This is a genomic window from Pedobacter nanyangensis, assembly GCF_003313505.1.
Lineage (GTDB): Bacteria > Bacteroidota > Bacteroidia > Sphingobacteriales > Sphingobacteriaceae > Pedobacter > Pedobacter nanyangensis.
The window spans coordinates 1-57,671 of sequence record NZ_QMHO01000012.1 but is presented as its reverse complement, the minus strand read 5'-3'; the positions used below and the strand labels follow the sequence as shown (position 1 = coordinate 57,671).

General features: G+C 42.2%; 43 protein-coding genes and 1 tRNA gene (1 of these 44 running past the window's edge). 25 read left to right on the top strand and 19 right to left on the bottom strand.

Features of this window, described 5'->3' with window-relative positions:
• The 6 genes from DUT71_RS16680 to DUT71_RS16655 all read right to left on the bottom strand — a co-directional run.
• Positions 1-320, bottom strand: partial view of a BamA/TamA family outer membrane protein gene (locus tag DUT71_RS16680; protein ID WP_162796086.1) — the 5' end (the start) only. The gene continues 2,275 nt to the left of window position 1, outside the view; the window shows 320 of its 2,595 coding nt (coding positions 1-320); the start codon lies at positions 318-320; its stop codon lies off the left edge, out of view.
• A gap of 151 nt (positions 321-471) precedes the next feature.
• Positions 472-831, bottom strand: coding sequence for a preprotein translocase subunit SecG (secG, locus tag DUT71_RS16675; RefSeq protein ID WP_113663684.1), 360 nt, complete (start codon positions 829-831; stop codon positions 472-474).
• 14 nt (positions 832-845) lie between these two features.
• Entirely contained in the window at positions 846-2,393 is a 1,548-nt protein-coding gene (locus tag DUT71_RS16670) for a hypothetical protein (protein ID WP_113663683.1), read from the bottom strand.
• 34 nt (positions 2,394-2,427) lie between these two features.
• Positions 2,428-2,934 (bottom strand): LptE family protein, encoded by a 507-nt coding sequence (locus DUT71_RS16665; RefSeq protein WP_113663682.1) that lies wholly within the window; start codon positions 2,932-2,934, stop codon positions 2,428-2,430.
• A 3-nt stretch (positions 2,935-2,937) separates the two neighbouring features.
• Positions 2,938-4,173 carry a sigma-54 interaction domain-containing protein gene (locus DUT71_RS16660; protein WP_113663681.1) on the bottom strand — a complete coding sequence of 412 codons (1,236 nt, stop codon included), beginning with the start codon at positions 4,171-4,173 and terminating at the stop codon, positions 2,938-2,940.
• Positions 4,174-4,311: 138 nt separating this feature from the next.
• Complete coding sequence (locus DUT71_RS16655) at positions 4,312-5,847, bottom strand: MiaB/RimO family radical SAM methylthiotransferase (protein WP_113663680.1); 1,536 nt, start codon at positions 5,845-5,847, stop codon at positions 4,312-4,314.
• A gap of 140 nt (positions 5,848-5,987) precedes the next feature.
• Between DUT71_RS16655 and DUT71_RS16650 the strand changes: the two genes are divergently transcribed.
• The 6 genes from DUT71_RS16650 (at position 5,988) to DUT71_RS16625 (ending at position 16,495) form a co-directional block, all read left to right on the top strand.
• Positions 5,988-7,694 (top strand): AsmA family protein, encoded by a 1,707-nt coding sequence (locus tag DUT71_RS16650; protein ID WP_113663679.1) that lies wholly within the window; start codon positions 5,988-5,990, stop codon positions 7,692-7,694.
• Between the two features lie 154 nt (positions 7,695-7,848).
• The gene (locus DUT71_RS16645; RefSeq protein WP_113663678.1) at positions 7,849-9,648 is read left to right on the top strand and encodes an AsmA family protein; all 1,800 of its coding nucleotides are present in this window, start codon (positions 7,849-7,851) and stop codon (positions 9,646-9,648) included.
• 60 nt (positions 9,649-9,708) lie between these two features.
• The gene (locus DUT71_RS16640; protein WP_113663677.1) at positions 9,709-10,266 is read left to right on the top strand and encodes an RNA polymerase sigma factor; all 558 of its coding nucleotides are present in this window, start codon (positions 9,709-9,711) and stop codon (positions 10,264-10,266) included.
• Between the two features lie 97 nt (positions 10,267-10,363).
• The gene (locus DUT71_RS16635) at positions 10,364-11,416 is read left to right on the top strand and encodes a FecR family protein (RefSeq protein WP_113663676.1); all 1,053 of its coding nucleotides are present in this window, start codon (positions 10,364-10,366) and stop codon (positions 11,414-11,416) included.
• 174 nt (positions 11,417-11,590) lie between these two features.
• Positions 11,591-14,878 (top strand): SusC/RagA family TonB-linked outer membrane protein, encoded by a 3,288-nt coding sequence (locus tag DUT71_RS16630; RefSeq protein ID WP_240186966.1) that lies wholly within the window; start codon positions 11,591-11,593, stop codon positions 14,876-14,878.
• A gap of 18 nt (positions 14,879-14,896) precedes the next feature.
• The gene (locus DUT71_RS16625; protein WP_113663675.1) at positions 14,897-16,495 is read left to right on the top strand and encodes a SusD/RagB family nutrient-binding outer membrane lipoprotein; all 1,599 of its coding nucleotides are present in this window, start codon (positions 14,897-14,899) and stop codon (positions 16,493-16,495) included.
• A gap of 66 nt (positions 16,496-16,561) precedes the next feature.
• Here DUT71_RS16625 and DUT71_RS16620 read toward each other — a convergent pair whose 3' ends face one another.
• The 4 genes from DUT71_RS16620 to DUT71_RS16605 all read right to left on the bottom strand — a co-directional run bounded on the left by DUT71_RS16620 (position 16,562) and on the right by DUT71_RS16605 (position 21,324).
• Positions 16,562-17,629: a branched-chain amino acid aminotransferase gene (locus DUT71_RS16620; protein WP_113663674.1), complete on the bottom strand. Its 1,068-nt coding sequence runs from the start codon at positions 17,627-17,629 to the stop codon at positions 16,562-16,564.
• Between the two features lie 185 nt (positions 17,630-17,814).
• Complete coding sequence (locus tag DUT71_RS16615; RefSeq protein WP_113663673.1) at positions 17,815-18,780, bottom strand: tryptophan 2,3-dioxygenase family protein; 966 nt, start codon at positions 18,778-18,780, stop codon at positions 17,815-17,817.
• Between the two features lie 275 nt (positions 18,781-19,055).
• The gene (locus DUT71_RS16610) at positions 19,056-20,354 is read right to left on the bottom strand and encodes an HAD-IB family phosphatase (protein ID WP_113663672.1); all 1,299 of its coding nucleotides are present in this window, start codon (positions 20,352-20,354) and stop codon (positions 19,056-19,058) included.
• Positions 20,355-20,361: 7 nt separating this feature from the next.
• Entirely contained in the window at positions 20,362-21,324 is a 963-nt protein-coding gene (locus DUT71_RS16605) for an NAD-dependent epimerase/dehydratase family protein (protein ID WP_113663671.1), read from the bottom strand.
• Between the two features lie 130 nt (positions 21,325-21,454).
• On the opposite strand from DUT71_RS16605, the gene DUT71_RS16600 reads away from it, so the two are divergent.
• Positions 21,455-22,636, top strand: a complete 1,182-nt coding sequence (locus DUT71_RS16600; RefSeq protein ID WP_113663670.1) for a formimidoylglutamase — start codon at positions 21,455-21,457, stop codon at positions 22,634-22,636.
• A gap of 105 nt (positions 22,637-22,741) precedes the next feature.
• Complete coding sequence (locus DUT71_RS16595) at positions 22,742-23,893, top strand: redoxin domain-containing protein (RefSeq protein WP_113663669.1); 1,152 nt, start codon at positions 22,742-22,744, stop codon at positions 23,891-23,893.
• A gap of 347 nt (positions 23,894-24,240) precedes the next feature.
• On the opposite strand, the gene DUT71_RS16590 is transcribed toward DUT71_RS16595, so the two are convergent.
• Together DUT71_RS16590 and purD are read right to left on the bottom strand one after the other, a co-directional pair.
• Complete coding sequence (locus DUT71_RS16590) at positions 24,241-25,005, bottom strand: hypothetical protein (RefSeq protein WP_113663668.1); 765 nt, start codon at positions 25,003-25,005, stop codon at positions 24,241-24,243.
• Between the two features lie 192 nt (positions 25,006-25,197).
• Positions 25,198-26,469, bottom strand: a complete 1,272-nt coding sequence (purD, locus tag DUT71_RS16585; protein ID WP_113663667.1) for a phosphoribosylamine--glycine ligase — start codon at positions 26,467-26,469, stop codon at positions 25,198-25,200.
• Between the two features lie 314 nt (positions 26,470-26,783).
• Between purD and DUT71_RS16580 the strand changes: the two genes are divergently transcribed.
• From DUT71_RS16580 to DUT71_RS16560, 5 genes are all read left to right on the top strand, one after another.
• Positions 26,784-27,086, top strand: a complete 303-nt coding sequence (locus DUT71_RS16580; RefSeq protein ID WP_162796085.1) for a hypothetical protein — start codon at positions 26,784-26,786, stop codon at positions 27,084-27,086.
• Between the two features lie 258 nt (positions 27,087-27,344).
• Entirely contained in the window at positions 27,345-30,647 is a 3,303-nt protein-coding gene (gene secA, locus DUT71_RS16575; RefSeq protein ID WP_113663665.1) for a preprotein translocase subunit SecA, read from the top strand.
• 518 nt (positions 30,648-31,165) lie between these two features.
• Positions 31,166-31,600 carry an SPOR domain-containing protein gene (locus tag DUT71_RS16570; RefSeq protein WP_113663664.1) on the top strand — a complete coding sequence of 145 codons (435 nt, stop codon included), beginning with the start codon at positions 31,166-31,168 and terminating at the stop codon, positions 31,598-31,600.
• Between the two features lie 78 nt (positions 31,601-31,678).
• Positions 31,679-32,860: a M20 metallopeptidase family protein gene (locus DUT71_RS16565; RefSeq protein ID WP_113663663.1), complete on the top strand. Its 1,182-nt coding sequence runs from the start codon at positions 31,679-31,681 to the stop codon at positions 32,858-32,860.
• Between the two features lie 76 nt (positions 32,861-32,936).
• Entirely contained in the window at positions 32,937-33,887 is a 951-nt protein-coding gene (locus DUT71_RS16560) for a hypothetical protein (RefSeq protein ID WP_113663662.1), read from the top strand.
• Positions 33,888-33,890: 3 nt separating this feature from the next.
• Here DUT71_RS16560 and DUT71_RS16555 read toward each other — a convergent pair whose 3' ends face one another.
• Positions 33,891-34,418 (bottom strand): hypothetical protein, encoded by a 528-nt coding sequence (locus tag DUT71_RS16555; protein ID WP_162796084.1) that lies wholly within the window; start codon positions 34,416-34,418, stop codon positions 33,891-33,893.
• 181 nt (positions 34,419-34,599) lie between these two features.
• Here DUT71_RS16555 and DUT71_RS16550 point away from each other — a divergent pair, with 181 nt between their 5' ends.
• From DUT71_RS16550 to DUT71_RS16535, 4 genes are all read left to right on the top strand, one after another.
• The gene (locus DUT71_RS16550; protein ID WP_113663660.1) at positions 34,600-35,256 is read left to right on the top strand and encodes an SGNH/GDSL hydrolase family protein; all 657 of its coding nucleotides are present in this window, start codon (positions 34,600-34,602) and stop codon (positions 35,254-35,256) included.
• An 84-nt stretch (positions 35,257-35,340) separates the two neighbouring features.
• Positions 35,341-37,305: a DNA primase gene (gene dnaG, locus DUT71_RS16545; RefSeq protein WP_113663659.1), complete on the top strand. Its 1,965-nt coding sequence runs from the start codon at positions 35,341-35,343 to the stop codon at positions 37,303-37,305.
• Between the two features lie 77 nt (positions 37,306-37,382).
• The gene (locus DUT71_RS16540; protein WP_113663658.1) at positions 37,383-37,748 is read left to right on the top strand and encodes a YraN family protein; all 366 of its coding nucleotides are present in this window, start codon (positions 37,383-37,385) and stop codon (positions 37,746-37,748) included.
• Between the two features lie 13 nt (positions 37,749-37,761).
• Positions 37,762-38,799, top strand: a complete 1,038-nt coding sequence (locus DUT71_RS16535) for a glutaminyl-peptide cyclotransferase (RefSeq protein ID WP_240186965.1) — start codon at positions 37,762-37,764, stop codon at positions 38,797-38,799.
• Positions 38,800-38,828: 29 nt separating this feature from the next.
• Here the strand turns inward: DUT71_RS16535 and DUT71_RS16530 are convergent, their stop codons facing one another.
• Positions 38,829-39,353 carry a DUF4251 domain-containing protein gene (locus tag DUT71_RS16530; protein WP_113663656.1) on the bottom strand — a complete coding sequence of 175 codons (525 nt, stop codon included), beginning with the start codon at positions 39,351-39,353 and terminating at the stop codon, positions 38,829-38,831.
• An 82-nt stretch (positions 39,354-39,435) separates the two neighbouring features.
• Entirely contained in the window at positions 39,436-41,082 is a 1,647-nt protein-coding gene (pgi, locus tag DUT71_RS16525; protein ID WP_113663655.1) for a glucose-6-phosphate isomerase, read from the bottom strand.
• Between the two features lie 187 nt (positions 41,083-41,269).
• Here pgi and DUT71_RS16520 point away from each other — a divergent pair, with 187 nt between their 5' ends.
• From DUT71_RS16520 to DUT71_RS16485, 8 genes are all read left to right on the top strand, one after another.
• The gene (locus DUT71_RS16520) at positions 41,270-41,761 is read left to right on the top strand and encodes a hypothetical protein (RefSeq protein WP_113663654.1); all 492 of its coding nucleotides are present in this window, start codon (positions 41,270-41,272) and stop codon (positions 41,759-41,761) included.
• 128 nt (positions 41,762-41,889) lie between these two features.
• On the top strand, positions 41,890-43,194 hold the full coding sequence (locus tag DUT71_RS16515) for an amidohydrolase (protein ID WP_113663653.1): 1,305 nt from the start codon (positions 41,890-41,892) through the stop codon (positions 43,192-43,194).
• Positions 43,195-43,342: 148 nt separating this feature from the next.
• Positions 43,343-44,417, top strand: a protein-coding gene (prfB, locus tag DUT71_RS16510) for a peptide chain release factor 2 (protein WP_113663652.1) whose coding sequence is annotated in 2 segments (ribosomal slippage) — positions 43,343-43,402 and positions 43,404-44,417 — 1,074 coding nt in all. Because the reading frame shifts where the segments join, the coding sequence is not laid out codon by codon here.
• A gap of 69 nt (positions 44,418-44,486) precedes the next feature.
• Positions 44,487-45,410 carry an alpha/beta hydrolase gene (locus tag DUT71_RS16505; RefSeq protein WP_113663651.1) on the top strand — a complete coding sequence of 308 codons (924 nt, stop codon included), beginning with the start codon at positions 44,487-44,489 and terminating at the stop codon, positions 45,408-45,410.
• Between the two features lie 83 nt (positions 45,411-45,493).
• Positions 45,494-47,989 (top strand): YfhO family protein, encoded by a 2,496-nt coding sequence (locus tag DUT71_RS16500; RefSeq protein ID WP_113663650.1) that lies wholly within the window; start codon positions 45,494-45,496, stop codon positions 47,987-47,989.
• A 23-nt stretch (positions 47,990-48,012) separates the two neighbouring features.
• Positions 48,013-48,086: transfer RNA gene (locus DUT71_RS16495), tRNA-Pro, on the top strand.
• A 380-nt stretch (positions 48,087-48,466) separates the two neighbouring features.
• Positions 48,467-48,865 (top strand): VOC family protein, encoded by a 399-nt coding sequence (locus tag DUT71_RS16490; RefSeq protein ID WP_113663649.1) that lies wholly within the window; start codon positions 48,467-48,469, stop codon positions 48,863-48,865.
• 123 nt (positions 48,866-48,988) lie between these two features.
• Positions 48,989-51,706: an Ig-like domain-containing protein gene (locus DUT71_RS16485; protein WP_113663648.1), complete on the top strand. Its 2,718-nt coding sequence runs from the start codon at positions 48,989-48,991 to the stop codon at positions 51,704-51,706.
• Between the two features lie 131 nt (positions 51,707-51,837).
• Here the strand turns inward: DUT71_RS16485 and DUT71_RS16480 are convergent, their stop codons facing one another.
• The 4 genes from DUT71_RS16480 to DUT71_RS16465 all read right to left on the bottom strand — a co-directional run bounded on the left by DUT71_RS16480 (position 51,838) and on the right by DUT71_RS16465 (position 56,869).
• Complete coding sequence (locus DUT71_RS16480; protein ID WP_113663647.1) at positions 51,838-52,197, bottom strand: hypothetical protein; 360 nt, start codon at positions 52,195-52,197, stop codon at positions 51,838-51,840.
• A gap of 22 nt (positions 52,198-52,219) precedes the next feature.
• Complete coding sequence (locus tag DUT71_RS16475; protein WP_113663646.1) at positions 52,220-54,670, bottom strand: outer membrane beta-barrel family protein; 2,451 nt, start codon at positions 54,668-54,670, stop codon at positions 52,220-52,222.
• Between the two features lie 189 nt (positions 54,671-54,859).
• Positions 54,860-56,476 (bottom strand): PspC domain-containing protein, encoded by a 1,617-nt coding sequence (locus tag DUT71_RS16470; protein ID WP_113663645.1) that lies wholly within the window; start codon positions 56,474-56,476, stop codon positions 54,860-54,862.
• 45 nt (positions 56,477-56,521) lie between these two features.
• The gene (locus DUT71_RS16465) at positions 56,522-56,869 is read right to left on the bottom strand and encodes a PadR family transcriptional regulator (RefSeq protein ID WP_113663644.1); all 348 of its coding nucleotides are present in this window, start codon (positions 56,867-56,869) and stop codon (positions 56,522-56,524) included.
• Between the last annotated feature and the right edge of the window lie 802 nt (positions 56,870-57,671).

Genomic DNA, 57,671 nt, shown 5'->3' with positions numbered 1-57,671 from the left:
CTTTCTGGATATTTTTGTAAGGTGCGCAGTACATACTGGCGCCCGGCATTATCTTCTAACCGTAGGGAACGGGTTTGCATGCCGCCGCCCAGCTTCACAATTTTAAGCCCGCCTTTTTCCTGCTGGATATTGAATACTCTTATTTTAACTGGAGCTGCCCAGGTTTTGCGATAGTTTTCGCCAAATAAAAAGCGATGGAACTTGCCTACATTATTATAGTTTGGGGCAACGGCAACTTGTATGCTATCGGCCTTATGTTGTGCGTTTGCTAAGTTGGAAAAAAGCAAACAACCAAAAACCATGAGGAGTGATCTTTTCAAGAAAATTAAATGACTTGCTCAAATATAGAAAATAAATACTGCTTGACAATTGCTGGTAAAGATGGCGCTAAATTGAAAACCGCATGGAAATAAAAAAAACTCCTTGGCGGTTAACCAAGGAGCTTACATTTATATTTCGTTTTATAGAAATCTATTTTTTGGTGGTGTCAGTAGCTTTAGGTGCTGCTGCTGGATCCGCTTGTTTGGTAGGCAATCCGCTGCCAATTGGAGATGGCGTAGCTGCTTTATTGATATGCTCATCAATTTTTGAACCAGTACCTGAGGTTGTTCCTGATTTGCTCATTGCAGTAATTGCTAAAGAGAACACTACAATTAGGGCCAATAAAACCCAAGTTCCTTTTTCTAACACATCGCCAGTGCGTTGTACACCAAACATGTTGCTACTTGCGCCACCAGTAGCCAAACCACCACCTTTAGGGTTTTGTATCAATACAAATAGACCTAGTGCTACGCATACAATGACCAATAAAACAATAAATAAGATTAACATATCGTATAATAATTTTAAATTTTCTTTTCCAAAGACTGTATAAGGTCGGCAAAGTAACGGCTTTTTTCTGGAAATTTCAAACTTAATTTTTGATAAGTATCTATTGCCTTGTGATAAAGCATTTGCTCGATATAGATTTGGGCCAAAGTTTCAGATACCATGTCGTAATTGTCCTCGGCACTTCGTTTAGCTTTGTTTTCGTTGTTGATTTGATGTGGCTTTAATGCCTTTATTTGCGGATCGTTTTTAATGAACGAATCAATGATGTGGCTTTCCTTTGTGGGTTTTTCAGTGGTTGGAACTTCTGCTTCCTTTCCGGGTTCAAAAGGTGCCTGTATATGGAAAATATTTTCCACGTATTGTTGTTGCAGATCCTGTGTTGCTGTACTTGATTTTGCTGGCGAAGCAAAAGGCCTAAAAACCTGTTCATAGTTTTTGCGGGTTTTGGCCAGCCACCATAAAAAGGTAAAAGGAAGCTTGTCGTCATCGTATTTGCTCACCACATTTTCAGGGGTATGCACCTCGTCATTTGGGCTTTCCTTTTGAATTTGCACGGGCGTTTGTTCCGTTTCGGTGTGCACCTCTTTTTCTTGTTCCACAACAAATTCGGTTTCAAAGCTGGGCTCAAAGGCAAAGAAGTTGGCATTGGCCAAACTCTCGTCAATTGGTTCACCGGTTTCATTGCCGAGGGGCTCATCTTGCTGCTCGAAGGCCATTTCTAGGTCGGTAGGTTCCTGTTGCTGTGCTACTTCGGGTATGGTTTCTTCCGTTTCGGGTTTCGATAGATGTTCTTCGGTAAGTGCAACTTCGCCAATTTCCTCGAAAGTTTCCTGCTCATCGGTTTCCTTAAGCTGTTGGGAGGGAATATGGTTTGTGATTGCTGGAGTTGGTTCACAAACTTTGATGACTTCGTTTTGCAAGGGCTCCAGGTTTTCAATCTCTGGCACAACAAAATCCTGCGGGGTAGTTGCCGCGGATCCGTTTTCCTCAGCCACAATTTTTTCTCCTTCGGGATCATGATCTACCGCAATCACTTCATGGTGCAGTGGTTCCAGGTTTTCAATTTCTGGGGCTATAATCTCTTGGGGAGCAGTTTTTTCGGTTAATGGTTCCTCGTTGCGTACAGGTTCGGGTACCGCTGTTTCGTGAGAAGATTGCTCCTGATTTTCCATTTCGGGAACCTCGGCAGTTGTTGTTGATTGGTTAGCTACGGTAGGCGCTGCGGGGGCTACTTCAACCGTTTTAGCAGTGATGCTGATCTGTAGGTTGTTTTTCCAGGCCGGATTGGTAACCACCTCTATTTCTTCAACCATTTGCAAGTGCTGTGGTTCATGCAGTATGCGGTGCAAAATGCCACCATTGGTGTAAAGTGCCGCTTTGGTCAGTATGTTTTGCTGATTATCATGGGCGCCGTTTGCTTTGGCAAGCAATAGGTGCAGGGGCTGGAAATAGGGATAATCGTCGATGAGATTTTGCAAAAAGGGGATGTGCTCTTGTGTGGCCAAAGTTGGCTTAGCAAGTAGTTTTTCAAGTTGTTGCGTTTTCTCTATATTCAACTCCATTGCGCTAAGTTAACAATTGAAAATACATTTTTATTTACCATTGCGCAAAAGCACGGTTAAAAATGTTTTCGGTAAGTTGTGTGGTTACCTTTTTAATGAGGGCTTGTTCTTGGGACTGAAAGTTTTGGCTTGCTGGAAATTCTGTAAAAGCGCTAAATGTTTCCTCGAAGCTGGTTTTTACTTTTCCAGTATCGAGATTGTTGGTGTATTTTACAAATACGGAAATGGTTAGCCGGTTGGCGCCAGCAGTAGGTTGCCTGTTATCGGTAAAGGCTACAGGTTTAATTTCATAACTGGTAATTCGGCCTTCCATAACGGCATCGGCATCATTTTGGGTAATGCTCAGCCTGCTTTGCGTACGAATGCGCTCCTTTAAGTCTTCGGTGAAAGATTGTGCCAAAGTAGGGATTACCAAGGGGGCGTTGTTTTCAAAAAAACGCACGTTAAGCGTTTTCATTGCCGGAGGGATAGAAGCGCCGTTAAATTTATAACTGCAACCTGCTACCATCACAATGGCTAAAAAAAACAATAATTTTTTCATTTGTTATAGATTTAGCTCTTTTATTTTTCTGTAGAGTGTACGTTCAGATATGCCAAGCTCCTGTGCTGCAAATTTGCGTTTACCTTTATGCTTTTTCAATGCCTTTTTGATCAAATCCGATTCTTTGTCAACCAGAGATAGAGATTCTTCCACTTCTTCGGCATCATGCGCAAAATTAAAGTCGTTAGGGATATTCTGCGAAGGATGCTTAATGGTTAACGTTGGTTCGGTTGAATGATTGTTCAGGTCTACATCTTGGTAAAGCTGGTTAATATACTGTGGGTTATCGGCAATAACGTGTGCCAGGTTGTTGCCTCCGTTCTGGATAATCTCTGCCACTAATTTTTTCAGTTCTACCATATCCTTCTTCATGTCGAACAATACTTTGTAAAGAATGTCCCGCTCTGAAAAGTCTTCTTTACTGCTGCTGCTTACCGCCATCGGCAAATTACTGTTTTGCTCGTTAGGGATATAGTTCAGCAAAGCGGTAGCAGTTACATTGCGGTCTTTTTCAAGCACACAAATCTGTTCTGCAATATTTTTCAATTGCCTAACATTACCAGGCCAACTGTAATTGCTGAGTATTTGTACGGCTTCGTTATCCAGTTGTATGCCGGGCGTGCGGTATTTGTTGCTAAAGTCCGAAACAAATTTTCTGAATAGCAGGTAAATGTCATCCTTACGCTCTCTCAAAGGCGGAATACGCAGGGGAACGGTGTTTAAGCGGTAATATAAATCTTCACGGAATTTGCCTTTGCGTACGCTTTCGTAAACATCTACATTGGTGGCGGCAATAATCCTTACATCGGTTTTTTGCACTTTAGATGAGCCTACGCGTAAATACTCGCCACTTTCCAATACACGGAGTAAACGGGCCTGGGTACCTAAAGGCAGTTCGGCCACTTCATCTAAAAATATGGTACCGCCATTTGCCACTTCAAAATAACCTTTTCGGGCTTCGTGGGCCCCGGTAAAAGAGCCTTTCTCATGGCCAAATAGTTCCGAGTCAATGGTGCCTTCGGGAATGGCGCCGCAGTTTACCGCAATAAAAGTACCATGCTTGCGGGTGCTCAACTGATGAATGATGTGCGAAAAAACCTCTTTACCGCTTCCGCTTTCGCCAGTAATTAAAACCGACATGTCTGTAGGGGCAACTTGGCTGGCCGTATCTATCGCTCGGTTCAATAAAGGCGAGTTGCCAATAATGCCGAAACGTTGTTTAATGCTTTGTGTATCCATTATTCTAGATTTACGAATTTAGATTTTAGAATTACGATTGCCGTAACGTCCGGTGAATCTAAAATCGTCAATTAACTGATGTGTTTAGGTCTATCTTTTCGCATTATGGTCTTTATTGGCATCGGTTCAATCTAAAAATCAAACCACTTTGCCTATTAATGTTGCAATGGTGCAGCGCTCTACTAAAACATTTGCGTACTCGCCAGGTTTTACGGTGTCTGTTACTGGGAAAACCACCATTACGTTCTCGTCGTTTCGGCCTCTATATTCTTTGTCGGATTTTTTGGAGAAGCCCTCAACAAGCACCTTTACGGTTTTGCCCACAAAATTTTTGATGTAGGCATGTGACCCTTCCTGCTGTTTTTGGATCACTTCGTTTAGGCGGCGCAATTTTACTTCCTCCGGAATATCGTCTTTGTACCTGCGTGCGGCCAAAGTTCCCGGACGCTCAGAGTAGGCAAATTGGTAGGCAAAGCTGTAAACCACATGGTCCATCATGCTCAAAGTATCCTGATGTTCTTCCTCGGTTTCCGTACAAAAACCAGTGATGATATCTGTTGATATGGCACAGCCTGGAATAATCCGTTTAATGGCATCTACACGGTCCATATACCACTCACGGTCATAGGTACGGTTCATGAGTTTTAAAATCCGGCTGTTGCCGCTTTGTACCGGCAAGTGGATATAGTTGCAAATGTTGTCATATTTGGCAATGGTATGTAGTACCTCATCGGTAATGTCCTTAGGGTGCGAGGTAGAGAAACGAACCCTTAGCTCGGGACTTATTTCGGCCACCATGGCCATTAATTGTGCAAAGTTTACGCTGCCTTCAATAGCATCGTGGCTATGGTCGCCACGTTTTTCGGGCAGGTCGGTTTTATTCACCAGCGCTTCCAACAGGGCGTCGCCGGTTAGGGTGTTCATGTCGTCTTGCAGGTCATCTGCTTTGCTTTTTACTTCCTGGCCATCTTTCCAGTGATAAGAATCTACGTTTTGGCCCAATAAGGTTACTTCGCGGTAGCCTTGCTCAAAAAGCTGGACGGCTTCATTCACAATTGTTTTAGGATCTCTGCTACGCTCGCGGCCACGGGTAAAAGGTACTACGCAGAAAGAGCACATGTTATCGCAACCACGGGTAATGGAAATAAAAGCACTGATGCCGTTGCCTGTTAAACGAACAGGGCTGATATCAGCGTAAGTTTCTTCGCGGGATAAAATCACGTTTACCGCTTTACGGCCATCTTCTACCTCGTTAATCAGTTTGGGTAGGTCACGGTAGGCGTCAGGACCAACCACTACGTCTACCAATTTTTCCTCTTCTAAAAATTTGGATTTCAGGCGCTCAGCCATACAGCCTAAAACGCCCACTACCAGTTTGGGGTTTCTACGTTTTTCTACCCCAAACTGCGACAGCCTGTTGCGCACACGCTGTTCGGCATTTTCGCGGATGGAGCAGGTATTGATGAAAATAACATCTGCCGTTTGATAGTCGGAAGTAGTTTCAAAACCGGTTTCGGAAAGAATGGAGGCTACAATTTCACTGTCTGCGAAATTCATTTGGCAACCGTAGCTTTCTATGTAAAGCTTTTTTCCATCACCTTTTTTATCTAATACCAACGCTTCTCCTTGGCGAGATTCATCATGCGTTTTATCCTGAAGCTTGAAATCGATCATTCAACAATTGTTTTTATGGGCTTCAAAAGTACAAAAATTTAATCACAAATGACAGAATGGCAGTAATTTTACAATCCACTTATGATCAGCAAACAATAGTCCGTTGGTTTTTGTCTTAAAAGGATACAAACAAAAAGGTGATGAGCACAACTACATTCTATCGTAAACGTAAATTCTGGTATTGGGCCGGTGGTATTGTTGGGGCAATTGTTGTTTTGCTAGGCATTGCAGCATTAGTTTTAAGTGCCAAATGGAAGCCAACTTTAACTGCCAAAATCAAAGATGGGGTAAAGGAAGCCTCCCAGGGACTATATCGAATTGATTTTAAAGACATCCGGCTTAATTTAATTACCGGAACGGCTGTTTTGGATAGCATCAGCCTGGTGCCAGATACTTCGGTTTTCAATCAGTTAAGGGCCAATAGGGCCGCACCTGCACATCTTTTCAGGATAAAGCTGGCACATTTGAAAATATCAAGGTTGGGCGTGTTAACGGCTTACTTTAAAAAGAAAGTGGCACTAAAAGCCATTATCTTGGACCAACCGTCTATTGATATGATTTATCATAAAGTACCTAAACGTAAGGTTCCTGCAAAAGAGGAACAGACTTTATATCAGTTGATTTCTAAGTCGTTAAAATCCATTTCGGTAGGACAGATAAAGGTGCAGGATGCCAATTTCGACTATTATCATGGCAAGCAAAAATTAAATGAAGTAAAGCATCTTTCGATTAGCGTAAAAGACATCCTGATTGACTCGTTATCCCAATTTGATACTACCAGGGTTTTCCATAGCAGGAATATCGGGTTTGAACTGTTGGGATATCAATCGGTAACGAAAGATAAAATGTACACCTTAAAGCTGGACACTTTGCGGGGATCAATTACTGGGAGAGATCTAGAAGTAAGAGGTTTTAAAATGGTTCCTATGTATCCAAAGCTTACTTTCAGTAGAAAATACAGCACGCAAAAGGATAGATACGATTTGGATTTTCGAAAGATTAGTTTGGCAGGGATAGATTATGTAGGCCTAAATAATAATGGTGAACTGTACGTAAAAGAAGTGAATTTAGGCCCGGCCAGCGTAGATGTTTTCATGAACCGTGAATTGCCACCGCCCAATATCGATAAAGCTAGGAATTTCCCGCATGTAGCATTGCGCAGATTGCCCGTTCCAACCATTGTTGAACGTTTGAAAATTGCCAAAATAGATGTGGCCTATGGTGAGTATAATCCAAAAACCAAAGAAATTGGGACGGTAAAATTAAATGGCCTAAACGGTACCATTAGCAACTTAAGTAATGATAGTGCTAGGCTATCTTTGCGAAACCATGCGTATGCAGACCTGACCGCCTACGTGATGGGGACCGCTGAAATGAACGTTAAAATAGATTTTAACCTCACAGCTAAAAATGCAGCATTTCAATACAAAGGTACCGTAAAGGCTTTTGACTTAAAGGCCTTGAATGCCATTTCGAAGCCCTTGGGACAAATAGCCATAGAAAGTGGAAAAGTGACCGGTGCCTATTTTGACGTTTCGGCAAATAACAGTGGTTCAAGGGGTGTGGTCAGTTTTTTCTATACCGATTTAAAAATCAAAATGCTTGGTGAAGATGAAAATGGAAAGGAAAAAAAGAAAGGCCTATTGTCGTTTTTAGCCAATACCATGCTAATTAAGGATGATAATATTCCGGGTGAAAAAGCCAGGAAGGTGACCGTTACACATGAGCGAGTGCCCCAGGCTTCTTTCTTTAACTTAATGTGGAAAACCGTATTTAAGGGTATGAGGGAAGCCGTGGGCATCGGCATTGTTCCCATGAAGAAAATGCCAGAACCAAAGAAAAAGTAAAATTTAGTGCCAATTTGGGCTCCACCACAATATCTGGTGTGCCTGGTTGGCCATGCAACGATATATCCTCTGTGGAGAGAACAGGCAAGGAGAGTTTAAACGATCTGTGTAAAAATAAATTCCGTATCTTGGGTTGTTAACCCCATTTAGGCCCATGACGCTAAAGAAGATCATCAGAAGCAGAAAATTTAAGTACATTACCTTTATTTTACTGTTTTTAGTGGCCTCAGCGCTTGGCCTTTCCTGGTATGTTGCCGGAAAAATAAAACCGCTTGTACAGCAGCAGCTTGCCGCTATTGTAAAAAAGGCCACCAACGGGCTTTACGATATCCAGTTTGATCAGGTACGTGTAAATGCCTTTATGGGAAATGCCTCTTTAACCAAAGTGAGGCTAGTGCCCGATACCCTTGCTTATCAAAAGCTGATTGCAGCGCAAAAGGCGCCCAATAATCTGTATTTTATTCATCTTGAAAAATTGAGCATCAAGAATTTCCACCCCTTTAAAATTTATTTCAACAAGCGGCTGGATATTGACCTGCTGCTCTTTGACCAACCTCATATTACGATGGTGAACAGGTCTTTCCCTTTTAACGAAAATAGCCCGCCAACACCTGAAAAATCACCATACGACTATATCAAATCCATTTTTAGGGCGTTGCATATCAAAACCATCGATTTCAAAAATGCAAGTTTTAAGTATGTAAATAAAAACGATTCAATAGCAGAATCAGATACGGTCTCTAACCTTACCATCACGCTAAAAGATTGGTTGATCGATTCGACTTCGGCAGCGGATAAAAATAGGTTTTACCTGTTAAAGGATGCCTATGTGTATCTTAACAATTATACCTACGCCACGCCAGATAGCATGTACTATATCAAGGCTAGCCAGTTTGAATTTAGCGCCGCCGCAAAAAGGCTGAATATCAAAGAATTTGCGTTGACGCCTCGTTATGCTGAACAGGATTTTGCTAAAGTTAGCGGCTATGCCAGAGACCGATACTCTTTGCAGCTCAACAATATCGACCTATATGGGATCAATTTGGCCTCCTACATTAAAAAGGGCGAAATTTTGGCTGATGAAATGCAGGTTGCCAATGGTTTTTTATCGGTGTTTAACGATAATTCGTATCCCAAACTGATCCGGGATAAAACGGGAAGGTTCCCCCATCAGCTGTTGCAGAAAATCAAAATCCCGATCATGTTAAAGAAAATCCTGCTCCATAAATTAGACATCAGCTATGCGGAGTTTGACGCAAAAAGCAAGCAAAAAGGACGGATCAGTTTTAACAATACCTCTGGGATGATCAGCAATGTAACCAATCAAATGAAGTACAAAAAGGTAGATCCCATGATTGAAGCAAACCTTGTAAGCTATTTAATGGAGCAGGGAAAACTGAGTGTTAACTTCAAATTTAACACCATGGCACCTCAGGCCGATTTTTCCTACAAAGGCCAGCTACAGGAGATGGACGGTAGGCAGTTGAACTACATCACTAAGCCATTGGCCATGGTGCAAATAAAAAGCTGCATGATCCGTAAATTGGCTTTTGATATTAAGGCCAATGAAGATATAGCCACCGGAAGGCTGAAATTTGTGTACAACGATTTGTCCCTGGGCTTGATGAAACAGCACGAGGGCGGGCAGCGGTTAAAACGTTTGGGGCTTTTATCTTTATTGGCCAATGCAATCATCATTTATTCAGATAACCCCGCTGACGATGGGAGATTTGCCCTGGCAACCATCAACTACAAGCGCAAACCTACAGGTTCATTCTTCAATTTTATTTGGAAAACCCTGTTTCAGGGAGTGAAATACAGTGTGGGATTTACTCCGGAAAAAATTGCGGAAATCAAAAGCTATGTCTCCAAATTTGAAAATATGAAAGACGAACGGGAGAAACGGAGGGCCAGGAGGGAGCTGCGCAAATCTGAACGTTTAAAAAACCGATAAACTAAGCGCTGAATTTTTTATTCAGACATAAATATTTATTATTGCGACCTAACTAACCAAATGGATCATCAGCTAGCTCATCAATTGTTATGGGAAAGAATTTGCATGGGCGACCGTGACGCATTCTTCGATTTATACAAGGCGCTCTATTACCGTCTGGTTAATTTTGGCCTAAGAGTTTGCGGAAACACAGATCTGTCGAGCCAGGCAACCGATGATGTGTTTACTTCCATTTGGGAAAAAAGAGAGAACCTCGCCAGGGTAGAAAATGTAGAAGCCTACCTTAGGACCTTCCTTAAAAGAAAACTCTTGCGCTTGTTGGAAAAGGAGCGTAAAATCCACGAAGCACTTTTTAAAGCCGGCGACGAAGGTGAATGGATGGAAATGAGCTACGAAGAGTTTATTGTAAAAGTGCAAAGCGATGAAATTGTGCGCTACCAACTTAAGCAGGCCCTGGCCAAACTCACCTTTAGGCAAAAGCAGCTTATCCATTTGAAATTTTTTGAGGGACTTAGCTATGAGCAGATTGCCGAGCAAACCAATCAGACCATCAAAACCGCCTACAATACCATTTACGATGCCTTAAAGGTATTGCGCAAGGAGTTGAATAGCTTCTAAAATAACCAGTGTTTTTTGGGGTGTTAAAAAAAAAGTTAAAAAATCTTTAGGAAAAATCTCCGATTTGTGGCACTGTCTTTAAAAGGTGCAAATACAAATGATAGATAGGAGCAAATTCGAAGCCGAGGACTTTTTAATTGATGCGACATTTCAGCACTATTGTGCAGGTACTGACCAGTTGTCTATTGATTATTGGACCAAGTACATTTCGCAACATCCTGAACAACAGCCAACCATTGCTGAGGCTGAAAAACTTTATCGGCTTTTAAGCGGCAACAAAGCAAAGCTGAATGAGCGGATACTGGCATTCCAGCAATCGTTTGAACAAGTGAAAGTGGTGCCATTAAAATCAAGACGGATTTGGTGGTCGGTTGCAGCGGCAGTGTTGCTGGTGATAGGCTTGGGGTCTATTTTCTTTACCGAACAAAAACCTGTGCCAGCCGTTTATACCCAAATATACCAAACTAAAGCGGGAGAGCGTAAAAAAGTGACGCTTCCGGATGGCTCAACCGTTTGGTTAAATTCGAAAAGCACACTTAAGCTAGATAAACGCTTTAATGAAAGCAATCGTTTAGTTTCCTTACAAGGTGAAGGCTTTTTTGATGTAACCCACAGTAAAAAGCCTTTTAAAGTTGAAACTTCAGAATTTGAAATCAACGTATTGGGAACAGCATTCAATGTAAAATCCTATCCAGATGAAATTACTTCCGAAGCTACCTTGATTCGTGGTTTAATTACCATGCAACCTATCAATGGCGGCGGTATCATTACCCTAAAACCAAGCCAAAAAATCACGCTGTATAAAAAGGCTGTAGCTGCTACAATGCTATCTCCACAAAAAAGACAAATGAAAATATCGCATCCAGAAATCACCATAGATCACTATCAACTAGCAAGAGATAGCACTGTGGTAGAAACCGCCTGGACGCAAAACAAAATAGAAATCCTTGACCAAGATTTTGGAGAAATTAAATCCACGTTAGAAAAATGGTACAATGTAAAGATTACGTTTACCAGCCCTGAACTAGAAAAATATCGTTTCACGGCTACTTTTAGTAACGAAACCATCAAGGACGTATTAGACGCTTTACAACAAGTAGAAAAATTTAGTTATGAAATAAAAGGAGATCAAATTAAGATATCAAAATAAAACGAAAGGACGATGTTGGAGCATCGCCCTTTGCAAATTTTTGATGTATTTATGGCAGTGTTCGCGAAAACACTGGCTGCCACAAACCGCAACCAAAACACAAACATAATGATTAATTATTACTTACGGCAAGAGCGTTTTAGGTACAGACGCCTCTTTAAATTTATCATCCTAATGAAACTGTCTTTTTTAGTGGTGTTCATTACCTGTTTAAACGTTTCTGCATCGGTTTTCTCGCAGGAGAAAATTTCGCTTGATGTGAAGAAAGCCAAGCTTTCAAAGGTGCTGAAGCTCATTGAGGAGCAGAGCAAGTACCGTTTCGTTTACAGCTCAAACTATGTTCCGGTAAACAAAGATGTAAGCATCAAGGTAACCAATACTCCGGTAACCGATGTGCTGAGCGAGATCTTGGAGCACACCAAACTAAACTATTCGGTTTCCGACCTAGGGCTAATTGTCATTAGCCGGGTAAAAGATTCGCCCATAAAGGGGAGCGTTAAAGATGGAAAGGGACTTCCTTTGCCTGGAGCCAGCATTAGGGTTAAAGGTACAAGTAGAGGTACTTCCGCAGATGTTAACGGAGAATTTTCAATTATTGTCCCGGAGAATAGCGTTTTGGTCGTGTCGTACGAGGGATTTTCATCTCAAGAAATTGCTGTAGGAGGTAAAAAAACTTTAGAAGTTGTTTTGCAAGAAGATTCCAAGCAATTGGGCGAGGTAGTGGTGACTGCCTTAGGCATCAAACGTGAAAAAAGAGCATTGGGATATGCAGTTAGCGAAGTGAGAGGGGAAGAATTGACGAAAGCAAGAGAACTTAATGTGATGAGCTCATTGTCTGGCAAAGTACCGGGACTAGATGTCAGTAGTACCGCTGGAGGTGCTGGTGCCGCAATCAGTGTGACTATTCGTGGTGTATCAAGTTTAAGCCAAAGCAACCAGCCATTGTACGTGATTAACGGCATACCCATGGAAAACAAACCTGTGGGTTTAAATAACCAAAACCCTAATGGGAACAAGGGCAGCCAATGGGATAATGCCCCAGATTTGGGAGATGCCATAGGAAACATTAACCCAGATGATATTGAAAGCATTTCGGTGTTAAAAGGAGCTGCGGCCTCTGCATTATATGGTTATCGTGCAAAAGGAGGAGTGATCTTAATTACCACCAAAAGTGGTAAAGGAAGCGGTATTGAGTTCAATAGCAATTATGTTGCCGAGCAAGTGATAGACCGTACCAACTGGCAATATGTTTATGGTCAAGGAGCCAATGGCAGAAAACCAACTACCGCTGCGGGAGCTGCTCAAGTAGGTGGTTCAAGTTGGGGAGCCAAGCTAGATGGCAGTGATGTAATCCAATTTGATGGCGTGAGCAGGCCATATCGTGCACAAAAAGATAATATCGAAGATTTTTACAAAACAGGAGGTACCTGGACCAATACCTTGGCGCTGAATAAAAGCTTTGATGGCGGTAGTATACGTTTATCAGGAAGTGACGTGAATAACAACTCTATTGTGCCTAATTCGGGCTTAAATAGGCAGTCGTTTAACTTCGCAGGGATTTTTACGCCGATCAAACGCTTAAGTATTGATGCTCGTGCAAATTATATTTTAGAGCAGGTGAAAAATAGACCAATGGTTTCAGATGGTGCTGGTAACGCCAATTATAACGCTATCTTTTTGCCAACCAGTGTTAATATTAATAGTTTGAAACCTTGGCGTAATGCAGATCAAAGTGAAAAATTATATAATACGGGTAATGTATATGCCACCAACCCTTGGTTTGCGGCATATGAATTTGTGAACAACACCAAACGTAATCGTTTGATCTCTTCGGTAACGGCAAAATATACCTTAGATAACGGCTTGTTTATACAAGCAAGAGCAGGTCAAGACAGTTACAACGATACCTATAAAAATGTGGTGCCCTCTGGTACTGGTTACTATGCCAACGGTAAAATTGCCGAACAAGCAACCAAGTTTTCTGACATTAACGCCGATGTGTTGGTTGGAAAAACATTTACATTGAGTGACGACTTTTTCTTAACGCCTAATTTGGGAGCAAGTTATCGTAAAACGGATGTATCCCAAATGACTAATAACGGAACTGATTTTGCAATTTTTGGGGTTTATAATATTAAAAATGCTCTAAATAAAGCAGTAGAATATAGCGAAAACCATTCTGAAACTCAATCTGCTTATGGCACTTTAGAATTTACTTATAAGGATTGGTTTTACCTGACTGGAAGTGCTCGCTCTGATTGGTTCAGTACTTTGGCAACACCGCTTAAGGACAATAAATTATATATCATTTATCCTTCGGTTAATGCCTCTTTTGTATTCTCCGAACTTTGGAAGCCGTCTGTATTAAACTTCGGTAAAATTAGAGCGGGTTATGCCGTAGTAGGACAGGCAACAGATCCTTATCAAACAGCATTAATCTACGACTTTATGAGCCAAAACTTGAATAATTCACCATTAGGAATTATTAAAAATGGCAATATCCCTAATTCATCGTTAGTGGCTTCAGAAGCGTCTGAATTGGAATTTGGTACAGAATTGCGTTTTCTGAACAGTAGGTTGAATCTGGATTTAACTTGGTACAAAAAACGTTCTAAGAATGAGATTTCATTTGTAACCACTTCCAGCACTACAGGTTATGCTGGTGCGGTTTTAAATGCTGGCGAAATAGAAAATAAAGGTTGGGAAATGTTGCTATCTGGACAGCCACTAAAAACCCGAGATTTTATATGGACTTCTTCTTTAAATGCCACCTACAATAATAATAAGGTAATTTCTCTAGCAGAGGGTGTAGATAACCAGTTGATTGCTACTTCTCGTTCTGGTGTAGGTTTCTTACAAAATATCCCTGGTAAAGCTGCCTCTCAAGTGATGGCTTATGATTACAAGTATGATGCTAATGGTAAAATTGTAGAAGATGCAAACGGGCCTGCAAGGGGAGATTTAAAAGCCTACGGATCGGCCTACAACAAGTGGTTTGCAGGATGGAACAACGAGCTCAACTATAAAGGAATCAATCTTTCTATTTTAATTGATGGTAAATGGGGCGGTAAAATCTTTTCTGCTACTGATTACTATGGTTATATCTTTGGTTTGCATCAATCTACTTTAGCAAACAGAGAGGCTTTAGATGCCCCAGGAAATGTAACTGCGGCTAAGTTTTACGAAAATACCGCTAATAATACATCCTTTCGTTTTGTACAAGATGCCAGCTTTATTAAGTTGAGACAGATTGTGTTAGGGTATAATTTTCCAGCTAAAATGTTCAACAACAAAATTCAAGGGCTTAACGTGAGTTTCGTAGCAAGAAACTTGGCTATTCTGATGAAAAAGACCGATAATATCGATCCCGAATCTAGCTACAACGCAACTTTTCCTGGTCTTGAATTGGGAGGTGTTCCCCCAGTTAGAACCTTTGGATTAAACCTAAACGTTAAGTTTTAAAACCTAAAAACGATTGACATGAAAACAAATATTCTGAATAAATATAGTTTGCTAGCGATCTTTGTATTGTTTCTTGGCGCAGGTTGTACCAAGGATTTCAAGGATATCAATACTGATCCGGTAGCATATGGGCCAAGTAGTTTCGACCCAAATTACATGCTGTCTACAGCACAATTAACTTACACAGGCAGTATCGATTTTTCTTATGATACTTGGAGAGGAAATCTGATTTATTGTTCTACCATGATGCAGGGCATGTCTACCGTAGTAAGCTACTGGGCGGGAGATAAATATATGTTAAATGAAGGGTATACGGCCGCCTATTGGGGTAATGGAGCTGTTGGAGCATATATAGAGCAAGTACGTCCAATTGTAGATGCCGTAGAGTTTGCCAAAGGCAAGGCGAAATACAGCAATTTATATAATGTAGCCCGTATTTGGAAAGCCGTGATTTTCGCTCGATTAACAGATTTATATGGTGACGTACCTTATTCGCAAGCAGGGCAAGGTTATTATACCAGTAACTATACGCCAAAATACGATAAGCAACAAGCCATATACATGGATTTATTGAAAGAAGTAGATGAAGCTACCAATGCATTAAATCCAGCTGGAGATAAAGTAGTCGGGGATGTCATTTATAAAGGTGATATTGAAAAATGGAAACGCTTTGGCAATTCGTTTTTGTTGCGCTTAGCGATGCGCTTAGTAAAGATAGATGAAAACACCGCAAAAACTTATGCCACTAAAACGATAGGTAAAACACTTATTTCCAGTGCAGATGATGCTATTGTTGCTCATGATGATAGAGGAGCGAGAGTAACCCAGAACAGAAACAGCCAAGTACTTTTAGGTGATGGCGGGCAGGAACATTATTATGTAAAATGGTCTAAAACCTTCATCGATTTGTTGAAGACTACGGCAGATCCCCGCTTGGGTAAAGTTGCGGTGACTAAATTGTATTTAAGCGATGGTTCTAAAACCCAAAATGCAAATTTTGACGCCAATCCGCTGGTGCAAAAAGGCATGCCCAACGGTAAGGATTTAAGTGCAGTGCCTAGTCAAAATATCAGCTCTGATCCGTTTTATACTACCATGCCAGATTATTCGTCTCCGCATCCAAATATGCTAAAGAGAAATGGCGTCACCTTCATTCTGTCATACGCCCAAACCGAATTGCTGTTGGCAGAAGCCGCTCAACGTTGGGGAATAGGCGGAAGCGCTGCTACACATTATAATGCGGGTGTAAAAGCTGGAATTACTGGACTTAGCCCATATGATGCAAGTATGGCCATTGCGGGAACTGCAGCAGATACCTATTTATTGGCAAATGCCTATAATGCTGGAACAGGTTTGCAGCAAATTAATACGCAATATTGGCTAGCAAGCAATATCCAGCTTGATTTTTATGAAACCTGGAGTAACTGGAGAAGAACTGGTTTCCCTGTGCTAACACCAGTGGTTTTCCCGGGTAATGCGACTAATGGAACTATTCCCCGCCGTTTTCCATATCCAGTAGAGGAAGCGGCCAAAAATGGAGCGAATTATCGCGAAGCTGCTGCGGCAGTTACCGGAGGAGATAATTTGACCGGTAGAGTTTGGTGGGATAAACAATAGCGCTCGATATTAAATGAAAAAGGCCTCGCATTGCGGGGCCTTTTGTTTTTTAAGAAGAAAAAGGGATTAAGAAATCACCCAATTCCAACCAAAAGTATCTGGAGCTAAACCATATTTAATATCATTCAGCTTTTTAGCAATACTGTTAGAAACGTTTCTGGTAGCCGGATCAGTTAAGGTGTAATCTTTTCCTTGGTAGTTGATTTCGCCAATATGGGTTACTGTGGCAGCAGTTCCAGCGGCAAAAGCCTCGGTTAATCTACCGCTTTCAATACCTTCAATAATTTCTTTTACAGAAACCCTTCTTTCTTCTACTTCAACACCTTCAGCTTTTGCCAATTGAATAATCGTATCTCTGGTTACCCCATCTAATACCGTAGTTCTTACCGCTGGGGTCACTAATTTGCCATCCATAACAAACATGAGGTTGGCCGTACCCGCTTCTTCAATAAACTCATGAGTTTGAGCATCGGTCCAAATCAGCTGGTCAAAGCCTTCTTGTTTGGCTACCTCAAATGGATATAATGAACGGGCATAGTTGCCAGCAGTTTTGGCAAAACCTACACCGCCATCATCGGCACGGGTAAATTCTGTTTCTACTTTTACTCTTAATGCTTTGTTGTAATACTTGCCGGTAGGCGTTGTTAAAATACCAAACGTATAAGAATCAGAAGCTTTAACGCCTAAATAAGGGTCTGTTGCATACATTACAGGCCTAATGTAAAGTGCATAATCTTCTTGCGCAGGCACCCACTTCTCATCAATATTAATTAGCGTAGCCATTCCCTGCATGAAAATTTCTTCGGGAACTTCGGCCATCGCCATTCTTTTTGCCGATTTATTGAAACGCAGGAAGTTCTTATCCGCTCTAAAAATGCTGATTTTGCCATCAGGCAGTCGATAGGCTTTAATACCTTCGAAAATAGCCTGTCCGTAATGCAGGGCAGAAATGGCAGGGCTCATCGGGATTGGACCATAGGGAACTACTCTGGGATTTTTCCATTCACCATCCTGATAGTCGCACAAAAACATGTGGTCGGTAAATACTTTACCGAATGGCAATTGCGAAAAATCAGTAACGGTAAGGCGAGTTTGCTCAACCTTTGTTACTTTGATGTCTAATGTTTCGGTCATTTTATAACATTTTTTAAGGTAGCTTTCATTGGGTCGTCATTTCGGGCCACAGCGGTATCGCAGATAAATCCTTTAGAAATTCTTTCCGCTTTGCTGCTCTTGAAATTGACGGTCGTTTTAGCGACCTGAGTTTATTTGCTGCAAAAGTACTAAAAATCAAGCGTTTTTTAAGGCTTTACAAAGATTTAATGTTTGTTTTTTAGTGTCTGCAGCACACTAAGTACCCATCCTTTTCCCCATTCATCTTTCTGTTCATCAGTCCACAAAAACGGATAGAAAATTCTTTTTTGAAAACGGGGAGGCAAGTACTTTTGCCAATTGGTTCCTCCGGTTGCAGCAATGTCTACCGGATCTTTTTCCAAGTACCTTACCGCCGATTTATAGTGGGACAAAGGCCACTCCACGTTTACGTAAAGGTCTAGTTTGCGCAGCTCTTCCGCTAATTCGCTTACATCCTCTCCTTTTGTTTCCAGCTGTTTGTATAGCGAAGCGAAATTGCGGTGTTCTCTTTCTTTGGCCAAAGCTAAAAATTGAGCGGCATATTTGTTGATGAACTGTTTTAGCGTTAAAGTCTGTTTGCCCGTGGCCAGTTCGGTAGCGCCAAATTTCCAATAGATGTATTCAAATTTTTCTTCGATGTTGGCTTCTGCTAGTGCTTCCCTTTTGCTTTTGTCTACCAATTGGGTAAAATCTGTGGCTGATATTTCAATCATGCGGTATTGACCACTTTGAAAGCCACTGGCGGGTAACAACGACATGCGGAATTTCAAAAACTGCTCTTTTTCCATGCCATTCACCATTACCTCAAAAGAGGTGGTGAGCGCATTGAAATAGGCATTTATTCTCTTTACACGCTCGGTGAAAAATGGAGCGGTTAAATTTTCATGTGTGGCAATTTGCCTGCATTCATGCAACGAAAGCTTGAAATACAGCTCGGTAATTTGGTGGTACATGATGAAGATTTCCTCATCAGGGAAAGGCGTTTTTGGACTTTGCAGGCTCAGCAAAGTATCCAGATGAATGTAGTCCCAATAGGTGAGAAAATCGGCATATAAAAGGCCATCAAGATACGAGACCATATCCTGCCCCATGGCTTCGTATTTTTCCTGAAGCAGGGCCAGTTTTTCCTTAATCTGTGGAGTAAGTTCCATTTGTTTTGTCTTTATCAGTTAACGATGTTTGTTTGTGCTAACGCACTATTTTCGTCATGCCGAATTTAGTTCAGCATCTGTTAGAAAAGACAATAACTAGCTGGGCCTATCTATGATAAGGCTGAAATTGAAAATCCGTATCCACGATGAAGATAACATGGGCACTGCTTTTTTAGGCGTAATGACAGTATAGTTAGTTAAATACCACTTTTTTCAACTATTCCAGCTTTGACCATCTCTTAAAGATGGTCAAAGTGTAATGCTGTGGCCTAAAGTTAATACAATACCCTGAACTTTATGGTATGTTCAATTTTTTTCAATGATTTGAACAATTGCTTGTCGTACTCGGTATTGATATCGGTAATGGCATAGCCGATGGTGCTATTGGTCATTAAAAATTGCCCCACAATGTTGATATTGTGCTTGGCAAAAATGGTGTTGATTTTTGCCATAATGCCTGGTACATTTTTGTGGATGTGGATCAATCGGTGCGACCTATCAATAGCCGGCAATTGCAAATTGGGGAAGTTGCAGCTCAAATAAGTGGTGCCTTTATTCATGAAATCGGCTACACGTTTGGGGATAAACAAGGCATTTCTTGGATTTGCTTTGGCATCATCAAAAATCACAATGCCCATTTCATTGCAAATTTGAAAGGAGAGCTTGTTTTTAGCATTGCCCAAATAGCCAATGGTTTTAAGTTTTACTGCTCTTTTGAGTTTCTCGTCTTCAATTTTTTCGCCATTGGCCAAAATCATCATGCCCACATCAGCCACATATTTCTCTTCAAATTCAGTCTTATGGCGAATGGAGAAACCATCCTTTTTGAGGAAATTGATGGTATCGGCAGGCACCTCGCCAATCACCAGGCACAAAATCCTGTTTTTGGGATAAGATATCGCCCTTGGCAAATTATTTACGTACAAAAACTCATCAAAACTTGGCGTCACGTGATCTGCTTTGTTAACAATACTTTCCCGGGCAATATTCTCGGTAAAGGCATAGAATTTTTTGATGAGGCCACTTTCGCGAAGCTGAAAATCAGAATAACCATCGCCAATGCCATACAAATTACCCTGTAAGTTCAATTGCTGCATCAGTTTCACCTTCCCGCCCTCTTCGCTCAACGGGTTGGCATGATCGTAGTCTATAATTTTGCCGTCACCGGTAGTTACAAAGGTATTGGCATAGATATTTTCTTTTTTGATGTGGTACTGGCTTACCACAGGCGTAATAAATTCCTTAAACCCACCCGAAACAATGAGTACCTCATCAGCATGTTTTTTAAAAAAATCCGCATTGCGGGAAAAAGATTTCGATACTTTCTTTTTTAGATGTTTGATGAGTTTTTGCAGGTGCTCTTCATTGGCTTCTAGCAGTTTCACCCGTTGGGCCAAGCTTTCCGAAAACGATAGCTTTCCTTCCATGGCTAAGTTGGTGTAGTCCTCTATCTTTTGGTAAATGGCTTCACGCTCGGGGTGTTTGGCAAGGGAAATACGGGCGAGTTCGTCTAAGGCTTCAACTTGGGTAAATGTGCTGTCAAAATCAATGATGTAAAAGTTCTGCTGTTTCATCTGGAGTTTATTTCAAGGCATTGCATACCTCGGCAATGCTTTGGTGTAGGGGTTTAAATTCGAAGTTTAGGGTGTCTTTTATTTTTTGGTTGCTGTAATAGCTGAGGTTAAAGCTGCTGCGGGCGGCATCTTTGGTGAGGCTGGGAGCCTTTCCGGTAAAAACCGAAGCCAGTTTGGCGGCTCTCCAAGCAATGCCCAGCATCCAGGGTTTGGCCTCTACAGATGGAGCTTTGATGCCAAAGCCTTGTGCAATCTGTGCAAAAAAGTCCTTGTAATGTAGGTTTTCGGCACTTAAGGTAAAACGTTCGGCGGTAATTTCACTATCCATGAGCAAGATCATGGCTTTGGCTACATCTTCTACATCCACAAGGCCGGTAGCACCGTCGGTATAAAACTTCAAGCCGTCTTTTACCAGTTTGAAAATTGCGCCGCTACCGTTGTAGCCAGCGTTTTTGCCAATAATTACGGCTGGATTTACAATCACGGCGTCCAATCCTTCGGCTATGCCACGCCAAACTTCCATTTCGCCTTCGTATTTTGAAATGGCATAGTTGTGCGCTTTGGGATCGTACTCCCAAAAATGCTTTTCGGTGATGAGCTGGCCTTCCTTGGCAATGCCCAATGCCGCTATGGAGCTTACGTGAAGCAAACGCACCTGGTTCTCCGTGCAAAGGTTAACGATGTTGGCCGTACCCTCAATGTTAATCTTAAAAAGCTGGGCCTTATCTTTAGGGTTAAAGGATACTGTAGCGGCACAGTGATAAACCTGGCTAATGCCTTCAAAAGCATCGGCAAGGCTTTCGGTTTCGCTTACATCGGCCAAGTGCCAGGTAACCAGCGGATTGTTTTGTAGCGGGGCAGGAATGGCTGAGCCATTTCTTTTGATGGCCCTCACTGCCAAATTTTTGTTGGTCAGTTGCTTTACCAATTCTGCTCCTAAAAACCCCGTAGCGCCTGTAACAAGTATCATTTCATTTTTTTAAAGAATGTTGGAGCCTGCCTTTTAACGAAACAAGCTATATTTAAAACATAAATTTTAAACAGGCTCTTAATATATGCGCCCAAAAATAGATATTTGGGGGCAACATTTAAATAGCTTTATGACTTTGTCTGATTTTTTTTCGCCCATAGACCCAGAAAAATTTACGCCTAAGAAAGGTTTCTTTACCAGTCAGTTGGGAATGAAGGTTGAATTTTTTACGGATACCTTCCCCGAATTGGAAGAAGGCAAGTACGATCTGGCTATTTTTGGGGTAAAAGATGATAGGGGCGCAGTGCATAACAATGGTTGCTCTTTGGCGCCTGATTATTTCCGCGAACAGTTTTACCTGCTTAACGAAGGACAGGCAAACACCAAGATGGTGGACTTGGGAAATATCATTGCAGGACAAGAAGTTTCAGACACCTATTTTGCCGTAAAAACGGTAGTTGCCGAATTGGTAAAACTCAACGTTGTGCCCGTGATTATTGGTGGAGGGCAAGACCTTACCTATGCACAATATATGGGCTACGAGCATTTGGAGCAAAAGGTAGATTTGCTGGTGGTCGACAATCGGTTTGATATTGACGAGGATGATTCCGAAGGCGTGGCCACTACCTCGCAGAGCTATCTGAGCAAGATTTTTCTGCATCAGCCCAATTATCTGTTCAACTACAGCAACATGGGCTACCAAACTTATTTTGTAAGTCAGGATAGTTTACGGGTAATGGACAAGCTATATTTTGACGTGCACCGTTTGGGCGAGTTTGTTTCCGATCTGTCTGTTTCCGAGCCCGTGATCCGCAATGCTAACATGGTGAGTTTTGATATGGGGGCTATCCGCTCCAGTGATGCCTGTGGCAATATGAACATGGTGCCTAATGGCTTTTATGGGGAGGATGCTTGCCGCATTGCCAGATATGCCGGTATGAGCGACAAGCTGACTTCGATTGGCTTTTACGAATTTAATCCAGCTTTTGATAAGGGAAGCCAAACGGCCATGCTGCTGTCCCAAATGGTTTGGTATTTTGTAGATGGATATTATGCCAGAAAGAAAGATTTTCCGTTAACTCCCAAATCGCAATATATTATTTACCGGGCTACGGTAAACGACGGAGCTACCGAAGTAAACTTTGTGAAAAGCAAGAAATCAGATCGGTGGTGGATGCAGGTGCCTTATCCTGCAAATGGCTCAAAAAACGAACGCTTTCATCTGGTACCTTGCCGTTACGATGATTACAATACCGCCGTTAAGGGTGAAATGCCCGACTTGTGGTGGCGTACTTATCAAAAACTCCTCTAAGAAAAACAACCAACCAAACTTAGATATTCGTATATTTGATTAACAACTTATTATACTAAACAGATAAGCTTTTTACGAAGCTTTATTTCACTAACACTTTAAACAATGAAAAAAATAATCCTTTCTGCCTTATTGCTAGCTCCTGTAGCATTAATGGCTCAATCAGATTTTACCCTAAAAGGAACGGCAAAATCTGTAGCAAATGGTAACAAGGTATATCTTGTGTATCCTGAAAACGGCCAAAGAGTAACTGATTCAGCTATTGTAAATAATGGCTCGTTTGAATTTAAAGGCAAGGTTACTACACCGGTAATGGGCAATTTGTTCAATAACATAAACCCATATAAAAAAGGGGCTAACACCCGTAACATGGATTATATGGCCTTATATATTGAACCGGGAAACATTACGGTAACCAGTGCCGATAGCTTAAGGTCTTCAGTTGCTGGCGGTTCCCCTGTAAATATTGACAATGCAAAATTAGCTGCTTTGTTGAAACCTTTTACCGAAAAAGAAAAAGTACTTAACGAGGAGTATTCAAAGTTTACCAAAGAGCAACGAGAAGATGAGGCGGTGATGGATGCTTTTATGGAAAAATACAATGCTGTTAGGGATCAAAAAACTCCGGTTTATTTAAGCTTCGTTAAAAACAACCCAAAATCATATATCAGTTTGGTTCAATTAGGCTCTTTGGCCTCAAATGACAAGGTGGTTGGCGAAGTTGAAAAATTGTATGCTACGCTTTCTCCTGAGTTGAAGGCAACCAAAACCGGACAGGGCATTCCCAAAATTATTGAAGCTACTAAAAAAACCGCAGTAGGTGTACTGGCAATGGATTTTACACAGAATGATCCTAATGGCAAGGCGGTAAAACTATCAGACTTTAAAGGTAAATATGTATTGATCGATTTCTGGGCATCGTGGTGCGGTCCTTGTCGTAACGAAAATCCAAATGTAGTAGAGGCCTTTAATAAATTCAAAGACAAGAACTTTACGATCTTAGGTGTTTCTTTGGATGGTGGCAACACTAGAACTACTAAAGAACAATGGTTGAAAGCGGTGGAAGACGATAAATTAGCCTGGACACAGGTGTCTGACATGCAAGGTTGGAATAACGAAGTGTCTACGGCTTGGGGAATCAGAAGCATTCCAGCTAATTTCTTGGTTGACCCTAGCGGTAAAATTATCGCAAAAGACCTAAGAGGTGGAGCATTGCACAAAAAACTTGCCGAGGTTTTGGATAAAAAAACAAAATAAGATCTTTCGAAAGATTTCAATAAATGGGGCTTCTACTTAAAAGTGGAAGCCCTTTTTTATGATCCGCTTTAATGCAATTGGATTTGCGATGTGCCTGTGTGGTTCAATTTAGGTTGCTTTTCGGTTTTAAAGATGATAAAGCGTTTTAACATCCAACATTAAAATACGGCCACATAGGCACATGGGGTCATGGTTAAATAATCTGATAATTTTTAAAGGGTGATCTGCCCAAATATGTTTTTAATGCAATTGGGCTTGCTAGGGGTCTATGTGATTCAATTAAAAATATAGGCACATGAGACAGGTAGCGTATTATTTCTAGCGATTATAACGATAGTAGGTTGTGTTTATATAATAATTCCCAGGGCTATAAAAACCACTCCCACAAATGAAATCAGGAAGGCTGGTTTGCCAAAGAGAAGACCAAGAACCACCCCCGCAATAATCAGGAAAACACCAATCCAGATGTAGCTGGTGGCATTGGTTTGTCCATCGGGCGAAAGTTGGGGCGTGTCTCTACTGCTGTTGGTTTGTATGGTTGCGTTATCCTCCGGTTTTGTCGTTTTTTCTATTTCGGCACTGGTGCCTAAAGTATTGGCGGTAGTAATTGGTGCTGGGGGAGCAACTTCTTTGTCAATCTTTTTGTTTTCCTTTTGTTGCCCGGGCTGGGCCTTCACTACAGTTTCTTTTTTTGGGGTCGGGGGAGCTATGGCTACAGGTTTTGCGGTATTTTGGTTTTTGGGTACAGCTTTGGCTATGATGTTTTCCTTGGCCACGCTTTTGCTTTTAGGCGTTGGGGCACTAATTGCTTTAGGGCTTGGCTCGGCAAGTGCTTTTGCGGATGTTGTTTGTGTAGCGGGCTTAGTTTTTGGTTTCGCCGTAATATGGGTATGCAACTTTTTCTTTAAAGTAGCCTTTGGTTTGCCGCTAACTATTGATGGGACATTGTTGGCAGGTAGCTGTACTAATTTTTGAGGAGTAATTTCCTTGGCGGTAACTACTACTGTAACTCTTTTAGGTTGCTCTTGTTGCGAAAAACCTAACAGGGGGAGCGTTAGCAATCCTAATACGAGGAGAGCGTAGTAAAACGGTTTATTTAGATTGTTGGTCAAGCTACAGTTATAATTGTTCTGTTTGTGTAACAAAAAAAATGTGCCAATTAGCCAAATAGATAGCTGTAGTGAAAAAAAATCCCGACCAGTGCTATTGCGATAGACCTAATCGGGATGTGGATAATCGCACCTTGTAACTACAAGTTTACGAATAAATGTTGATAAGTGAGAAATTTTTACCTCAAATTGAGATTATATGAGGTCAAAACCAATGTCCTCTCTAAAGTATTTGCCATCAAAATATATTCTGGCGGCATCGGCAGTGGCACTTTGCAGGGCCTCAAATGGAGTATCCTTTACGCTGCTAATGGCCAAAACCCTGCCACCGTTTGTTTTAACTAGGCCGCCGTCCAAGATGGTGCCCGCATGGAAAGCATAGGAATCTCTGATGTTTTCGAGTCCCGAAATAGGTTTGCCTTTCTCATATTCGCCCGGATATCCCCCGGCCACAATCACTACGGTAGCGGCATTTTTGGGGCTAATCTTGATCTGGTAGTTCCCCAGTTCTTTTTTGCTGCTCGCAATAAAAAGTTCAAGCAGGTCATTTTCAATCCTTGGGATTACGCTTTCCGTTTCCGGGTCGCCCATACGGCAATTGTATTCAATTACGTAAGGCTCATCGCCCACTTTAATCAATCCGAAAAAGATAAAGCCTGTATAATCTATCCCTTCGCTGGCCAGGCCGTTTACGGTAGGTTTAATGATCTGTTCTTCAATTTTATTTAAAAACACCGCATCTGCAAAAGGAACCGGTGAAACGGAACCCATGCCGCCGGTGTTTAGGCCGGTGTCACCTTGGCCAATACGTTTGTAGTCTTTCGCCTCTGGTAAAGTCACGTAGTTTTTCCCGTCAGTTAATACAAACACCGATAATTCAATGCCCGTTAAAAATTCCTCTACCACTACGGTGGAGCCCGCCTTGCCAAATTTGCCATCCAGCATCAGCCTCAGTTCATCCTGCGCTTCTTGGTGGTTGTCGATAATCAATACTCCTTTACCTGCGGCAAGTCCATCAGCCTTTAGCACAATAGGAAGGCTGTGCTGCGCCAGATAGGCTAGGCCCTCATCTAAATTTGCGTTGGTAAATGATTTTGATTTTGCCGTTGGGATATGGTGGCGCTCCATAAACTGTTTAGAGAAATCCTTGCTTCCTTCTAGCACGGCACCCTCTTTTTTAGGGCCAATTACCGGAATATGGGCCAGTTCTTCATCGTTCACAAAAAAATCATGGATACCTAATACCAAAGGTTCTTCGGGGCCAACCACAAGCATGTCAATCTGTTCTTTTAGCGCAAGTGCTTTTACCGCTTCAAAATCATTAGGATTGATGTTTACGTTTTTTCCGTAGTTGGCGGTGCCTGCATTGCCCGGGGCAATGATCAATTTGTCGCAATTTTCCGATTGGCTTAATTTCCAGGCAAAAGCACTTTCTCTTCCGCCAGAACCTATTAGTAAGATATTCATAGCGCAAAGATATTGCTTTCTGCTTACGAGGGGCATAAAAAGTTAAAAGTGAAGATAAATTTAGTAGATTTTAATGGTGTTAAGGAGGTGGTATAGCCCCGAGCGGGGAAATTGAGCCTTAAGCTTGGATGTTCAGCCTTTTAAGTTGTTTTAGCTAGAGAGCACGGAATTACCTGGGCAGTAACAAGGCAAGTAATTGAGCTAAACAGGCGGCTTAAATGGATAACTAAATTGCTGTTAAACCTCATCGCAAAGCGCCCTTGCCCAAATCAAATTTCTGATTATAAAAGAATAAAACTAGATTTGCCGCAATAATGAGGCATCTTGTCACCATATCTCTTGTGTTTTTCAGCCTTTCGCACCTGGCCAAAGCCGATCGTGTGGAGGGGACCCGCTATTTAACCGAGCGGTATTGTGCCAGGCAGCAAACCACTTCTGAGCAAACGTCTATCCGCTCGATACAGGACCTGCAGCACCTGCCACACTTTATCCTATCCAACAACCAGCTGAGCGCTATAGGCGTGATTTCTAGCGATAACTGCATTAAATATAATGTCCGCAACCAGCCTATCGCCTATTCGGTTACACTTGAAAACCCAAGGAACAATAGCCCATAGCGCTTGTTAAAGCCAAACACGATATCCGTTAATCGCAGAAAACACTGCGGCTGTCAAGTTGACCTGTATTATGGGTGTGGCTTGGTTGTTGTGTGCTGATTTGCGATTTGACCTGCCTACGGTAGGCAGGCATTAACGGAATACGATTGCCGATACAAAGTGATTGCTGGTTTTCGAAACAATTAACCAATTAAACAGTTAACGCATTTCAGCAATTAACCAACTGAACAATAATACCATTTAACAATAAAATAGATCATGTTAGGATTTTTAGCCAAAATTTTTGGAAGCAAATCAGAAAGAGATATAAAAGCGCTACAGCCAATTGTAGCACAAATTAATGAGGAATATGCCAAGTTATCTTCATTAAGCAACGACGAAATTAGAAATAAGACCATTGAGTTTAAAGCGGTTATTGCATCAGCATTGGCCAGTATCGACGAAAAAATCAATGGTTTAAGAACCCAAGCCGAAAGCCCGGAGCTTTCATTGCAGGAAAAAACCAATTTGTACGATGAGATTGATGCCCTAGGTAAAGAGCGCAATGTTGAGCTGGAAAAGGTTTTGCAACAGCTATTGCCCCAGGCTTTTGCTGTAGTTAAAGAAACTTCACGTCGTTTAAGTGAAAACGAAACTTTGGAAGTTACCGCTACGGAATTTGACAGGGAACTGGCCACCAAGAAGAACAATGTAAAAATTGTTGGTGACAAGGCTTTATGGGCCAATAAATGGGAAGCTGCGGGCAACCAAGTAGCTTGGAACATGGTGCACTACGACGTACAGTTAATTGGCGGTATGGTGCTGCACAGCGGTAAAATTGCCGAGATGGCTACCGGTGAGGGTAAAACCCTGGTAAGTACCTTGCCAGCCTATCTAAATGCACTTGCCGGGCAAGGTGTACACATCGTAACCGTGAACGATTACCTTGCCCGTCGTGATAGTGAGTGGAACGGCCCATTGTTCGAGTTTCATGGTTTAAGTGTTGATTGTATTGATAAACACCAGCCAAATTCAGAAGAAAGAAGAAAGGCCTATTTAGCGGATATTACCTACGGAACCAACAACGAGTTCGGGTTCGATTACCTGCGTGACAATATGTCGCAAACACCAGAACAGTTGGTACAGCGCAAATTGCATTTTGCCATGGTGGATGAGGTCGATTCAGTATTAATTGACGATGCCCGTACACCATTGATCATTTCGGGCCCGGTTCCGTTTGGTGATCAACATGAATTCCACGAATTGAAACCTCGCATTGAGCGTTTGGTAAATGCACAAAAGGCTTATGTACAATCGGCTTTAAACGCTGCTAAAACCTTAATAAACAGTGGTAATGTTGGTACAGAAGAAGGCGAAGGTGGTTTGGCATTATTACGTGCACACCGCGGTTTGCCTAAAAATAAAGCTTTAATTAAGTTTTTAAGCGAAGGCAACAACAAACAAACCTTGCTTAAAACAGAAAACTACTACATGGCAGACCAATCTAAAAACATGCCTAAAGTAGATGCCGAGCTATATTTCCATATTGATGAGAAAAACAATCAGGTAGAATTAACCGAAAAAGGTATCGAATTAATTACCCAACAAGGGGAAGATCCAAGCTTTTTCGTATTGCCTGATGTAGGTACAGAAATTGCCGAGATCGAAAAATCGAACTTGAGCAATGAAGATAAAATTGCCCAAAAGGATGCCTTAATGCGTGATTATGCGGTTAAAGCAGAGCGTGTTCACTCCATCAACCAGTTGTTAAAAGCCTATACTTTATTTGAAAAAGATACTGAATATATCCTTGATGAAGGTAAGGTGAAAATTGTAGACGAGCAAACTGGCCGTATCATGGAGGGCCGTCGTTACTCTGATGGGTTGCACCAGGCAATTGAAGCAAAAGAAAACGTAAAGGTAGAGGACGCTTCGCAAACCTATGCCACCATCACCCTGCAAAACTACTTCCGTATGTACCATAAACTTTGTGGTATGACCGGTACCGCAACTACCGAAGCTGGCGAGTTTTGGTCGATCTATAAATTAGACGTGGTAGAAATCCCAACCAACAGAACCATCTCCAGAAAAGATGCCCAAGATTACGTTTACCGTACGGTGAGGGAAAAATATAACGCGGTAGCAGAAGAAATTGTAAAACTAACGGAAGCAGGCCGACCAGTATTGGTAGGTACTACCTCGGTAGAGATTTCGGAATTATTGAGCCGTATGCTGAAATTGAGGGGCATTAAGCACAACGTATTGAATGCCAAAATGCACCAAAGGGAGGCTGATATTGTGGCCGAAGCAGGCCAGCCAGGCCAGGTGACTATTGCTACCAACATGGCCGGCCGTGGTACCGATATTAAGTTGGGACCAGGTGTAAAAGAAGCCGGAGGTTTGGCCATCATCGGTACAGAGCGCCACGAGTCTCGTCGTGTTGACAGACAGTTGCGCGGTCGTTCTGGCCGTCAAGGTGACCCAGGTACTTCGCAGTTCTTTGTATCGTTAGAAGATAATTTGATGCGCCTGTTCGGTTCAGAACGTATCTCTAACATTATGGTGCGTATGGGAATCGAAGAAGGAGAGGTGATCCAGCACTCGATGATCACCAATTCGATCGAAAGAGCCCAGAAAAAAGTAGAAGAAAACAACTTCGGTGTACGTAAGCGTTTGTTAGAGTACGATGATGTAATGAACTCGCAACGTTCGGTAATTTACGCTAAACGTCGTAACGCCCTGTTTGGCGAGCGTTTGGACGTGGACATGAACAACATGATTTTTGATGTTGCCGAAGATATCGTAACCGAATACAAAGAAGAATCAAACTACGAAGGCTTCAAGCTGGAAGTCATCAAAAACTTCTCGGTAGATACTGAAATTACTGAACAAGAATTTAGCAGCAAAAAAATCCATGATCTAACGGATAAATTGTTTGCGGAAGTAACCGCTTTTTATATCCGTAAATCAGAGGCGGTGGTAAACCAGGCCATGCCGGTGCTACGCCAGTTTTATGCAGAAAGGGGAGACATGATCGAACAGATCGTAGTTCCTTTCTCGGATGGGATGCGCCAAATCCAAGTTCCGGTTGAGCTTAAAAAAGCTATCGAGAATAACGGTAAGGAAATTACCAAATCATTTGAGAAAACCATTGTATTGGCTTTAATTGATGATAGCTGGAAAGAGCACTTACGTGAAATGGATGAGCTGAAACAGTCGGTGCAAAATGCTGTTTACGAACAAAAAGACCCATTGATTATCTACAAAATGGAAGCGTTCAACTTGTTTAAGGGCATGCTCAACGTGGTAAACAAAGAAGTGGTTAGTTTCTTGTTTAAGGGCGGTATTCCTATGCAGCAGGAGCCAGAGCAGGTAAGGGAGGCAGCAGCCCCTAAGCCCCAGCCTAAGTTAAATGCCACCAAACAAGAATATGGCGATCCGTCTGATTTAGACTTGGTAGGTGATACCCGCGAGCCTCAACCTTTGCAGCCCATTAGGAAAGAAGCAACGGTTGGCCGTAACGAGCCCTGCCCTTGCGGAAGTGGTAAAAAGTTTAAGAACTGCCACGGTGCAAATCTTTAATGATTAAACTACGGACTTACGAGGTTTTAGAGCCTTGTAAGTCTTGAAAAATAAAAGCCCAAGTGTTAAAACGCTTGGGCTTTTTGGTTTGTCATTGCGCTCTTGGCCGAGAGAGCAGGCAGCTTGGTCTTTCAATCATATTTTAGGGCCTTCATTGAAGTCAGATCTTGATAACATAGATGGCCAATTGGTAATACTGAGTTGTCTGCATTTTTGTACGTTAGTGCCATAACCATTAAAATACTTCGGGTTTAGTCCAAACCTTCCGAAACATTTCCCTGTGCATCTTGATAGGAAAATCTCTCAAGGCTATCCATCAAATAATATTGGCCCACCACGGGAGCTCATATAGAGGAATCAAGTATTTTCTGATGAATCTCAGCCAAATATTGCCCAATTGGCACTAATGAGATTTGTATTAGCGGTTTAGAATGCCGATTTTTGCAACAAGTTCAGCATTTTGATGCGTCGTTTCCTGAGGCTAATTAAAAAAAGCAAAGGAAAATCACCCAAAAAATATGAAAATTGTAGTTTTATTTTTCTTACTGTTTGCTTGCCATTTTTCTTTTGCACAAAATAAAGGCGAAGTTATTGTAGTTAAAGACCCGTTGATTGATAGCTTAATCGCCAAACGTATAGAGCTCAACAAAGCTAAGCCAACTACCACAAATCCATCTGGTACCGCCATTGTTTCTTCCATGGGATATCGTGTGCAAATTTATTACGGCAGCGATAGGCGTGAGGTATTTTCGGAGCAGGCAAAATTCAAGGCAAACTATCCCAAGTTAAATACCTATATCACCTATAAAGAACCCAACTACTATTTGCGGGTGGGCGATTACCGCACCAGGCTTGAAGCACAGAAATTCCTAAATGAGCTACGGCCTAGTTATCCAACCCTGTTTATTTTTAGGGAAAAGATAAACGCTCCAATTTTAGAAGTAGATAAATAGTTAACGGCTGACAGTTTTCAGTTAGCCAAGTGCATGACTAAAAAACAAACCAACAAACCACCTAAAAACTAATCAAGAATGAAACAGAAAATACAAGAACTATCCGCACAAATTTTTAATGAAGTGGTCGGTTTTCGTCAACATATACACGCCAATCCAGAGCTTTCCTTTCATGAATATGAAACCTCAAGATATGTAAAAGATAAACTGGCCAGCTGGGGAATTCCGTTTACTGAAATGGCCAACACCGGTGTAGTAGGTTTAATTACTGGAGCCAAGCCTTCTAACCAGGTCATCGCTTTGCGTGCCGATATGGATGCGCTGCCCATTGCCGAAGCAAATGACAAGCCTTATAAATCTAAAAACGAAGGCGTGATGCATGCCTGTGGACATGATGTGCACACCTCATCGTTATTAGGCACCGCTTACATCCTTAACCAAATGAAAGATGATTTTGCGGGTACCGTGAAATTGGTTTTTCAACCTGCGGAAGAGCTGTTGCCCGGTGGTGCAAGTATCATGATCAAAGAAGGTGTGTTGGAAAATCCAAAGCCGCAAGCTATCATTGGACAGCATGTGATGCCCTTGATAGAAACCGGAAAAGTTGGCTTCCGCTCAGGGATTTACATGGCCTCAACCGATGAATTATATGTAACTGTAACTGGTAAAGGGGGGCATGGCGCACAGCCGCACCAAAATATCGACCCTGTAGTGATTACCGCCCACATTATTGTAGCGCTACAACAAATCGTAAGTAGAAATGCCGATCCGCGTTTGCCATCGGTGCTTTCTTTTGGCAAGGTAAATGCCAATGGAGCTACCAATGTTATTCCAAACGAAGTGAAATTGGAAGGTACCTTCAGAACCTTGAATGAAGAATGGAGAAACGAAGCACACCGCCTGATGACGAAAATGGCCGAAGGAATTGCCGAAAGCATGGGTGGAAGTTGCCATTTTGATATTCATAGAGGCTATCCATTTTTGATCAACGAAGAGAAATTAACCGATAACGCCCGAGCTAACGCCCAAGATTACCTGGGAAGAGAGCATGTGATTGATTTGGATATTTGGATGGCCGCCGAGGATTTTGCCTATTATTCGCAGGTAACTGATGCCTGCTTTTATCGTTTGGGCACCGGAAACGCAGCCAAAGGAACAACCTACTCGGTACACACGCCAAATTTTGACATTGATGAAGAAGCCTTAAAAACCTCTACAGGGTTAATGGCCTATTTAGCCTTGAAACAACTGGGCAATTAACTCGTCAAATATAGGTTAGGCATATAAATTGCTAAAGTAAAGGGTATTTGCCTTTACTTTAGCTATAATTTTAATCATGAAGAGATATTATTTCGTTATTCTTTCGCTATTTTGCTTTGTTGAAACCAAAGCACAGCAAATTCCTCGTTTTAATCCCGATACCATCAAAACCATTACGCTTGACTCTGTGGTAAATATCAGGGCAAAGCGATTGAACATCGAAACCTTTATCGATGCCATCATCAATGATACCAGTTTCTATCAGGCTTTCCGCAACATGAAGAAATATACGTTCATTGCCGAGAATAGAGTGTTTACCTACGATAAAAAAAATCAGGTAGACGGCCGCATTTACCGGAAGATACGCCACAACAACGATGGGCCATACAGAATGGAATATTTGGTTAAGGAAGACAACGGAAAGGTGTATAAAAAGAATGGCAAATATCAGTTGTATACGGTAGAAATGTTCGATTACATCTTCATGAATGCCTACAACACAGATTTTGTGCCTAACTCGGCCCCAAGTACCGGGAAAGGTAAAAAAAGTACTAACGAAGGCTATAAGGATAAACTGAAAACCCTCATATTCAATCCCGGAAGGCCTATCAAGGGTATCCCGTTCATTGGCAGCAAAACGGAGATATTTACGGCAAATATGCGCCAGTATTACGATTACACCTTCCATAGTGGCACCTATCTGGATTCTATCCCGGTTTATCGTTTTAAAGTTTCTGTAAAGCCTGATCTCTCCAAATGGACTAAGGACGGTATCATGATCAAAGAGCTGGTAACCATTTTCGATAAGCGTAATTTTGAAATCCTGGGCCGTTACGTGGATATGAAATACAGCAACATGCTATTTGATTTCGACGTGCAGATGAACATAGAAATGAGCTACTTCGATGAAGTGAAATTGCCAACTAAAATCACCTACCAGGGCAACTGGGATTACCCATTTAAAAAAGAAGAAAGAGCCAGCTTTTTAGTGCTACATAAAGATTACCGCTTAGGCAAAGGGAAATAGCACTTAAGGTTTTAATGAGGCATCATTAACCACGTATTTGGCTAACTTTTGCGAGATATTGGCGTAGTCTATCTTTTCTTTTTTGGCATCTAGCTTTAGCTCGGCACCGTGAATTACACTGTGTAAAATCATGCTAAGGCTTACTACTGCCGCAGTTCCGCCTATCCCAACCAATACAGCAACATTGGCATCATCAATAGATTGGGCTGCGGCAATGGTGCCAGCTGCCAAAGCGCCGGTAGCAATTGCATACCCCACATCGCTACGGTGTTTATAAACTTTAATACGGCTTATCTTTTGGTACGCAATTGGGTGTGACACATCTTTTCTATCCACCAAAATCAGCTCTGTTTGGTTAATGGACGTAATTTTACCATGGATTTTCTGGCTTCCTTCCACAAAAACTATTGCCGTATAAGGAGCTCTTTTCTTCTGGGCAAAACTAATCTGGTTAAAAAATAGCGTTAATAAAACAGCAAGTAAAGATTTGGCCAATAATTTCATGCGGGGCGGGTCGAAAAATTTAACCAAAGATAGAGAAACTCTTTAAAATAGCATGTATATTTTAACAGTATGGTTTGAATGAATATTTTGATGCCCGAAAACGCCCGCCTTATGTTTCCACCAATTGAAACTTGATAATTTTGGAAAACAAATGCCCATGTTGTTATTTACAGTCAAACAATTAACTTTAGTGCATAAAAAAAACTAAATGAAAACTGCTTTAAAACTATCCTTAATGGCCTGTGCCATTTTTCTGCTGATTGCTATGAAATCTAATCGTAAACGTGTGGTGTTTTTTGGTGACTCTATTACCCAAGCCGGGGTTAAAGGAAATGGCTACATCAATGTGTTAAAAAAACAGGTAGATACCACTAAATTTGAGCTTATGGGCGCAGGTATTAGCGGCAATAAAGTTTATGATCTTTATTTGCGCCTGGAAGAAGATGTGTTGGCCAAAAAACCGGATTTGGTATTTATTTACGTTGGGATCAATGATGTTTGGCACAAGCAAAGCTCAAGAACGGGCACAGACTATCCGAAATATATCAAGTTTTACCAAGCATTGATCAACAAAATTAAAGCTGCGGGCAGTAAAATAGTACTATGTACACCCTCAGTAATTGGCGAGAAAAAAATGGGTGCCAATGAACTGGATGCCGAATTGGATAAATACGCTGAAGGCATTAGAGAACTTGCGGCTAAAAATAATCTTCCGCTGTGCGATTTAAGAAAAGCCTTTGCCGCCTACGAAGAAAAGAACAATGCACAGGATTTGGAAAAGGGCCTGCTAACTACCGATAGGGTGCATTTGAACGATCAGGGCAATTTATTTGTAGCAGAGCAGATGCTGCCTTTCGTTAAATAACCGTTTATCCCCAGAGCGGGATATAGCGTATATCGAATTATTTATTGCTAAATTTGAAGCCCATTTAGGAAAGGGCAGCAGGAAATGATTACAGCAGAAACCATAGAGAAAATTAAGGAAACGGCACGGATAGAGGAAGTGGTGGGGGATTTCGTGCACCTTAAAAAACGTGGTTCCAGCTTAATTGGCAATTGCCCTTTCCATGGCGAAAAAACACCCTCGTTTCACGTTTCGGTAAACAAGGGCATTTACAAGTGTTTCGGCTGTGGTGTAGCCGGTGATTCGGTTCGTTTTGTAATGGACCACGAGAAGTACACTTACCCGGAGGCCCTAAAATACCTCGCCAACAAATACAATATCGAGGTTGAGGAAACCGTAGAAAGCAAGGAGCAGCTGGAGCTGAACAGCGCCAGAGAAAGCCTTTACATTGTTTCGCAATTTGCGGCCAATTTTTTCGAAGAACAGCTCTGGAACAGCGATGATGGCAGGGCCATTGGCCTCAGCTATTTTAAGGAGCGTGGTTTTAGGGAAGATATCATTAAGAAATTCAACCTGGGCTATTCGCCCGATGTTTGGGATGCCCTTACCCAAGAGGCGGCTAAAAACCAACATGCCGAAGAATACCTGGAAAAAACAGGCCTTTCCATTAGAAATGACAAAGGAAAACTGTACGATAGGTTCCGTGGCCGGGTCATGTTCCCGATACACAATTTTACGGGCAGGGTAATTGGTTTTGGCGGACGTACGCTTAAAACAGATAAAAACGTACCCAAATATGTCAACTCGCCAGAGAGCGATATCTATCATAAATCAAATGTACTTTATGGCCTGTACCACGCCAAAAAGGCCATCCGTGATCAGGATAATTGCTATTTGGTAGAAGGCTACGCCGATGTTCTGGCCGTTCATCAGGCCTATATCGAAAACGTAGTAGCCTCCTCTGGTACCTCGCTCACCATCGAACAAATCAAGCTGATCAGCAGGTTTACCCAAAACGTTACCATTTTATATGATGGTGATGCCGCCGGGATCAAGGCTTCTTTGCGGGGACTGGATATGATCTTGGAGGAGGGACTGAACGTAAAGGTTGTTTCTTTCCCAGATGGCGACGACCCCGATTCGTATATGCACAAAGTTGGTGCAGGTGCATTTAAAACCTACATTGAAGAGCAACGACAGGATTTTATCCTTTACAAAGCCAATATCTTGCTGGCCGAGGCCGGAAAAGATCCCATCAAACGGGCAGGAATCATTAGGGATATCGTAGAAAGTATTGCCAAAATTCCTGATAACATCAAAGCCTCGGTGTTTGTAAGGGAATGCAGCCATCTTTTGGAAATTGAAGAAAGGGTGCTGCTTACCGAGCTGAATGCCATTAAACTGGCTAAGAGCAAAAAGACCGCAGCTGCTACGGCACCAAAGCCATCAAGCTTTGGCCACCCTGATATGCCGCCCGACGACCTTTTTGCAGAAGACGGCCCAGCAGCAGTGCCTATGCCCAGTGCTGCCGAACAAATCAGTTCTGATATCCTGCAGGAAAATGAAATCATAAGGTTGTTGCTTACTTTTGGGCATGAGCTGGCCACTTGGGAGCAAACAGACAATATGTATGTAGGCTCGTTCATTATCCAAAACCTTAGCGATGTAACCTTTGAGGATAGTTTGTGCAACCGGGTAATCGATTATTATCGTAACGAACTTGAAAAGGGCGAACTGCCTACCATTAACCAGTTTTTGAGAAGCGAAGATGGAGAAATAGCCAATTTGGCCATTACCTTAACAACATCACCCTATAGTTTGAGCGAAAACTGGCTGAATAAGCATCAAATTTACGTTAAGGATGAAAGCCAGAACATCAAAGCCGCGGTGCTTGGTGGCTTATATCACCTCAAAAAACGTAAAGTAGATAAAATGCTCACCGACCTGATGAACCAGATCAAGGAAGAAAAAGACGTAACCAATCAAGATATTTTAATGGGCCGCTATGCCCAGGTGAAAAACGTTGAGCGCACGATCTCAAAGTTCTTGGGATCGGTAATCGTTAAATAGTTGCGTATGGTGTGATTTCGAGTGATGAGTCATGAACTGCAACTCGTAACTTGCAACTTTCTACCTAATAACTTAATATGGCAGTTCACAATGATACGGGAAAAGCCGGCGAAAAAGCAGCGGTACAATTTCTACAGCAAAAAGGCTATGAAATTTTGGAGGAGAACTGGACTTTTGGCAAAGCCGAAGTTGATATTGTTGCGCTTCACTCAAATACCATTATCTTTATAGAAGTTAAAACACGCAGTTCGGTAGCTTTTGGGATGCCCCAAGATTTCGTAAGCCCGGCCAAGGAAAGGCAATTGGAGTTGGCGGCGCAGGCCTATATCGAAATTATGGACCACCAGGGCGAGATCAGATTTGATATAATTGCTGTACTTTTAACCAAAAATATTACGTTTAACATCACCCATATCGAAGATGCTTTTTGGCCCTATACGTAAAATATCCCTCCTTTTGTTAGGATGTGCTTCTCTTTTTCAGTTTGCCTGCAACAATAAGGTAGCTAATTATATCACCTTTAGAAATCCTTTGCAGGGCGAGAGTTTTCATGCGGGGAAACCAGTTAAAGTTGAGTTGGATGTCCCCGAAAAAACAGAAGTTCAAAACATCCGCTATTTGATAGATGGCAAGCCGTTTGCCGAAAAAGGCACTAAGGAATTTGTTTGGCTGGATACACAGCACCTGCCATTGGGCTACCGGATGCTTACGGCCATTGTGAAAACCGGCAACCAAATAGATACCATTACCAATAACATTATTTTAACCACAGATAAAAAACCGCAGAAGCTGAAATATACTTTGGTGAACACCTTTCCGCATGATACCTCTTCCTACACACAAGGCTTAAGCTTTGTAGATGGAAAATTGCTGGAAAGCACCGGGCGTAAAGGTTTTTCTCAATTGCGCTGGGTAGATCTGGCCACAGGAAAAGCCCTCAGCGCTGTGCCCTTAAAGCCTGAATATTTTGGCGAAGGCTCCGTTAAGGTAGGCAATAAGATCATTGTGCTAACCTGGCAGGAAAACGTAGGTTTGGTGTATGATGCCGCTTCTTTAAAGGAAATTACTACTTTCCCTTACCAAAGCAGTGCCGAAGGTTGGGGCCTTACCTATGATGGCAAACAATTGTTGCGTAGCGACGGCTCTAACCGCATTTGGAAAATGAATGCCCAAAACTACAAGGAAGAAGGTTTTATAGAGGTTTATGACCATAAAGGCCCGGTAGAACGTTTAAATGAATTGGAATATATTGATGGGAAACTATATGCCAACGTTTACGGCTCCAATAAAATTGTTGTAGTTGATTTGAAAACAGGCCTAGTAGAAGCAGAGCTTGATCTTTCTAAATTGGTGCCTAAAAACTATTTCAAAACAGAGGAAGAAATTGGTAATAATGTACTAAACGGCATTGCTTATGACGAGTCCAATAAGCGCCTTTTTGTAACGGGTAAAAAATGGCCACAGCTGTTTGAGATAAAGCTGGGCCAAAAATAATTGATAAACGTTAAATGTAGGTAACTACTTTACTTACTTACGTTTTCTTTCAAATACCCCTGATAGGTAACGGACTGTTTGTTGTTGCTGTTCAGCGAAAGTGTAACATAACCATTATCGCTAATGTTAAAGGTCAAACGGTAGTTTTCCTTGGCATCTTTGGTTTCAATTACAGTATTCCATCCATGTTTTTTGCCTTTTTGCGATTTGTATTCAAATTTTTTAGAATTGAATTTCACCCCTGTGTCATCTTGGTTAATTGGCGCAGTAAAAGATCTTCCGTAGTAAGGTAAAAAAGCCACCACACTGTCTGGTGTCACTTTTACTTCGTAGTAAGTTTCGGTCAAATTAATGACGCCGCCCTGAACAGCCCCAGTCATTTTACTCATGACCTTGCTAATGTCCTGAGTATTTAAAGGTGTTACCGATCTGGCTACAAAGGTGTAGGCTTTGGCCTCTACAATTTTTGCAGTAGTGGCCTTGTCTGTTTGGGCAACTGCATTTAGGCCACTAAAGGCTAATGCAGTAATCAATAATGTTCTTAACTTATTCATCTTTATGCTTTTTGATCAATGTATAACCATGATGAGCAAAATAAGTAAAATCCATAAATGTTTTATCACCCGTTTGGGGTGATTATTTCCAGCTTTTGTACTGGTTGATCAGGCCGTTGGTAGATGAGTCGTGCGAACTCACTATTTCGTTGCCTATCAGTTCGGGCTGTATCTTTTGGGCAAGTTGCTTGCCAAGTTCTACGCCCCATTGGTCAAAACTGAAGATGTTCCAGATAACGCCCTGCACAAATATTTTATGTTCGTAAACGGCAATTAAGCTACCCAGGCTGTAAGGGGTTACTTTTTTCAATAAAATAGAATTGGTAGGCCTGTTGCCTTCAAAAACCTTAAATGGTGCGAGCTTGGTAATTTGCTCATGTGTTTTGCCGGTTTTGGTCAGTTCTGCTACTACTTCTTCCTCGTCTTTGCCGTTCATTAGTGCCTCGGTTTGCGCAAAAAAGTTCGATAGCAAAATAGGATGATGATTGCCCAATGGATTTAAACTTTGCGCTGGTGCAATAAAATCAGCAGGGACCAACTTGGTCCCCTGATGAATTAGTTGGTAAAAAGCATGTTGCCCATTGGTGCCAGGTTCGCCCCAAATTACCGGGCCGGTTTCGTACATCACAATGTCGCCATTGCGATCTACATATTTGCCGTTGCTTTCCATATCACCCTGTTGAAAATAGGCCGCAAAGCGATGCAGGTATTGATCGTAAGGCAATATCGCTTGGGTTTCGGCGCCAAAAAAATTAATGTACCAAATGCCTAGCATCGCTAAAATTACAGGCACATTTTCTTCAAAAGGAGCGGTAGAAAAATGCTTGTCGGTAGCATGCGCACCGGCCAGCAATTGCTTAAAATTGTCGAAACCAATACCCAGGCTGATGGAAAGTCCAATAGCGCTCCAAAGCGAGTAGCGGCCACCAACCCAGTCCCAAAACTCGAACATGTTCTCGGTATCAATGCCAAAAGCGGCAACATCCCTAGCATTGGTTGATAGTGCCGCAAAATGCTTGGCAATATCAGCTTCGGTAGCACCTTGGCTAAGGAACCAGTTTCTGGCCGTGTGGGCATTGCTCATGGTTTCTTGCGTGGTAAATGTTTTGGAGGCCACTAAAAACAGAGTAGTTTCCGGGTTTACAGTTTTCAATGTTTCCGCAATGTGTGTACCATCAACATTAGAAACAAAGTGCAGGTTTAATCTTGTTTTATAATGCTTTAAAGCTTCGGTTACCATTACCGGCCCTAAATCAGAGCCGCCAATACCAATATTCACTACATCGGTAATTTGCTTGCCGGTGTAGCCTTTCCACTCGCCCGAGATCATTGCCTTGCTGAATTTTTCCATCTTGGCCAAAACGGCATTCACCTCAGGCATCACATCTTTGCCATCTGCTAAAATGGGCGTATTGCTTTGGTTGCGCAAAGCGATATGAAGTACTTCACGGCCTTCGGTTTCGTTAATTTTCTCGCCGCTGAACATCGCCCTGATCGCTTCGTCCAATTTACATTCCTTAGCCAGTTGGATAAGTAATGCCATGGTTTCGTCGTTAATCCTATTCTTCGAGTAATCAAATAAAATATCTTCAAACAATACGGAGAATTTTTGGAAACGGTCAGGATCTTCGGCAAATAGCGCTTTCATGTCCGTTTGGTTGATGTTGATATAATGATCGGCCAGGTACTGGTAGGCCTTAGTGGTCGTGAAATTGATTTTTGGCAACATATAATGGGTTTTTAATCTTGTAAAAATACAAATCTGTAAGTTAAATGTTGGTTAATAATGGCACAGAAATACAGATATTTTATCTTTGGACGATGATCTGGAAACTTTGGCTAAACCAATGCCGAAGAAAAACAATGCTCATTTTCAATATTTTAGCTATATTGGTTAGGATTTAAAATTTACACCTATGTTAGAAAATCTAGAACAATTAGTGAGGGATAATTCCCAAGCATTGGTAATTGACAATGCTCAAGTGCCAAATGAACAAAACGAGCAGGTTATTCAGGCTGCATCGGGTTCCATTGTAGAAGTGCTGAAAGATAAGATCGGATCAGGCAACATCACCGATTTCATCAGTTCCTTTACCCAGGGTGGTGGCCCGGGCGGAAATATGATGGAACAGGCAACCGCTAGTTTTACAGATAAGTTGGGCGGTTTGGGGATCAATGCTGAAACCGCAAAAAATATCGGATCTTCCTTAATCCCGATGGTGCTGTCTAAGTTTTTGAATAAGGCCGCCGATCCTAACGATAGTTCATTTAACCTGCAGGATATTTTAGGCCAGTTTGGTGGCGCCGATGGGAAGTTCGATTTCAACGATGTGAAAGATCTGCTGGGCGGAGAAAAAAACGAGAATGGTGGAGGAGGCCTATTGGACAAACTGAAAGGACTGTTTTAATACGGCGTTTGTAGCACTTGTTGTGGCGGTATGGTTAGGTATTTTGTTAGTACCTGAAGTTGATTTAGGCTATGGCAACTATTTGCAGTGGTTAAAAATTGCTATCTTGTATGCAAACCTAAACGAAGATGAAGAGATTTTTACTTTTAACCGCGGCATTACCCTTATTTGCTGCAGCCCAAAACAATACGCTAAAAACAGACGCCGCCAAACGAGCCGAAGCCATCACCCAAAAAGTGATTGATTGGCGCAGGGATTTCCACCAACATCCCGAACTGGGCAATCAAGAAACACGTACCGCAGAAATTATCGCCAAGCATTTGCAGGCTTTAGGTTTGGAGGTGAAAACGGGGGTAGCAAAAACCGGCGTAGTAGGAGTGCTAAAAGGCGGAAAGCCTGGACCAGTGGTAGCTTTACGTGCAGATATGGATGGTTTGCCGGTAACCGAGCGTGTAAACTTGCCATTTGCTTCTAAAGTACGTACAACCTATAACGGGCAGGAAGTTGGAACCATGCACGCTTGTGGCCATGATTCGCATGTAGCTATTTTAATGGGCGTAGCCGAAGTGCTCACCGGAATGAAAAAAGATCTGGCTGGGACGGTCAAGTTTATTTTCCAGCCCGCAGAAGAAGGTGCTCCCGTGGGCGAAGAGGGCGGTGCCGAACTGATGGTGAAAGAAGGGGTGTTGGAAAACCCAAAAGTAGAAGTGATTTTTGGCCTGCACATTAACTCGCAAACCCCCGTAGGGCAACTTACCTACAAACCAGGAGGAACCATGGCCGCCGTAAACGATATGAAAATTACCGTAACCGGCAGGCAGGCGCATGGCGCATATCCCTGGAGCAGCATTGATCCCATTGTGGTGTCGGCGCAAATTGTGAGTAACCTACAAACCATCGTAAGCCGAAACTTAAATGTTACCGAAAATCCTGGAGTGGTTACCATTGGAAGTATCCAAGGTGGCGTGCGGTCCAACATCATTCCCGAAAAAGTAGAAATGCTAGGTACGGTGCGTAACTTTACCAAAGAAGATGAAGCGATGTTTATTGAGCGCATTAAAACCATTGCAACCAAAACCGCTGAAGCTGCCGGGGCAAAAGCCGAAGTGCTGATCCCCTATAGTGCACATTATCCCGTAACGTTTAACGATATTGCCTTAACCGAAAAAATGTTGCCTACTTTGCAATATACCGCTGGCGCAGACAACGTAAAACTGAAACCACCCGTAACAGGTGCCGAAGATTTTTCTTTTTATCAGGAAAAAGTGCCTGGCTTGTTCTTCTTTTTGGGAGCAATGCCCAAAGGGCAAGACCCGCTAAAAGCCCCATCCCATCATACACCCGATTTTTTTATTGATGAAAGCAGTTTCAATTTAGGGGTAAAAGCTTTGTGTAATTTAACGCTGGATTATATGGGGATGAAGAAAAAATAATGTTTAAGTATTTATCGCCAGCTTAAGCTTTTACAACATTTTAGCTTTGAACCATGAAGGAGCTAAGGGGCATGAAGTTTTCCAATCATCTTAATTTCTCAACGGTTTATAAAATGTCTTAGCAGGTAAAATTCCTATATTTGCCCTTATGACTAAAGAACAGTTGCAGGATTTAAGAGATAGACTAGCTTCTCTGAGGAGGCATCTTTGACGTTGATGAACTTTTATACCAAATAAGCGAGGAGGAAAAAGTTACCCTCGACCCTAACTTTTGGGACAACCCTAAAAAAGCAGAACAGCTATTAGCCCAAATTAGCACTAAAAAGAAATGGACCGAGGGATTTGCACAGGCTAATGCAGCGTACGAGGATACTGCTGTGCTCTATGATTTCCAACAAAGCGGCGATGCCACGGAAGAAGAAGTAGAAGCCCAATACCAGCAAGCTTTAAAAACGGTAGAGGAACTTGAGCTGAAAAACATGCTGAACAGCAAGGAAGATCAGCTAAATGCCGTATTGCAGATTACTGCAGGCGCTGGCGGTACCGAAAGTTGCGACTGGGCCAGTATGCTCATGCGGATGTACATTATGTGGGCCGAAAAAAATGGCTACAAGGTTAGTGAGCAGGATTATCAAGAAGGAGATGTTGCCGGCGTTAAAACCGTAACCTTGGAAATTAGCGGCGAATTTGCCTACGGTTATTTAAAGGGCGAAAATGGCGTACATCGTTTGGTACGGATCTCCCCGTTCGATTCCAATGCACGCCGCCACACTTCTTTTGCCTCGGTGTATGTTTATCCCCTGGTAGATGATACCATCGAAATAGAAATTAACCCTGCCGATATTGAATTTGAAACTTTCAGATCGGGTGGAGCCGGTGGACAGAACGTAAATAAAGTGGAAACCGCTGTGCGCTTATACCACAAACCATCGGGCATTATCATTAAAAACCAAGAATCCAGGTCGCAATTACAGAATAAAGAAAACGCTATCCGTTTATTGAAATCGCAGTTGTACGAAATAGAAATGCGTAAACGCATGGAAGCTACAGCGGCCATTGAAGGAAGCAAAAAGAAAATCGAGTGGGGTTCGCAAATTAGAAGCTACGTACTGGATGATCGGCGAGTGAAAGACCATCGGACCAATTACCAAACTTCTAATCCAGATGCCGTGCTAAACGGCGATATCAACGAGTTTTTAAAAGCTTATTTGATGGAATTTTAACAGGAATTACGATATTAGATTTACGGGTGCAATTTTGTCCTGACCAATTTAACTCATAAACAAATAACAATGACCATATCTTCCACGTTTCGGAATTTCGGACTATTAACATTTTTGCTATTTGTAGCAACTAATTCGAATGCCCAACAGGCAATTTCATTATATGGAGGCGCTATCCCGGGCGCAAAACCTACCCCGGCCGATTATGTAGAGGAAACCACTACCCGCGAAGACAAGGTTGTGAGAACCAGTAAGGTGTCCAAACCTGAACTATATGTTTATCAGCCTGCATCACCAACGGGCACCGCAGTGATTATTTGTCCAGGCGGTGGTTATGGCATTTTGGCTATCGACAAGGAAGGACACGACGTGGCCAGGAAATTTCAAGAAATGGGGGTAACCGCTTTTGTACTGAAATACCGCCTGCCAAGCGATTTGATTATGAAGGATAAAAGCATGGGACCTTTGCAAGATGCCCTGCAAGCCATTTACCTGGTCCGGAAAAATGCAGCACTATGGAGCATTGATCCCAATAAAGTAGGTATCATGGGCTTTTCGGCCGGCGGCCATTTGGCCTCTGCCGCAAGCACCCATTTTGCCGATATGAAAATTGACAACCAAGAGAACATCAGTTTAAGGCCCAGTTTCTCTATCTTAATTTATCCGGTAATTACTTTTGGCACAAACACCCATGCCGGCTCGGTAAAAAACTTGTTGGGAGAAAAACCCACAGAAGAACAAAAAAAATACTTTTCTTCAGAAAGGCAAGTTACAGCCCAAACACCTCCAGCTTTTTTGATACATGCCAATAGCGACAAAACGGTTCCCGTACAAAACAGCTTGCGGTACAACGAAGCCTTGGTAAAAAATAACGTTCCCGCCGAAATGCATATTTACCAAGCAGGGGGGCATGGCTTTGGGCTGTACAATAAAACAACCAACGACGACTGGTTTGAGCGCTTGAAAAACTGGATGCAGGCCAACAAGCTCTAAGCTTTTGGGTAGGCAAAGTTTTTCTTCCAAATCTGTATCAAATTTCTATTTTTGACACTTAGTTTAAAATTAAAATAACCTTAATGAACAATTGGTTAAACAAAAACGGTATTCATATTGCCATTCTAGCAGCATTTGTAGTTATCTGCTTTATCTATTTCAGTCCTGTTTTACAAGGTAAGGCACCAGCGCAAAGCGATGTCATCCAATCAAAGGCCATGCAAAAAGAAATCATGGAGTATAAAGAGAAAGATGGCAAGGGACCACTTTGGACCAACCAAATGTTTGGCGGTATGCCAGCTTATCAAATTTGGGTGCAATATGCCTACAACGGAGCTACCTATGGTATTGCCTTAATTACCAAGGCACTGCCAAATCCGGTAGGTACCGTATTACTTTTATTGGTTGGGGCTTATTTCCTTTTTATTACGTTAAAAGTAAATCCATGGTTGGCAGCAGCAGGGGCCATAGCCTTTGCTTTTACCACTTACAACTTTGTATTAATTGCTACAGGGCACAGTAATAAAGCCTTGGCAATTGGCTTTTTTGCGCCTATTATTGCCAGTATCTTCATGACCCTGCGTGGCCGCTATTTGTTGGGCGCCAGCTTAACGGCCCTGTTTTTGGCTTTGGAAATTAGGGCAAACCACGTTCAAATGACTTATTATCTGTTCCTTTCTTTGCTGATTTTGGTAGGAATAGAGCTATATCAAGCTTATAAAAACAAAACCCTGCCAGCTTTTGGCAAGGCCATTGGCTACCTGGCTGGCTCGGTGGTTTTAGCGGTAATGATTAATGCCAGCTTGTTGTGGACTACCTCGGAGTATGCCGCAGAAACCAACAGAGGCAAATCTAACCTTACCGATACCTCTGCAACCAAGGAAAAAGCGGGCATGAGTAAAGATTATGCTTACATGTGGAGCCAGGGCGTGGGCGAAAGCTTTACTTTCCTGATCCCTAACCTTTATGGCGGCGCATCGGGTATTGACGAACTGGTAAAGCCAGAAAGCAACATGTACAAAGCGGTGGCGGCTGATTTTTCCGGTGGCGACCCAACACAAACTACACAAATCATCCAGCAATTAGCAGGTGGATTTAACATGCAGGAATATTGGGGCGAAAAGCCAGGAACTTCTGGAGGGTATTACTTTGGAGCCATTGTATGCTTTTTATACATCTTTGGCCTGTTCATTGTACGTAGCCGCATCAAATGGTGGATTTTAGCGACCACCGTATTGTTCATGCTGCTATCCTTTGGTAAAAACTTCCCATTGGTGTCCGACCTGTTTTTCAATTACTTCCCACTTTATAACAAGTTCAGGGCAGTTGAATCAATTTTGGCCGTGGTAGGGCTAATGGTGCCTATTTTGGCTTTCCTTGCCTTAAAGGAAGCGCAAGAAAGCAAATTGGAACAAAAGGAACTGGTGAAAAAACTAACCTGGTCGGCCGCAATTACTGGAGGCTTTGCCCTAATTGTAGCCATTGTACCAACGTTGTTCTTCAGCTTTAAAACAAGCAACCATGCTGATATTGTAAAAGCTTTAACACAAGCCTTGCAAAACAATGCCACCGCAGCGCAAAAGTTGGCCAATGCACTTGTAATGGATAGGATTGCCATTGCCAGGGCTGATGCCATAAGAGCCTTTTTGTTTGTGGCAATTGGCTATGGCATTGTTTGGGCCTTTATCACTAAAAAATTAAATACACAGCTGGCCTTTGGTTTGCTGGCCTTTGCTGTTTTAATTGATATGTGGCAAGTTGACCGCAAGTATTTGAACAACAAAAACTTCGAAAGCAAATCAACGCTGGCTAATTATTTCCAACCTAAGGATATTGACCTTTTAATTACCGGGGATAAGGATCCCAACTACCGCGTTTTTGACCAAACCATCAATACTTTCAACGATGCAAGCACTTCTAACTTCCATAAAACCATTGGAGGATACCATGCAGCCAAATTGAAGAGATACGATGAATTGATCCAGCACCAGTTTAGCAAAAGCGTGAACCAGGATGTGCTGGATATGCTGAATGCCAGATACTTCATTACCCAAGACCCTGAAAATGGATCATACCGCATGACCAGAAATACCACTGCCCTAGGTAATGCCTGGCTGGTAAAAAGTGTGCAGTTCGTGAAAAATGCTGATGAGGAAATGAAAGCTATCAGCAGTTTTGATCCTAAGGTTGAAGCAATTGTGGATCAGCAGTACAAAAAATTATTGGACACAACCCGTTTGGGGGCTGATCCAAGTGCGTTCATTAAAATGGAGAAATACCACCCTGATCATATCGAATATAGCTACAGTGCCCCACGGGATGTAATTGCCGTATTTTCAGAAATTTATTACGATAAAGGTTGGAATATGTATGTAGATGGCGTACAAAAACCTTATTTTAGGGCCGATTATGTGCTGCGTGCCGCACAGTTGGAGGCAGGCAACCACAAAGTGGAATTTAAATTTGAGCCTAAATCCTATTACGTAGGGGAGAAAATTTCATTGGCAGGTACTGTTTTATTGATCCTCTGCCTTGGTTTTGCGGGTTATACCGAAAACAAAAGGAAAAAGGCCGCTTAAGATACTGGTGCTTTATGCACCATCGGGATGTAGCGCAGTCCGGTAGCGTACTAGCATGGGGTGCTAGTGGTCGCTGGTTCGAATCCAGTCATCCCGACATTAACCTAAAATGCCTTCAATAGATCTTTGGAGGCATTTTTATTTCTATATTTTTTTTGGAAAAACAAGTTGCTGTAAACCAATTTTTTTGAGTTGGCATTCTGTGTCATCTCCGCTGTGTAACCAACTAAAGATTATTCATAGGAATTAGATGTATGCCTTTCGGGATCAAGAATTATACAAGCTTCCTTGAAAAGCTAGAACTACCTGATGAAAAATATCGGCACGTTTGGTGCGGGGAGGCCGATTAAAACAAACAAATGGTGCCGTTTTGGTATTACGGTCTTTTTATTGCCTCGATGTTTAACAGTTCCAACTGGTGCACCTAAACAAATCCCGGTTGAGAGGTGTTAGCTTAATACCTTAATCATATAGTACATGAAAACAAAAAGAATTTGGGCTAACCTGGCGGTGCAGGACGTAGAACGTACCAGAACTTTTTATGCCCAATTAGGCTTTAGGCCCAATGGTCACAATAACGCGGCAGATTTGGCCAGCTTTCTGTTTGGCGATGACAATTTTATCATCCATTTTTTTCAAAAGGATGTGCTGTTGGCCAACATGCAGGGAACATTTGCCTTGGCAAAGGAGGGCAACGAGGTGATTTTTAGCCTTGCGGCGGATAGCGACGAGGAAGTAGACGACTGGGCCGAAGTTGCCCGCAAGGCAGGGGCCGATATTTTTCAGGAACCAGGAAGGTACGGAGGTTATTATTTTTGTGCTTTTGCCGACCCTGATGGGCACAAGTTCAATATACTGTCTTTGCAAGGGATGTAAGGCTTGGACTAATGCTGGTATTTTGGGGAATGTAAAATTTTGTTAAACTTGGCTGCAATAGCGGTACGGTTGGGCAATAAATCCTATATTTAGCACTCGTAGCACTAAGCAAACCGTTTATTAATGAAAGTAGTTAAAATATTGGTGTTGTTGTTTTGCCTTAGCACCACATGGGCATACGCCCAGCAAGATACCGCCACTCTTAATACCATTATCAATAAAACCAAACGCCTTAACGAGGAGCAGCCGCTTGAAAAAGTGTACCTGCATTTTGATAAGCCCTATTATGCCGTGGCCGATACTATTTGGTTTAAGGCTTATGTGACGGCACAGGGCACGCTGCCATCGCCATTGAGCAAAATTGTTTACGTGGAGCTGTACAATGCGGTTGATTCGTTGGTGCAATCGGTAAAGCTGCCCGTAAAAAACAGTGTGGCCTATGGCAATATCCCGCTGCCAATGAATACCTACAAACAGGGCAATTATTATGTGAGGGCTTATACGTTATGGATGCTCAATTTTGATGCGGATTATTTTTTCTCCAAAAATATTTTGATAGGCGAGGCTATTGACAAGCAGCTGCTGACCAATATTAGCTATACCAATGCGCCTGCGGATAAGGGCATTAAAACTACGGCACGTATACAGTTTAAGGACACGAGCAAAAAGCCACTGGCCAATAGAACGGTTAATTGGCGCCTTTTCCATAACTATGATGTGTTTAGCAGTGGCCGCGGTACTACTGACGCCAATGGATATCTTACGGTAACGGTAACGAGCAAAGCGGGAGATCCCATTAAGAAGGGCACCTTGGTGGCCGATGTGACCATGGCCGATAAGGAATTGGCGAGCGCTAGTTTCAATATCAGGCAAAATGATAATGGGATTGATTTTCAGCTGTTCCCCGAGGGCGGCGAGCTTATTTTGGGCATCCCAAACCAGGTGGGCTTTAAGGCGGTGCTGCCAAACGGCCTGGGAACCGATGTAAAGGGCAGTATTTTGGACGAACAGAATAACGAAGTGGGTACTTTTGCCGCTACTTTTGCCGGCATTGGAAGTTTCTTTGTATCGCCGGAGGCTGGCAAGAGCTATAAGGTGAAATATACCAGTAAAGACGGCATGAGCAAGATGGTAGAAATGCCTAAGGCTGTTGATGGCATTACTTTACAGGTAAGTAGCCCGGCTGCTACAGATATGATTAACCTCCGTATTTTGGCCAGTACGGCATTTTTTGAAGCTAATAAAGAGAAAACGTTTTACCTGGTGGGCCAAAATAGCAATAGCGTGGCCTACGGGGCGCAAATGAACCTGAAAAGCCAGGTGATTACGGTTAAAATTCCGAAACAGAATTTTCCTTCGGGGATTGCGCAGCTTACGCTTTTTAACGAAAGAAGCGAACCGATTAGCGAGCGTTTAGTGTTTGTACTGCATCCCGATGCAATCAACCTGGCCCTCAAAACAGATTTGCCAGCTTATAAACCTAGGCAAAAGGTGAAGGTTAGTTTGGACGCCAAAAGTAAGGGACAGCCTGTGGTGGGGGATTTTTCGGTAAGCGTAACCGACGAGAGCAAGGTGCCCAGCGACGAGAACAATGAAACAACTATACTGAGCTCGCTATTGCTTACTTCGGATTTGAAGGGCTACGTGGAAAAACCCAACTACTATTTCAATAAAACAGACGAAAAGAAATTGGGCGAACTGGACAAGCTGATGTTGACCCAGGGCTACCGCAAGTTTGCCTATAAGGAAATATTGGCTGGGCGCTATCCCAAAATATTTTTACTGCCAGAGCAGGGCATCAGCATTTCGGGTACTTTAAGAGACCTTACCGGGATGCCCATTAAAAAAGGTGCTATGCGAATGATGGTAACGGGAAAACCTATTTCGGCCCAAACCACTACCAGTAACGTGGGCGTGTTTAACTTTAAGGACCTGGTATTTCCCGACTCGTCGCAGGTGGTGATCAGCGCACGCTATAATCCCAACTATAATAATTTGATGATCATGCTGGACGGCGTGCCAAGTGCCGCCAGGGGAACCAATTTGCATGCACCTGATGAGGTCGAGAATATCGATACCGCAATGTCTTCGTACCTGAGCAACAGCCAAAGACAATACCGTTTCATGCGCACCCTCAAAACCGTGGAAATTAAAGGTGGAGCAATTAAGCGGCCTAGCCATGCGGATCATCCGGCGCTATCGGGCTTGAGCCAAGTCCCTGATCGTTTTATTGAAGGGGCCCGCCTGGAAGGGTGTAATATGTTGCTGGAGTGCTTGAAAACTCAGATCCCTAGTTTAACCTACGATTTTCAGGAACAAAAATTTTATATCACCAGGGATTATAATGCGGGTACCCGAGTGGCCGTGGCTATTTTCTTGAATGGTATGTTTGTGGATGCCAATGCCATCAATACGGTTAATGCGCCTGATGTTGAATCGATAGAGGTTTTCCTGAACGACCCGCTTGGTACCGTAGACCGCATGTACGGAACCCGTGGCGTGCTGGTGATCAATACCAAAAAAGCACCTAAAGGTGAAAAGATTTCGAAGCAGGATTTTTTGGAGATGATTCCGAAAAAGTATGAAATAAAATATAACCCACAGGGGTATAGCAAAGAACGAGAGTTTTATTCGCCAAAGTACGGCCCAAATGCCCCAGTAACCAGTAACGATTTAAGAACTACCATTTATTGGAACCCTAAACTTGTGACCGACGAGAAAGGAAATATCAGTTTTGAATTTAACAACGCTGATGGTAAGGGTAACTACAAAGTGGTGGTTGAAGGGATAGATAAAAACGGGAACGTAGGCCGCCATGTGATTAGGTACGTAGTGAAATAGTTTTATGTTAAACCCCTAACGCTGGTATCAAAAACCATTAAGGAATTAAGAGCATTAAAACGAGGCCTCTAAAAGCTTCATATCTCTTCATGCCTTAATGGTTCAAAAGCTAAGATAGTTTCCTATTGCTTTTAATTTACCGCACTTTTAACCTCCCGCACCAGCTTATCAAAAAAATCAAAGCCTTTTTGGTCATTCTTTGCATTTAAAAATTCCATTTCCAGTTTTCCTGGGTTAAAGCGCAGGTAAAAAACAGCTCCGTTGGCCAGGCTCAATTCTTTTCCAGTGCCAAGATTTTTATTCAGCAGCAAGGTATCTTGATCTTTAAAGGAATCCTTTAGTGCCAACAGTACACTTGCCGTTTTTCGTTCCGGATATATGGCTGTCATTTCGTAACGTGTAGCTGTTTTACTTACTTTAACAGATGTACGGCCTTGGTTGCAGGCATAAATTAAGGTTGCCAAAACCATGAATAACATTATTTTTTTCATTGCTAATATGTTAAATTTTCTTTTATCCGCCGGTACGGCCTTTGATGTCGTCAAGTGCTGTTTTTCGGTTCCGGGCTGATTTTACCTGTTGGTTGCCAAAACTGTAGTTGACACTAAGGGTAGCCCTGCGGTTAACATAGTGGTTGGTGATATACATATCCACATTTTGATATTTCATTTGGCCTTCCCAATAGTTGGTATTCAGGATATCATCTACACCTAAACGTAGTTTCAAACGGTTTTGCATCAAGCTTTTTTGTAATCCCAAATTGAGCGCATACTGTGCAATGGTGGTTTCTTCTACGCCCCTTATCCTAGGCGAGTCGTACCAGAAGCTCAACTCGGCCCTAAATGTTTTGGAAAATGTAAACGACTGTGAAGTGTTGAAATTGAAGGAAACCTTAGATTTTTGAAATTGTGCACCTGTTAGCGTTCCATCTTCATAATCCTGATAAATGGCCGAGAAGTTACTTTGCATGCTCCATTGCTTGGTGAATTTGATGGGCACAAACAAATTGGCATTGTACAAGTTGGCATGGCCGAAGTTTTGGCGCTGAACCTCTATTTGTTTGGTGAGGTCATTTTGTCGGCTCACTTGCGTAATCATCCCCTTTACATTGGCGTAGTTAAACGAAAGCGAAAATTCCTTGAAATTGTAGGCAAACTCAATGTTATGGGTAAACTGAGCATTGAGGTAAGGATTTCCGCTGTCGAGGGTGAAAGGATCCAGGTATTGTACAAAGGGGTTCAGTTGCTGATAGCTTGGGCGGTCAATTCGGCGGCTGTAGGAATAATTAAAGCTATGGTTTTTGTTGAGTTCCTGTTTAATAAAGATGGAAGGGAATAAGGATACATAGTTGCGGTCAACAATTTTATTGCTGGTCACCGAATGACCCTTACTATGGGTATGTTCAGCCCTGAGGCCAAGCTGTACTTGCCATTTTTTCCAGTTTTGCGAAAGATTTGTATAAGCCGCATTGATATTTTCTTTGTAGATAAAAAGGTTTGAGCGGCCCAACTGATCAGCCCAAACACCATTGTTCAGTTGTTCGGAAACGAAATCGTTATTCGTATTTACGAAACTGCTTTTTAGCCCCGCTTCCAGTTTCAAGCTTTTGGAAAAAGGCCATGAGAAATCGGTTTTAGCGGCAACAACATTTATTTTGGCGTCAATGATATTGCGCAAACTGGCGTTGTCTGTTTCTTCCAGGGCTACATTAAGGTAGCGGGTGTCAAAGTTGTCATTTCGGTCTAGGCTATAGTTGGCGTAATCAAGGTCGAAGGTAATGTTGGCATCAGCCTTGGGCAAATCATGTTTGATGTTGAAGTTGGCAGTTAAATTCTGCATTTTATTTTTGTTGCCATTTTGCTGTTTAGTATAGCTTAGGGTATGTGTGTTGGCTTGGTATTCATTAACATCTGCATTGCTTAAACCGTTGGTTTCGTTTTTGGCATCAAAGAAATCAACCATTAAGCCCATTACGGTTTTTTTGGAGGCATAATAATCGGCGCCAACTTTGGCCGAGTAGCCCGGGCTTTTTTGCTTGCGATTAAAAGATTGGTCGAAAGTGGTACGCATTGCAGGCGTATTAGCGGTTCTAGCGAGCAAGGTTTGGTTAAAGCCGGTGCGGGTATTATAAGTAGAATTGCCAAAAATGTTCCACTGTTCAGTCCTGTGGTTTAAATTAAGGTTGGCGCTGTGACGGTACAGGTTATTGGGGCCATTTTTAACGGTTCCCCATCCGGTATTTAGTACTGCGCTGCCGTTGGTGCCCAAATTCTTGTTTCTTTTTAGTTTGATGTTGATGATGCCCGCATTGCCTGCCGCATCATATTTAGAAGAAGGATTGGTAATCAGTTCAATACTCCCCACCTGATCACTGGTCATGTTGCTCAATACCGTGGTAATGTCGGCTCCAGAAAGATAATTGGTTTTGCCATCTATCATAATGGTAATGCCTGCTTTGTTATTCAGCTTAATTTGGTCATTCTGGCGGTCTATGGTAATGCCGGGCGCTTTTTCCAAAAGTTCCAAAACACTATTGCCGGCCGCAGTAATATTATTTTCTACGTTTAAAACAGTTTTGTCTGCCCTGCGCTCTACAAAAGGTTTTTGGCCCACTACACTCACCTCTTTCAGCTGCTTGCTGGTGCTTTGCATTTTAACTGCCGGAAGTTGCAGGTCAGTTCCCGTGAAATTGAATTTTTGGCTGCTATAGGTTTGGTAGCCTACCATCTTTACCCTTAGCCAATATTGGCCTTCACCAATGTTTTGGAATTGGTAAAGACCATCCAGGTTTGCCGATGCTTCAAGCTGCTTGTTGCTATCTGTTACCGCGATCAGTTTGATCAAGCAGTAGGGCAGTGCCTCATTGGTTTCAGTAACAATTTTGCCACTGATATTTCCTTTTTTTTGGGCAAAGGAAGCTCCCCACGCCATTAGGCATGTCATTAGTAGTAATATTTTTTTCATGATTTTTTCTCTTTAGGGATCAATGGCTTATAGATGCTTTTGCCATTGCTAGTATCCGGTCATTTTTTAAGCAATACGGTATCCGTCCCCCTTTTTTGGGGGTATTTTACGGGGATAAAATTTTGGTTATAAATTGTTTAGGTATCAGTAAACTCCAGCGTTTTTTTGTTTACTGATACCTGACTATGTTTATGGTTTTTTGGTTTCTTCAGGGTGCTCAAGATCGTAGCTGCACTTCAAGCCTTCTTCGGTCATGATAGATTCGCGATAAGGTTCGTTGTAATCTCCACGGTTATCGCGGCACCAGTAGTACTGATAAAAACTCCAATACCTGTGCGTGTTCTCATTGATGAGTACTCGGCTGCCTACCGGTATTTTTAACAACAGATGTACACGTTGGCTACGCCAAGGCATGTTTTTCTTAAACTGTATGTTGGGGCTAAATACTAATGACGAGTCTTTTTGCACAAATTTGTAGTTGATGTTTTGAACGTGGTTCAATGCAGTTTGGAAATCCCTGCCCTGAGCTTCGTAGGTGGCGGTAATAGAAGCCTTATTATCGTGACTTTTGGCAATTTCGAAACTAACGCTCCTCGGATCTCTAAACATGCCACCGTCATAGCTGTCTACAATAATCCTGTTGCCCATGTTCATTTCCTGTAAATGGTAGCGGATACTGTCTTCCCGGTTAAAAACCATGCTTTTATCCACATCAATAACATAGGTTTGGTACTGTTTAAGCTCTGTTTGCTGCACAAGCTCTGCTTCGTCCTTAAATTCGCCCAAAATTTTGGCAATGTAGTAGGCCGATGAGCCAGTGCCTATCAACCATAAAACCAACAAGGCAAACCACATGTACTTGCTGATTTCGATTCGGTTATTGATCACTTTTAGTGCAAAAAGCACCAAAGCCAAAATAGGGATGAAAAAGGTAAGGAAGGCATTAATGATCACGCCTTCTCTAAAAGGGGTGTTGATCACACTTAGCGGAAAGGCTTGGTAAGCGCTATCGTCCCAAAAGCCAAGTAGCATCCCCAATAAAATAATTAGGCCAATTAAGCAGCCAAAGCCAAATACGATGATAAAAATGGCAATACCCTTTCCGCAGATCTTAAAAATGCCCCTGATCAATCGGCCAAACATTTTGATGATGTTGCTAATGAAGTTGCCCGATTTTTTGACCACCGGTGCTAAATGGTCATTGGCTGATTTCATGTTGGCCTTTAAAGCGGCAAGCTCTTCGTCAAAGCTCTTTTTATAGCCATATAAATTGGTGGCTTCGCCTTTCATTTCCATTCGCTCTGAGCGGGTTGCGGCTCTTGGAATGGCAATCCAGAGGATCAGGTAAACCAAAATTCCTGTACCAGCTACAAAAGTAAGTAGAAAAAAAGCTAGGCGCAGCCAGCGTGCTTCCATATTAAGGTAATGGGATAGCCCGGCACATACCCCGGCAATCACACCCTCGTCGGTATCACGGTATAGTTTTTTGGGGCTGTGGTAGTTGCCAAACTGGCTGTCAACTTTCACTTCCTCCTCCTCTTCGCCAACAAAATCCTGTACACTGCCCATTTGTGCAATTACACCTTGTACATCGGCAACGTCAATTACTTGTTTTTGTGCTTTTTGCAATATTTCTGCAAACATTTCCGCAATGCGGTTTTCAATGTCCTTAACAATTTCAAAATCGTCGGCACTTTTGGCAAAATGCTGTTTAATTTCGTTAAGATAAACCATTAATATTTCATAAGCTTCTTCCTCAATGTGGATGATGGAGTTGCCTATGTTAATGATGATTGTTTTGTTCATGGTCTTATTCTTTATAGTGGCGGGCCACTGGCGTTTGTTTTTTGTTTATTGTTGTGTTGTTGGGTTAGCTCCTTGCTGCGAGGTGGTAATGGCGTAAACCAGTTCCTGCCAGGTGGTATCTAGTTGGGTTAATATTTGGCGGCCTTCTGGTGTAAGCACATAATATTTACGTGGTGGCCCCGAGGTTGATTCGACCCAGTTATAGCTCAGTAAACCATTGTTTTTTAAACGAGTTAGGAGAGGATATAAGGTACCCTCCACTACCAGTAGTTTTGCCCGCTTCAGCTCGGCAATTATATCGGACGCATAAATCTCTCCTCGGGAGATGATTAAAAGCACACAGTATTCGAGTATGCCTTTGCGCATTTGGGTTTGCGTATTCTCTGCTATCATAATACAAAGATATATGTTTAATAATGTACTATGCAATACATAGTACTATAAATTATTTTTCAATACATATTAAGTAGTTGATTTTCAGTTAAATAATTTTTATTTGAGAAATGAAAATTTTATGAATGTTTTCGAAAAGTTGGAAAATACTACTTGAATTTTCAGAAAAACGTATCAGTTTTGAGTGAAATGGACTGGGCGATTTTAAATTTTCTTCTTTGCGTTCTTAGCGGAACTTTTCCTTTTCTTTGCGATAACAGATTATTTAACCGCAAAGGTTTTACAAGTATTCGCAAAGAATGCGAAGACTGGGTGCTTTGATGTTTTTATGAGCCAGTAGGTCGTTAACTAAAGCCGATAGTAACGGAAAGCCCACAGTGAGCCTAGCGAACGAGGACTTGTAATGAGCGGGACTAATGCTGCGATGAAAAGCTGACGAACATTGCTTCTCAAAAATAGAATTTGATGTTTTTATAATGACGATCAGTAGATGAGCTTATGGCTTGTACTGTCATCATCCATTACAAAATTAAACTAGCACCCTGTATTATCACCCACCATTAGAGAAGCGAAAATCCGAAGGATTTCAATCCTTATAGAGAAATATGTACGCGAAATCATGCGACTCCGTAGGAGTCGTACACAAAGAGGCCTATTTTTATAAATATTTGACCTCTTCGAGGTCTTAAACCTGAATTTATGGACAAGGTTTATACTTTTTGCTCATGGAAACCAGGTTTATTAAACCCGATTGTAATGGAAAGCCCACAGCCGAGTAAAGCGAGGCAAGGACTTGTAATGA

Coding starts and splice junctions, on each gene's coding strand:
- secG (WP_113663684.1), bottom strand. CDS start 831: ATGTTAATCTTATTTATTGTTTTATTGGTCATTGTATGCGTAGCACTA.
- DUT71_RS16670 (WP_113663683.1), bottom strand. CDS start 2,393: ATGGAGTTGAATATAGAGAAAACGCAACAACTTGAAAAACTACTTGCT.
- DUT71_RS16665 (WP_113663682.1), bottom strand. CDS start 2,934: ATGAAAAAATTATTGTTTTTTTTAGCCATTGTGATGGTAGCAGGTTGC.
- DUT71_RS16660 (WP_113663681.1), bottom strand. CDS start 4,173: ATGGATACACAAAGCATTAAACAACGTTTCGGCATTATTGGCAACTCG.
- DUT71_RS16655 (WP_113663680.1), bottom strand. CDS start 5,847: ATGATCGATTTCAAGCTTCAGGATAAAACGCATGATGAATCTCGCCAA.
- DUT71_RS16650 (WP_113663679.1), top strand. CDS start 5,988: ATGAGCACAACTACATTCTATCGTAAACGTAAATTCTGGTATTGGGCC.
- DUT71_RS16645 (WP_113663678.1), top strand. CDS start 7,849: ATGACGCTAAAGAAGATCATCAGAAGCAGAAAATTTAAGTACATTACC.
- DUT71_RS16640 (WP_113663677.1), top strand. CDS start 9,709: ATGGATCATCAGCTAGCTCATCAATTGTTATGGGAAAGAATTTGCATG.
- DUT71_RS16635 (WP_113663676.1), top strand. CDS start 10,364: ATGATAGATAGGAGCAAATTCGAAGCCGAGGACTTTTTAATTGATGCG.
- DUT71_RS16630 (WP_240186966.1), top strand. CDS start 11,591: ATGAAACTGTCTTTTTTAGTGGTGTTCATTACCTGTTTAAACGTTTCT.
- DUT71_RS16625 (WP_113663675.1), top strand. CDS start 14,897: ATGAAAACAAATATTCTGAATAAATATAGTTTGCTAGCGATCTTTGTA.
- DUT71_RS16620 (WP_113663674.1), bottom strand. CDS start 17,629: ATGACCGAAACATTAGACATCAAAGTAACAAAGGTTGAGCAAACTCGC.
- DUT71_RS16615 (WP_113663673.1), bottom strand. CDS start 18,780: ATGGAACTTACTCCACAGATTAAGGAAAAACTGGCCCTGCTTCAGGAA.
- DUT71_RS16610 (WP_113663672.1), bottom strand. CDS start 20,354: ATGAAACAGCAGAACTTTTACATCATTGATTTTGACAGCACATTTACC.
- DUT71_RS16605 (WP_113663671.1), bottom strand. CDS start 21,324: ATGATACTTGTTACAGGCGCTACGGGGTTTTTAGGAGCAGAATTGGTA.
- DUT71_RS16600 (WP_113663670.1), top strand. CDS start 21,455: ATGACTTTGTCTGATTTTTTTTCGCCCATAGACCCAGAAAAATTTACG.
- DUT71_RS16595 (WP_113663669.1), top strand. CDS start 22,742: ATGAAAAAAATAATCCTTTCTGCCTTATTGCTAGCTCCTGTAGCATTA.
- purD (WP_113663667.1), bottom strand. CDS start 26,469: ATGAATATCTTACTAATAGGTTCTGGCGGAAGAGAAAGTGCTTTTGCC.
- DUT71_RS16580 (WP_162796085.1), top strand. CDS start 26,784: ATGAGGCATCTTGTCACCATATCTCTTGTGTTTTTCAGCCTTTCGCAC.
- secA (WP_113663665.1), top strand. CDS start 27,345: ATGTTAGGATTTTTAGCCAAAATTTTTGGAAGCAAATCAGAAAGAGAT.
- DUT71_RS16570 (WP_113663664.1), top strand. CDS start 31,166: ATGAAAATTGTAGTTTTATTTTTCTTACTGTTTGCTTGCCATTTTTCT.
- DUT71_RS16565 (WP_113663663.1), top strand. CDS start 31,679: ATGAAACAGAAAATACAAGAACTATCCGCACAAATTTTTAATGAAGTG.
- DUT71_RS16560 (WP_113663662.1), top strand. CDS start 32,937: ATGAAGAGATATTATTTCGTTATTCTTTCGCTATTTTGCTTTGTTGAA.
- DUT71_RS16550 (WP_113663660.1), top strand. CDS start 34,600: ATGAAAACTGCTTTAAAACTATCCTTAATGGCCTGTGCCATTTTTCTG.
- dnaG (WP_113663659.1), top strand. CDS start 35,341: ATGATTACAGCAGAAACCATAGAGAAAATTAAGGAAACGGCACGGATA.
- DUT71_RS16540 (WP_113663658.1), top strand. CDS start 37,383: ATGGCAGTTCACAATGATACGGGAAAAGCCGGCGAAAAAGCAGCGGTA.
- DUT71_RS16530 (WP_113663656.1), bottom strand. CDS start 39,353: ATGAATAAGTTAAGAACATTATTGATTACTGCATTAGCCTTTAGTGGC.
- pgi (WP_113663655.1), bottom strand. CDS start 41,082: ATGTTGCCAAAAATCAATTTCACGACCACTAAGGCCTACCAGTACCTG.
- DUT71_RS16520 (WP_113663654.1), top strand. CDS start 41,270: ATGTTAGAAAATCTAGAACAATTAGTGAGGGATAATTCCCAAGCATTG.
- DUT71_RS16515 (WP_113663653.1), top strand. CDS start 41,890: ATGAAGAGATTTTTACTTTTAACCGCGGCATTACCCTTATTTGCTGCA.
- DUT71_RS16505 (WP_113663651.1), top strand. CDS start 44,487: ATGACCATATCTTCCACGTTTCGGAATTTCGGACTATTAACATTTTTG.
- DUT71_RS16500 (WP_113663650.1), top strand. CDS start 45,494: ATGAACAATTGGTTAAACAAAAACGGTATTCATATTGCCATTCTAGCA.
- DUT71_RS16490 (WP_113663649.1), top strand. CDS start 48,467: ATGAAAACAAAAAGAATTTGGGCTAACCTGGCGGTGCAGGACGTAGAA.
- DUT71_RS16485 (WP_113663648.1), top strand. CDS start 48,989: ATGAAAGTAGTTAAAATATTGGTGTTGTTGTTTTGCCTTAGCACCACA.
- DUT71_RS16480 (WP_113663647.1), bottom strand. CDS start 52,197: ATGAAAAAAATAATGTTATTCATGGTTTTGGCAACCTTAATTTATGCC.
- DUT71_RS16475 (WP_113663646.1), bottom strand. CDS start 54,670: ATGAAAAAAATATTACTACTAATGACATGCCTAATGGCGTGGGGAGCT.
- DUT71_RS16470 (WP_113663645.1), bottom strand. CDS start 56,476: ATGAACAAAACAATCATCATTAACATAGGCAACTCCATCATCCACATT.
- DUT71_RS16465 (WP_113663644.1), bottom strand. CDS start 56,869: ATGATAGCAGAGAATACGCAAACCCAAATGCGCAAAGGCATACTCGAA.